Origin of the sequence: Streptomyces sp. NPDC088746, from assembly GCF_044751065.1 — a bacterium.
Classification (GTDB): domain Bacteria; phylum Actinomycetota; class Actinomycetes; order Streptomycetales; family Streptomycetaceae; genus Streptomyces.
Map to the genome: position 1 here is coordinate 115,343 of NZ_JBIVLA010000006.1, position 55,505 is coordinate 170,847.

53 protein-coding genes and 1 pseudogene (2 of these 54 running past the window's edge) are annotated in these 55,505 nt (G+C 70.6%); 36 read left to right on the plus strand and 18 right to left on the minus strand.

Annotated features, from left to right (window positions below; genetic code table 11):
• On the minus strand, positions 1-178 hold the start of the coding sequence (locus tag ACIP63_RS25630; RefSeq protein ID WP_401519817.1) for a helix-turn-helix transcriptional regulator. Its footprint begins 779 nt before the window's first position; only the first 178 of its 957 coding nucleotides appear in the window; the start codon lies at positions 176-178; the stop codon falls past the left edge of the window.
• A gap of 175 nt (positions 179-353) precedes the next feature.
• Here ACIP63_RS25630 and ACIP63_RS25635 point away from each other — a divergent pair, with 175 nt between their 5' ends.
• A complete protein-coding gene (locus ACIP63_RS25635; RefSeq protein ID WP_401519820.1) occupies positions 354-1,046 on the plus strand; it encodes an SDR family oxidoreductase in 693 nt (230 codons plus the stop codon).
• A gap of 99 nt (positions 1,047-1,145) precedes the next feature.
• On the opposite strand, the gene ACIP63_RS25640 is transcribed toward ACIP63_RS25635, so the two are convergent.
• Positions 1,146-1,379, minus strand: coding sequence for a hypothetical protein (locus tag ACIP63_RS25640; RefSeq protein ID WP_401519822.1), 234 nt, complete (start codon positions 1,377-1,379; stop codon positions 1,146-1,148).
• A gap of 136 nt (positions 1,380-1,515) precedes the next feature.
• On the opposite strand from ACIP63_RS25640, the gene ACIP63_RS25645 reads away from it, so the two are divergent.
• A complete protein-coding gene (locus ACIP63_RS25645) occupies positions 1,516-1,776 on the plus strand; it encodes a hypothetical protein (protein ID WP_401519825.1) in 261 nt (86 codons plus the stop codon).
• Positions 1,777-2,047: 271 nt separating this feature from the next.
• On the opposite strand, the gene ACIP63_RS25650 is transcribed toward ACIP63_RS25645, so the two are convergent.
• Entirely contained in the window at positions 2,048-2,824 is a 777-nt protein-coding gene (locus ACIP63_RS25650; RefSeq protein WP_401519828.1) for a VOC family protein, read from the minus strand.
• A gap of 242 nt (positions 2,825-3,066) precedes the next feature.
• Between ACIP63_RS25650 and ACIP63_RS25655 the strand changes: the two genes are divergently transcribed.
• Positions 3,067-3,894, plus strand: a complete 828-nt coding sequence (locus tag ACIP63_RS25655; protein WP_401519831.1) for a sulfurtransferase — start codon at positions 3,067-3,069, stop codon at positions 3,892-3,894.
• A gap of 83 nt (positions 3,895-3,977) precedes the next feature.
• Here the strand turns inward: ACIP63_RS25655 and sepH are convergent, their stop codons facing one another.
• Positions 3,978-5,042, minus strand: a complete 1,065-nt coding sequence (sepH, locus tag ACIP63_RS25660) for a septation protein SepH (RefSeq protein ID WP_104789620.1) — start codon at positions 5,040-5,042, stop codon at positions 3,978-3,980.
• Positions 5,043-5,540: 498 nt separating this feature from the next.
• On the opposite strand from sepH, the gene ACIP63_RS25665 reads away from it, so the two are divergent.
• Positions 5,541-6,554 carry a hypothetical protein gene (locus ACIP63_RS25665; protein WP_401519834.1) on the plus strand — a complete coding sequence of 338 codons (1,014 nt, stop codon included), beginning with the start codon at positions 5,541-5,543 and terminating at the stop codon, positions 6,552-6,554.
• Between the two features lie 31 nt (positions 6,555-6,585).
• Here the strand turns inward: ACIP63_RS25665 and ACIP63_RS25670 are convergent, their stop codons facing one another.
• Both ACIP63_RS25670 and ACIP63_RS25675 read right to left on the minus strand, forming a co-directional pair.
• Positions 6,586-7,905, minus strand: a complete 1,320-nt coding sequence (locus ACIP63_RS25670; RefSeq protein WP_401519837.1) for a D-arabinono-1,4-lactone oxidase — start codon at positions 7,903-7,905, stop codon at positions 6,586-6,588.
• The gene (locus ACIP63_RS25675; RefSeq protein WP_401519839.1) at positions 7,865-9,109 is read right to left on the minus strand and encodes an MFS transporter; all 1,245 of its coding nucleotides are present in this window, start codon (positions 9,107-9,109) and stop codon (positions 7,865-7,867) included. The genes ACIP63_RS25670 and ACIP63_RS25675 overlap by 41 nt, the downstream gene beginning before the upstream one ends.
• A gap of 115 nt (positions 9,110-9,224) precedes the next feature.
• Between ACIP63_RS25675 and ACIP63_RS25680 the strand changes: the two genes are divergently transcribed.
• Both ACIP63_RS25680 and ACIP63_RS25685 read left to right on the plus strand, forming a co-directional pair.
• On the plus strand, positions 9,225-10,349 hold the full coding sequence (locus ACIP63_RS25680; RefSeq protein ID WP_401519842.1) for a ferrochelatase: 1,125 nt from the start codon (positions 9,225-9,227) through the stop codon (positions 10,347-10,349).
• Between the two features lie 71 nt (positions 10,350-10,420).
• Positions 10,421-11,221 carry an inositol monophosphatase family protein gene (locus ACIP63_RS25685; protein WP_401519845.1) on the plus strand — a complete coding sequence of 267 codons (801 nt, stop codon included), beginning with the start codon at positions 10,421-10,423 and terminating at the stop codon, positions 11,219-11,221.
• A 101-nt stretch (positions 11,222-11,322) separates the two neighbouring features.
• Here the strand turns inward: ACIP63_RS25685 and ACIP63_RS25690 are convergent, their stop codons facing one another.
• Positions 11,323-11,496 (minus strand): hypothetical protein, encoded by a 174-nt coding sequence (locus ACIP63_RS25690; RefSeq protein ID WP_164992724.1) that lies wholly within the window; start codon positions 11,494-11,496, stop codon positions 11,323-11,325.
• A 362-nt stretch (positions 11,497-11,858) separates the two neighbouring features.
• On the opposite strand from ACIP63_RS25690, the gene ACIP63_RS25695 reads away from it, so the two are divergent.
• The 4 genes from ACIP63_RS25695 (at position 11,859) to ACIP63_RS25710 (ending at position 15,434) form a co-directional block, all read left to right on the plus strand.
• Positions 11,859-12,512 carry a response regulator transcription factor gene (locus ACIP63_RS25695; RefSeq protein WP_031089418.1) on the plus strand — a complete coding sequence of 218 codons (654 nt, stop codon included), beginning with the start codon at positions 11,859-11,861 and terminating at the stop codon, positions 12,510-12,512.
• 7 nt (positions 12,513-12,519) lie between these two features.
• On the plus strand, positions 12,520-13,761 hold the full coding sequence (locus ACIP63_RS25700) for a sensor histidine kinase (protein WP_401519848.1): 1,242 nt from the start codon (positions 12,520-12,522) through the stop codon (positions 13,759-13,761).
• 404 nt (positions 13,762-14,165) lie between these two features.
• Complete coding sequence (locus tag ACIP63_RS25705) at positions 14,166-14,462, plus strand: DUF4193 domain-containing protein (RefSeq protein WP_003965732.1); 297 nt, start codon at positions 14,166-14,168, stop codon at positions 14,460-14,462.
• 12 nt (positions 14,463-14,474) lie between these two features.
• Entirely contained in the window at positions 14,475-15,434 is a 960-nt protein-coding gene (locus ACIP63_RS25710) for a hypothetical protein (RefSeq protein ID WP_401519851.1), read from the plus strand.
• A gap of 4 nt (positions 15,435-15,438) precedes the next feature.
• Here ACIP63_RS25710 and ACIP63_RS25715 read toward each other — a convergent pair whose 3' ends face one another.
• Positions 15,439-15,894 (minus strand): DUF3093 domain-containing protein, encoded by a 456-nt coding sequence (locus ACIP63_RS25715; RefSeq protein WP_401519852.1) that lies wholly within the window; start codon positions 15,892-15,894, stop codon positions 15,439-15,441.
• Positions 15,895-15,952: 58 nt separating this feature from the next.
• Between ACIP63_RS25715 and ACIP63_RS25720 the strand changes: the two genes are divergently transcribed.
• From ACIP63_RS25720 to ACIP63_RS25755, 8 genes are all read left to right on the plus strand, one after another.
• Entirely contained in the window at positions 15,953-16,537 is a 585-nt protein-coding gene (locus tag ACIP63_RS25720) for a PaaI family thioesterase (protein WP_401519855.1), read from the plus strand.
• On the plus strand, positions 16,537-17,064 hold the full coding sequence (dut, locus tag ACIP63_RS25725; RefSeq protein ID WP_401519857.1) for a dUTP diphosphatase: 528 nt from the start codon (positions 16,537-16,539) through the stop codon (positions 17,062-17,064). Before ACIP63_RS25720 ends, dut begins: the two co-directional genes overlap by 1 nt.
• Before the next feature lies 1 nt (position 17,065).
• Entirely contained in the window at positions 17,066-17,833 is a 768-nt protein-coding gene (locus ACIP63_RS25730; protein WP_401519860.1) for a DUF3710 domain-containing protein, read from the plus strand.
• Between the two features lie 153 nt (positions 17,834-17,986).
• Positions 17,987-18,721, plus strand: coding sequence for an ABC transporter ATP-binding protein (locus tag ACIP63_RS25735; RefSeq protein WP_401519863.1), 735 nt, complete (start codon positions 17,987-17,989; stop codon positions 18,719-18,721).
• 138 nt (positions 18,722-18,859) lie between these two features.
• Positions 18,860-21,403, plus strand: a complete 2,544-nt coding sequence (locus ACIP63_RS25740; protein ID WP_401519866.1) for an ATP-binding protein — start codon at positions 18,860-18,862, stop codon at positions 21,401-21,403.
• Positions 21,404-21,461: 58 nt separating this feature from the next.
• Positions 21,462-22,169, plus strand: a complete 708-nt coding sequence (locus ACIP63_RS25745; protein WP_104789635.1) for a response regulator — start codon at positions 21,462-21,464, stop codon at positions 22,167-22,169.
• A 70-nt stretch (positions 22,170-22,239) separates the two neighbouring features.
• Positions 22,240-22,656: an OB-fold nucleic acid binding domain-containing protein gene (locus ACIP63_RS25750; protein ID WP_393762080.1), complete on the plus strand. Its 417-nt coding sequence runs from the start codon at positions 22,240-22,242 to the stop codon at positions 22,654-22,656.
• Positions 22,657-22,659: 3 nt separating this feature from the next.
• Positions 22,660-23,505, plus strand: coding sequence for a DUF3159 domain-containing protein (locus ACIP63_RS25755; RefSeq protein ID WP_401519870.1), 846 nt, complete (start codon positions 22,660-22,662; stop codon positions 23,503-23,505).
• A gap of 125 nt (positions 23,506-23,630) precedes the next feature.
• Here ACIP63_RS25755 and ACIP63_RS25760 read toward each other — a convergent pair whose 3' ends face one another.
• Both ACIP63_RS25760 and ACIP63_RS25765 read right to left on the minus strand, forming a co-directional pair.
• Entirely contained in the window at positions 23,631-24,308 is a 678-nt protein-coding gene (locus tag ACIP63_RS25760; RefSeq protein WP_401519873.1) for a potassium channel family protein, read from the minus strand.
• Complete coding sequence (locus ACIP63_RS25765; RefSeq protein ID WP_014153600.1) at positions 24,308-24,976, minus strand: TrkA family potassium uptake protein; 669 nt, start codon at positions 24,974-24,976, stop codon at positions 24,308-24,310. Before ACIP63_RS25765 ends, ACIP63_RS25760 begins: the two co-directional genes overlap by 1 nt.
• 366 nt (positions 24,977-25,342) lie before the next feature.
• Here ACIP63_RS25765 and ACIP63_RS25770 point away from each other — a divergent pair, with 366 nt between their 5' ends.
• Entirely contained in the window at positions 25,343-27,391 is a 2,049-nt protein-coding gene (locus tag ACIP63_RS25770) for an APC family permease (RefSeq protein WP_401519876.1), read from the plus strand.
• A 111-nt stretch (positions 27,392-27,502) separates the two neighbouring features.
• On the plus strand, positions 27,503-28,891 hold the full coding sequence (locus ACIP63_RS25775; RefSeq protein WP_401519879.1) for a class I SAM-dependent RNA methyltransferase: 1,389 nt from the start codon (positions 27,503-27,505) through the stop codon (positions 28,889-28,891).
• Between the two features lie 100 nt (positions 28,892-28,991).
• Here the strand turns inward: ACIP63_RS25775 and ACIP63_RS25780 are convergent, their stop codons facing one another.
• The gene (locus tag ACIP63_RS25780) at positions 28,992-29,276 is read right to left on the minus strand and encodes a hypothetical protein (RefSeq protein WP_401519882.1); all 285 of its coding nucleotides are present in this window, start codon (positions 29,274-29,276) and stop codon (positions 28,992-28,994) included.
• A 507-nt stretch (positions 29,277-29,783) separates the two neighbouring features.
• Between ACIP63_RS25780 and ACIP63_RS25785 the strand changes: the two genes are divergently transcribed.
• Genes ACIP63_RS25785 through ACIP63_RS25800 form a run of 4 tightly spaced genes read left to right on the plus strand, consistent with a single transcriptional unit; the run spans position 29,784 to position 32,334 of the window.
• Positions 29,784-30,224, plus strand: a complete 441-nt coding sequence (locus ACIP63_RS25785; RefSeq protein ID WP_401519885.1) for a gas vesicle protein — start codon at positions 29,784-29,786, stop codon at positions 30,222-30,224.
• Positions 30,225-30,267: 43 nt separating this feature from the next.
• A complete protein-coding gene (locus tag ACIP63_RS25790; protein ID WP_401519887.1) occupies positions 30,268-31,200 on the plus strand; it encodes a gas vesicle protein in 933 nt (310 codons plus the stop codon).
• On the plus strand, positions 31,184-31,513 hold the full coding sequence (locus ACIP63_RS25795) for a gas vesicle protein K (RefSeq protein WP_401519890.1): 330 nt from the start codon (positions 31,184-31,186) through the stop codon (positions 31,511-31,513). Before ACIP63_RS25790 ends, ACIP63_RS25795 begins: the two co-directional genes overlap by 17 nt.
• Positions 31,510-32,334, plus strand: coding sequence for a GvpL/GvpF family gas vesicle protein (locus tag ACIP63_RS25800; RefSeq protein ID WP_401519893.1), 825 nt, complete (start codon positions 31,510-31,512; stop codon positions 32,332-32,334). Before ACIP63_RS25795 ends, ACIP63_RS25800 begins: the two co-directional genes overlap by 4 nt.
• A 544-nt stretch (positions 32,335-32,878) precedes the next feature.
• On the opposite strand, the gene ACIP63_RS25805 is transcribed toward ACIP63_RS25800, so the two are convergent.
• From ACIP63_RS25805 to ACIP63_RS25815, 3 genes are all read right to left on the minus strand, one after another.
• The gene (locus ACIP63_RS25805; protein WP_401519896.1) at positions 32,879-33,943 is read right to left on the minus strand and encodes an MsnO8 family LLM class oxidoreductase; all 1,065 of its coding nucleotides are present in this window, start codon (positions 33,941-33,943) and stop codon (positions 32,879-32,881) included.
• 133 nt (positions 33,944-34,076) lie between these two features.
• Positions 34,077-36,527: an ABC transporter permease gene (locus tag ACIP63_RS25810; RefSeq protein WP_401519899.1), complete on the minus strand. Its 2,451-nt coding sequence runs from the start codon at positions 36,525-36,527 to the stop codon at positions 34,077-34,079.
• Entirely contained in the window at positions 36,524-37,216 is a 693-nt protein-coding gene (locus ACIP63_RS25815) for an ABC transporter ATP-binding protein (protein WP_401519902.1), read from the minus strand. Before ACIP63_RS25815 ends, ACIP63_RS25810 begins: the two co-directional genes overlap by 4 nt.
• Before the next feature lie 220 nt (positions 37,217-37,436).
• Here ACIP63_RS25815 and ACIP63_RS25820 point away from each other — a divergent pair, with 220 nt between their 5' ends.
• The 3 genes from ACIP63_RS25820 to ACIP63_RS25830 all read left to right on the plus strand — a co-directional run bounded on the left by ACIP63_RS25820 (position 37,437) and on the right by ACIP63_RS25830 (position 39,802).
• Positions 37,437-38,735, plus strand: coding sequence for a sensor histidine kinase (locus tag ACIP63_RS25820; protein WP_401519905.1), 1,299 nt, complete (start codon positions 37,437-37,439; stop codon positions 38,733-38,735).
• A gap of 2 nt (positions 38,736-38,737) precedes the next feature.
• Positions 38,738-39,421 (plus strand): response regulator, encoded by a 684-nt coding sequence (locus ACIP63_RS25825; RefSeq protein ID WP_401519907.1) that lies wholly within the window; start codon positions 38,738-38,740, stop codon positions 39,419-39,421.
• Positions 39,422-39,673: 252 nt separating this feature from the next.
• Positions 39,674-39,802 (plus strand): hypothetical protein, encoded by a 129-nt coding sequence (locus ACIP63_RS25830; RefSeq protein WP_401519910.1) that lies wholly within the window; start codon positions 39,674-39,676, stop codon positions 39,800-39,802.
• A gap of 490 nt (positions 39,803-40,292) precedes the next feature.
• On the opposite strand, the gene ACIP63_RS25835 is transcribed toward ACIP63_RS25830, so the two are convergent.
• The gene (locus tag ACIP63_RS25835) at positions 40,293-41,279 is read right to left on the minus strand and encodes an alpha/beta fold hydrolase (RefSeq protein WP_401519913.1); all 987 of its coding nucleotides are present in this window, start codon (positions 41,277-41,279) and stop codon (positions 40,293-40,295) included.
• A 141-nt stretch (positions 41,280-41,420) separates the two neighbouring features.
• On the opposite strand from ACIP63_RS25835, the gene ACIP63_RS25840 reads away from it, so the two are divergent.
• From ACIP63_RS25840 to ACIP63_RS25855, 4 genes and pseudogenes are all read left to right on the plus strand, one after another.
• On the plus strand, positions 41,421-42,026 hold the full coding sequence (locus ACIP63_RS25840) for a helix-turn-helix domain-containing protein (RefSeq protein ID WP_401519915.1): 606 nt from the start codon (positions 41,421-41,423) through the stop codon (positions 42,024-42,026).
• A 143-nt stretch (positions 42,027-42,169) separates the two neighbouring features.
• Positions 42,170-42,850: pseudogene (locus tag ACIP63_RS25845) on the plus strand (alpha/beta fold hydrolase).
• A 218-nt stretch (positions 42,851-43,068) separates the two neighbouring features.
• Positions 43,069-43,785, plus strand: a complete 717-nt coding sequence (locus ACIP63_RS25850; protein WP_401519917.1) for a type 1 glutamine amidotransferase domain-containing protein — start codon at positions 43,069-43,071, stop codon at positions 43,783-43,785.
• Positions 43,786-44,053: 268 nt separating this feature from the next.
• Positions 44,054-46,423 (plus strand): SpoIIE family protein phosphatase, encoded by a 2,370-nt coding sequence (locus tag ACIP63_RS25855; protein WP_401519920.1) that lies wholly within the window; start codon positions 44,054-44,056, stop codon positions 46,421-46,423.
• 66 nt (positions 46,424-46,489) lie between these two features.
• Here the strand turns inward: ACIP63_RS25855 and glpK are convergent, their stop codons facing one another.
• The 3 genes from glpK to ACIP63_RS25870 all read right to left on the minus strand — a co-directional run bounded on the left by glpK (position 46,490) and on the right by ACIP63_RS25870 (position 49,923).
• Positions 46,490-48,007 (minus strand): glycerol kinase GlpK, encoded by a 1,518-nt coding sequence (glpK, locus tag ACIP63_RS25860; protein ID WP_401519923.1) that lies wholly within the window; start codon positions 48,005-48,007, stop codon positions 46,490-46,492.
• Between the two features lie 24 nt (positions 48,008-48,031).
• The gene (locus tag ACIP63_RS25865) at positions 48,032-48,880 is read right to left on the minus strand and encodes an MIP/aquaporin family protein (RefSeq protein ID WP_401519926.1); all 849 of its coding nucleotides are present in this window, start codon (positions 48,878-48,880) and stop codon (positions 48,032-48,034) included.
• Between the two features lie 380 nt (positions 48,881-49,260).
• Positions 49,261-49,923 (minus strand): TetR/AcrR family transcriptional regulator, encoded by a 663-nt coding sequence (locus tag ACIP63_RS25870; RefSeq protein WP_401519929.1) that lies wholly within the window; start codon positions 49,921-49,923, stop codon positions 49,261-49,263.
• A 110-nt stretch (positions 49,924-50,033) separates the two neighbouring features.
• On the opposite strand from ACIP63_RS25870, the gene ACIP63_RS25875 reads away from it, so the two are divergent.
• From ACIP63_RS25875 to ACIP63_RS25895, 5 genes are all read left to right on the plus strand, one after another.
• Positions 50,034-51,080 carry a medium chain dehydrogenase/reductase family protein gene (locus tag ACIP63_RS25875; protein ID WP_401519931.1) on the plus strand — a complete coding sequence of 349 codons (1,047 nt, stop codon included), beginning with the start codon at positions 50,034-50,036 and terminating at the stop codon, positions 51,078-51,080.
• Positions 51,081-51,148: 68 nt separating this feature from the next.
• Entirely contained in the window at positions 51,149-51,727 is a 579-nt protein-coding gene (locus ACIP63_RS25880) for a TetR-like C-terminal domain-containing protein (protein ID WP_401519933.1), read from the plus strand.
• Between the two features lie 73 nt (positions 51,728-51,800).
• Entirely contained in the window at positions 51,801-52,448 is a 648-nt protein-coding gene (locus ACIP63_RS25885; RefSeq protein WP_401519935.1) for an ABC transporter permease, read from the plus strand.
• Positions 52,449-52,578: 130 nt separating this feature from the next.
• Positions 52,579-53,520 carry an SDR family oxidoreductase gene (locus ACIP63_RS25890; RefSeq protein WP_401519938.1) on the plus strand — a complete coding sequence of 314 codons (942 nt, stop codon included), beginning with the start codon at positions 52,579-52,581 and terminating at the stop codon, positions 53,518-53,520.
• A 767-nt stretch (positions 53,521-54,287) separates the two neighbouring features.
• Positions 54,288-55,505, plus strand: the 5' portion of a protein-coding gene (locus ACIP63_RS25895; RefSeq protein ID WP_401519940.1) for an NCS1 family nucleobase:cation symporter-1. Its footprint extends 273 nt past the window's final position; 1,218 of the gene's 1,491 nt are visible here — the first part of the coding sequence; the start codon lies at positions 54,288-54,290; the stop codon falls past the right edge of the window.

Genomic DNA, 55,505 nt, shown 5'->3' on the forward strand with positions numbered 1-55,505 from the left:
TCACGTCGGCCAGGGCCGCGACCTCCTCGCGCCGTAGTCCAGGAACCCGCCGGCGTCGGCTGGTGGGCAGCCCGACCCGCTCCGGGGCGAGCTTGGCGCGTCGGCTGATGAGAAAGTCGCGGATGTCCGAGCGGTTGTCGGTGGGATCACCGGTGCTGTTCTCAGACGGAAGTTCCATTCGTCCACGGTACCCATGGTCCGGCCGATAGGGAGGTTGCGTTTGTACCCCCCATAAATGCGACCTTGCCTGCCTTCGACGGCGCCGGTTCTGTGGGGTCGGCGGAGCTGAACGGCACTCCTTCCTTCGCGGGCCGCCGTCCGCCGTCCCCATCGACAGTTCAGGGATCATGACCATGGCCAGCAAGACCGTACTGATCACCGGCGCGACCAGCGGTATCGGCGCCCACACCGCCCGGTTGCTCCTCGATCGCGGCCACCGCGTGGCGGTCACCGGCCGCGACGAGAGCAAACTGGAGACTTTCCTCGACGAGGCCGGCCACCCCGACCGGTTGCTGGGTCTGGTCGCGGACGCGGCGGACTGGCAGGCCACCGAGTCGGTCGTGACCCGCACCGTGGAGCATTTCGGTGCCCTTGACGCGGCGGTGGCCAATGCCGGATTCATGTCCGGTGGCTCCATCGGGGCCGGTGCCCCGACGTCGTGGGCGCCGATGGTTCTCACCAACGTCCTCGGCCCCGCCCTGCTGGCCCATGCCGCCCTGCCCCACCTTGAGGCCACCAGCGGGCGGCTGGTGCTCATCGGCAGCGTCGCCGGGCTGAAGAACTCTCCCGGCAATCTCTACTCGGCCACCAAGTGGGCTACCACCGGCCTCGCCGAGAACCTGCGCCTGCACGCCACAACTCGCGGCATCGGTGTCACTCTTGTCAACCCCGGCATGATCGACACCCCGTTCTGGCAAGGCGCCGGCGTTCCCCCCTTCGCGCTGTCTCCCCAGCCCATCGCCCAGGCCATCTGCTTCGCCCTCGACCAACCGGCAGGCGTCGACCTCAACACCCTGACTGTCCGGCCCCTGGGCCAGCCCGTCTGACCATGCTCGGTTGTCGGAAGGGCGGTGTAACCGTAGGTCCCTGAAGCAAGGCCGCGTCATTCAGGTGATGTGCTCTGGTTGATCACGTGCCGAAGGTGGTCAACGGGCGGTTGGCATCGCGGGTGTGCCTGTGCCGGCGCGTACGCGCGAGGCGTACGTGGCGTCACGCTGGTTGCCTTGATCAGCGCGATGTAGTGGGCGTACTTGCTCCTCGACGAGGAAACGCGCGTGGACAGCCTGTGAGTGGAGGGCGTCGAAGGTGACCACCGTGCCGTGCAGGTCGAGCGGGGCAAGCAGCGGCCGGAGGACCGCGATCTCGTTGGTCACCATCATCGCGCGAGAAGAGGACCTGGGATGCTATGGGTGCGGCGGGCCCGTAGCGCCACCGGACAAGGACGTGGCCCCACGGGAAGGGTGAGTATCGGGGCGGAGGCGTGCCCTGCCGGGAGGGCGGCGCGTTGTACCGGCCATGAACGTATGCCGAACCTTCTCCGTCACCGCGGCCGGATGCTTTCTGCTGGCCGCCGCCCCCACTGCCCAGGCCGACAACTTCGCTCCGGCACTGACCAACACCGTTCTCACCGCCAGCACCGCCGGAGAGCGGACGGGCACAGCCGCCCACGGAGTGGCAGAACGGACCGGAGTCGCGAAGAAGGTCCCAGCGGTCATGGGCCTCGTGCAAGAAGGGGCCGACGCGGTGGCCGCGCGCGACGGGTCGGCCAGCAGCTGACCCCACCCGCACGTCTTCGAAGCCGAGATCCGCCGTGCCCACCGCGGGTGTTGTGGCGGGTCTCGGTCATGATGCGGTTCTTGGTACCGGTAACCGGCACCTGACGCTTGCGCAGCAGCCCGTCGTACAGGGCATAGGTGGCGTGTCTCCTGATTCGGGCAGAGCGCGGTTCGGACAGATCTCCTGCGTCACCCTGATCGAGCCTGCCGACCGGCGAACGGCCTTCCAGGTGGAGACGTCTCCGGTGCTGCCGTCCGCGTGAGCGCCGGACTCAACTGCCGGGCGGCCGCACGATCGTGAACACCGCGCCCTCCGGGTCCGCCACCGTGGCCAGCCTGCCGCTGGAGGCCTCACGCGGCGGCTGCAGCACGTGGCCGCCGAGTTCCACGACCCGTGCCGTCGCCTCGTCGGTGTCGGCGACCTGGAAGTACGTCATCCAGTGGGGCCCCCGGTCGCGCGGCAGGGCGTGTCCCACACCGTGCAGGGCGGCCACCGGGCGGCCCTGGATGTGCAACGTCTGGTAGTCGAAGTCGGCCGAGACGACCGCCTCGGTCTCGAAACCGAACACGGCCTGGTAGAACTTGGCGACCGACGCGGTCTCCCGGGTCACCAGCTCGTTCCACACGGGGGTGCCCGGTGTGCCCGCGAGGGCGGTACCGAGGTGCTCGGCGGCCTGCCAGACGCCGAAGACCGCGCCGCTCGGGTCGGACGCGATCAGGAGGCGGCCCGCGTTCCCGGCGTCGAGGGGGCCGACGGCCACCGTCCCGCCGCAGGAGCGGATCGACTCGGCTGTGGCGTCCGCGTCCTCCGTGGCGAGATAGGTCGTCCAGGCGATCGGGAGGTGCCGGCCGGGCGGCAGCTGCCCGATCCCCGCGACCTCCTTGCCGCTCAGCAGCGCTCGGACGTAGGGCCCCAGCTGCTCGGGCCCGGGCTGGAACTCCCAGCCGAACAGCCGGCTGTAGAACTCCTGGGTCGCGGTCAGGCCGTGCACGATCAGACTCACCCAGCACGGTGCTCCAGGCGTGCGCCGGGCGGCAGCCTCGGTCATCTTCTTCTCTCTCCTCGTACCATCGGGGTGGCCGTACGGGGGGACGGAGCCTGTGCGGTGTCCAGCGGCACGGATACGGGTGCGTACGCTCCGTGCAGATGCTCGCACCACTGAGCGTCCGAGGCACCCCGGCCGCGCCGCGTTTTCCGGCTTCCGCTCAGGTCGAAGTCCCTTTTGGTGCGATACGTCCAATTCGGCACAACGGCGCCGAGGGCGGTCGCCCCTGCGCGAAGATGGCACCCATGAAGCCCATCATCACCGCATCCGAATACCTGAGCGAGTCGGCGGGTCCGCGCCCGCCGGTGCTCCTGGACATCCGCTGGCAGCTCGGCGGACCGAACGGTCGCGCCGACTACGAGGCCGGGCACATCCCGGGCGCGGTGTTCGTCGACCTCGACTCCGAGCTCGCGGGCCCGGCGGCCGGCGGCGGCCGTCATCCTCTGCCGGACCCGGACGCCTTCGGTGCCGTCATGCGGCGGGCGGGGGTCAGCGAGGAAAGCCCGGTCGTGGTCTACGACGGCGGCCAGGGCTGGGCGGCGGCCCGTGCGTGGTGGCTGCTGCGCTGGACCGGACACACCGACGTCCGGGTCCTGGACGGCGGCCTCGCCGCATGGACGGGTGAGCTCACCACCGGCATCCCGGAGCCCGCCGAGGGCGACTTCCGGCCCCGGCCGGGCGCGCTCGGCCTCCTCGACGCGGACGCGGCCGCGGAACTGGCCCGCTCCGGTCTGCTGCTCGACGCACGGGCCGCGGAGCGCTACCGCGGAGACGTGGAACCGATCGACCGTGTCGGCGGCCACATCCCCGGCGCGGTCTCGGCACCGACCACCGAGAACGTCGGCGAGGACGGGCGCTTCCTGGCCGCCGGAACTCTCGCCTCCCGCTTCTCCGCTCTGGGGGCCGACGGCGACACACAAGTCGGCGTCTACTGCGGCTCGGGCGTCTCGGGCGCCCATGAGGTACTGGCGCTGGAGCTCGCCGGACACCGGGCCGCCCTGTACGCCGGGTCCTGGTCGGAGTGGTCCTCGGACGAGTCCCGCCCCGTCGCCACCGGTCCGGACCCCGCCTGACACGACCGGGATCCGGACGGAGCGAGGGCCCGCACGCCGCTGCGTACGGGCCCTCCTCATGCCACGGTCACCCGGGCCGGTGCTCAGTCCTGCTTCTTCCGGCGTGTGCCGAAGACGATCTCGTCCCAGCTCGGCACCGCCGCCCGGCGGCCCGGACGCACGCCGTCCGCCTCGGCCTGGCGGTCCGTCGTCCCGGTCAGCCTGTCGCGGTGGCCGGCCACCGCGCGGGGCATCAGCACATCGGCGTAGGCGGATCCCGCGCCGGCGGACGCCGCCGCGGCCGGGGGCTCGTCGGCCTCCGGCTCCTCCTGCTGCGCCGGCTCGAGGGCCGGCGGCTCGGGCTGCGAAGGCCGCTCCGGGACGACCATGTCGCCACGGAAGCTCGGCACCGCCTCCAGGAGGCTGGTCAGCGAGTCGCGCTCGCCAGCGGACACACCGCTGACGCGCTCCTCCGGCTCCGGCGCGGGGGGAGCGGGACGCTCGATCTGCCGGTCCAGCGCACGGTCCAGCGGCCGGTCGCGCGGCAGCCGCGCGATCCGGGGTACGAACGGGAAGCTCGGCTCCGGAGCCGCGACGTCGTCGGTCTCGCCGATCAGCGAGCGCGCCTCCTCGTCCACGGCCTGCACGAGCCGCCGCGGCGGGTCGTACGTCCAGCTCGCGGAGTGCGGTTCGCCCGCGACGCGGTAGACCAGGAGGACCTCCCAGGTGCCGTCGTCGCGGCGCCAGGAATCCCACTGGACGGTCTCCCTGTCGGCTCCGCGCAGCAGCAACCGCTCCTGCACCGCCTCGCCGAGCTGGGGCCCGGTGTTCTCGCCGGGACGGCGCACAGGAGTCTTCCGGGCGCGCTCGGCCATGAACGCGCGCTCCGCGAGCACAGGGCCCTCGAAGCGGCGTACCCGGTCCACCGGAATGCCGGCGAACTGGGCGACCTCCTCGGCGGAGGCGCCGGCGCGTATGCGCGCCTGGATGTCGCGCGGGCGGAGATGGCTCTCCACCTCGATCTCGATCTGGCCGAGCCGGGCGCGGTCATTGCGCACGGCGGCACGCAGCCGCTCATCGATCGGAAGCGTGTACTCCGTGCTGTCCGCAGCCTTGAGCACCAGTCGTGTGCCGTCGTTTGAGACGGCCACGACACGCAGTTCGGGCATGGGAACCTCCCGGGTGGTGCCTGCCGACGTCACGTGCGTCGCTGCTTCCGCTAGTCGAGTGTGACCTGCCCGGGTTCAGCCTGCCACAACCTTGCCAAGTTACCCGGCGTGTCGGGCCTTGGCCCTGGAACGCCACGATGGCACGGTTACCTGTTTACGACGTGGAGTGACCTTTTGGTCGCTCCACGTAGCAGGCGCCCGTGCGATGCCGCGGCGCCGCCGGTTCGGGTGCCGTCCTTCGGCCCCCTCCCGTAGGTTCCGGATACCCGTGTGGGAGTCCGGCCCCAGGGCTCGCCACAGTACTCCATTCGGGCCATGCGGGTGGACCGGCGCGCCGCCGAAGTTCTCACCGGGTACGGGAGTTGGGTTACCCGGATGTCTGCGGTATGCCCTCAATGCGTGTGCTGCTTCACAAAATCTCCAGAATCGGAACTATTTGATTCGCTCAAATGTCCCTTCCTGGTGCAAGGTGGGGTAGTTGTCGAGCAGGGGCTGATCATGGTTCAGAAGCCGCAGAGCGGTGCGGAAGGCAAGGAAAGGCGCATAGATCTGAGCCTCCCGCAGGTTGCGGGCAGTGCCGTCGCGGCGGTCGCGGCGGCGGTGATGGCCTCACAGCTCGGCGTGTACGGGACCATCGCCGGCGCCGGTGTGATGAGCGTAGTGGCCACCTGCGGAGGCTCGGTCTTCCAGCACTTCTTCCGCCGCACCGGCGAACAGATCCGTGAAGTCACCGTCCAGGTGAAGCACCCTGCGGGCCGTCAGGTGACCGTGCACACGCGGGAGACGCTGCCCGGCCCGCAGCGGCCGGAGGACGACGCGACGCGGGTCCTGCGCACGGTGGAGCCCGACGCGGACCGCACCACGGTGCTGCGACAGGTCCGGCCGGGGGAGGCCGGCCCCGGCGGCACGTATTCCAGGGGACAGGTCCACGGCGATCCGTCCCCGGGCGGCCCGCACCCCGGCGGCGCGCTCACGGACGACTCGTACTCCGACGCCCGTACGCACGGCACCCGCGTCCGCGGCTGGAAGCGTTCGGCCCTCGCGGCCACGGGGGTCTTCGTCCTGTCGATGGCGGGCATCACCGTGTACGAAATGGTCTCCGGGCACGACCTGGGAGGCAACGGACGGACCACCATCGGCACCGTCGTGAGCGGCGAGCGCCACGGGGGGACCACCTCGCCCTCCCCCTCGCCCTCGGACGGCACGGGCCAGGACGACGAGGGGGACCAGGGGGACGACGGGAACGTGCCCGGGGGCGGGAGCTCGACCTCGCCCGGCACCGGCCAGGGCGACGGCGGGAGCGCGCAGCCGGACCCCTCGGGCAGCGGCGGTCCGGCCACCGACCCCGCCCCCACGCCCTCGGCGTCCGGCGGGGCCACCACTCCGGAGGCCACCACCCCGGCGGAACCGGGCGACGCCGGCACCACACCGGCCGCACCCGACCCGACCGGGGCCGACGAGGCCCCGGACCAGCAGGGCGGGGACACGGCAGGAAGCGGCACGGACCGGTGAACCGGCCCCCGGACGCGCGAACCGCCCCCGCTCAGTCCCCGAGCACGCGACGCAGGTAGTCGTTGGCGAACAGCCGGTCCGGGTCGAGGCGGTCGCGTACGGCGGTGAACTCGCCGAACCGCGGATAGCTCCCGGCCAGGTAGCCGGCGTCCCGGGTGTGGATCTTGCCCCAGTGCGGGCGGCCGTCGTACCCCGTCATGATCCGCTCGACGGCGGTGAAGTACGCCTGGTACGGCGTGCCCCGGTACAGATGCACCGCGATGTACGCGCTCTCCCGGCCCGAGGCCGTGGAGAGCGCGATGTCGTCCGAGGGCGCCGTGCGGACCTCCACCGGGAAGCTGATCCGCAGCGGTGAGCGCTCCACCATCGCCTTGAGCTCACGCAACGCCTCGACCGCCGCCTCGCGCGGCACGGCGTACTCCATCTCGACGAAGCGCACCCGCCTCGGGCTGGTGAACACCTTGTACGGGATGTCGGTGTACGTACGGGCGGACAGGGCGCGGCTGGAGAGCCTGGCGATGGAGGGGATGGCTCCGGGGACCACCCGGCCCAGCGAACACGCCACCTGGAAGATGCCGTTGGAGAGGAGCTCGTCCTCGATCCAGCCGCTCACCCGCCCGGGCGGAGCGGTGGGGCCCGCGCTCCGGTTGTTGCGCTTGGTGTTGCAGTTTCCGGTGTGGGGGAACCAGTAGAACTCGAAGTGCTCGTTCTCCGCGACGAGCTGATCGAAATCGGCCGTGACCCGGTCGAAGGTCATCGGCTCCTCGCGGGCCGTCAACAGGAAGACCGGCTCCACCGCGAACGTGACCGCGGTGATCACGCCGAGCGCCCCGAGCCCGATCCGGGCCGCCGCGAACACGTCCGGCTGCTCGTCGGCAGAGCAGCGCAGCACCGTGCCGTCGGCCGTGACCAGCTCCAGCGCGCGGATCTGCGCGGACACCGACGCCGAGTCGCGACCGGTGCCGTGGGTGCCGGTCGAGATGGCCCCGGCGACCGTCTGCTCCATGATGTCGCCCATGTTGGTGAGGGAGAGCCCCTCCCGGGCGAGCGCGGCGTTGAGGCGCTTCAGCGGTGTACCCGCCTCGACCGTCACGGTCATCGCCCGGCGGTCGACGCCGCGGATGCCCGTGAGCAGGTCCGGACGTATGAGGACGCCCTCGGTGGCGGCGGTCGCGGTGAACGAATGACCGGTACCGACCGGTTTGACCGTCAGGCCCTCCTCGGACGCCCTGCGGAGCACGTCGGCGAGCTCGCCCACGGAGGCGGGGGACTCGACGCGCGCGGGCCGGGCGGTGACGTTGCCCGCCCAGTTACGCCACGTGTTCGCCGTCCGTGCGTAGGTGTCGGTCATCTTCCCCGCGCCCTCCCCTAGGAACCGGCTCCGCGAGCCGGCGATACCCCAGGAACGCCACCGCGGCCGCGAGCGCTCCCGCCACGGCGGGTACCGCGTACCCCGCCCCGGCCCCGGAGGCGTCGACCACCCAGCCGGCGGCGGAGGAGCCGAGTGCCACTCCGACGGCGAGTCCGGTGCTGGTCCAGGTCATGCCCTCGGTCAGCTGGGTGCGCGGTACGTGCTGTTCGACGAGGGCCATCGTGGTGACCATCGTCGGTGCGATGGCGAGGCCCGCGACAAAGAGCGCCACGGCCAGGAACGGCAGGCTCCCGGCCAGTTGGAGGGGGATCATACTCACGGCCATCGCGCACACCCCCAGCAGCCACCGGGTGGACGGCTTCCCCCGCAGGTGCACCAGGCCGAAGACGGCACCGGCGAGGCAGGACCCCAGGGCGTAGACGGCGAGCACGAGGCTGGCCGCCGCCTTGTGGCCGCGCTCCTCGGCGAAGGCCACGGTCACCACGTCGACCGCTCCGAAGATCGCCCCGGTGGCGACGAAGGCGGCCACCAGCACCTGGAGCCCGGGCGAGCGGAGGGCCGAGCCGCCCGTGTGGTCCTCCTTCGGGTGCGGCCGGGGTTCGGTGGCCCGCTGGGCCGTCAGCCAGAAGACGCCGGTCACGAGGAACACACCCGCGACCAGGGGGCCCGCCTCCGGGAACCACGCGGTGGACAGACCGATGGAGACGATGGGCCCGAAGATGAAGCACACCTCGTCGACGATCGACTCCCAGGAGTACGCCGTGTGCAGCTGACGGCCGGAGCCCCGGTAGATCTCCGCCCACCGGGCCCGGACCATCGAGCCCATGCTGGGCACGCAGCCCGCGCCGGCCGCGAAGACGAAGAGGGTCCAGTCCGGCAGCCGCTGCTGGGCGCAGACCAGGAGCCCCGCGACCGCCGCCGCCGCGACCAGGGTGACCGGGCGCAGCACCCGCCCCTGCCCGTACCGGTCGACCAGCCGGGAGACCTGCGGGCCCATCACGGCCGCCGCCATGGCGAGCGTGGCGGAGAGCGCTCCGGCCAGCCCGTAGCGGCCGGTCATCTGGGACACCATCGTCACGACGCCGATGCCCATCATGGCCAGCGGCATCCGGCCGAGGAATCCCGCCGCCGAGAACCGCAGGGTCCCGGGGGCGGCGAAGATGGCGCGGTAGGGGCTGGGCAAGGGACGCTCCGGGAAAGCCTGTCAGGTGTATGGGTGGCCGATACAGCTTACGGGCGCGGCGGACCCGCCGACGGCGGGTGCCGCACTGTCGGAGGCGGGTGGCAGGATCGGGTGCATGTCCGATCTGCGCGGTCCCGCTCCTTACGACGCCCTGCTGCTGCTCTCCTTCGGTGGTCCCGAAGGCCCCGACGACGTGGTCCCGTTCCTGGCGAACGTGACGCGCGGCCGGGGCATCCCCGAAGAACGGCTCAAAGAGGTCGGCAAGCACTATTTCCTCTTCGGCGGCGTGAGCCCGATCAACGCCCAGAACAGGGCGCTGCTGGACGCACTGCGCAAGGACTTCGCGGAGCACGGGCTCGAGATCCCGGTGTACTGGGGCAACCGCAACTGGGCCCCGTACCTCACCGACACCCTGCGGGAGATGATCACGGACGGCCACCGCCGGATCGCCGTGCTCGCCACCAGCGCCTACGCCTCGTACTCCGGCTGCCGTCAGTACCGCGAGAATCTGGCCGAGTCGCTGTCCACGCTGGAGGCGGAAGGGCTCCCGGTGCCCCGGGTGGACAAGCTCCGGCACTACTTCGACCACCCCGGGTTCGTGCGGCCCATGGTGGACGGCGTGCTGGCATCGCTGGCCGACCTCCCCGAGGACGTCAGGGCGGGGGCGCACCTCGCGTTCAGCACCCACTCCATCCCCGTGGCGGCGGCCGACACCTCCGGGCCGGTGGAGACCCACGGCGACGGGGGCTCCTATGTGGCCGAGCACCTGGAGGTCGCCCGGCTGATCACCGAGGCCGTGCGGGAGGAGACCGGCGTCGAACACCCGTGGCAGCTCGTCTACCAGTCGCGCAGCGGCGCCCCGCACATCCCGTGGCTGGAGCCCGACATCTGCGACCACCTGGAGACGCTCCACGGCGACGGCGTCCCGGCGGTCGTCATGGCCCCCATCGGCTTCGTGTCGGACCACATGGAAGTGCTGTACGACCTCGACACGGAGGCCACCGCCAAGGCCGCCGAGCTCGGACTGCCCGTGCGCCGTTCCGCGACGGTGGGCGCGGACCCCAGGTTCGCCGCCGCCGTGCGTGAGCTCCTCCTGGAGCGCGCCGCCGCCGAGCAGGACCGCCCGGTCACGCCGTGCGCCCTGGGGGCGCTCGGCCCCTCCCACGACCTGTGTCCGGTCGGCTGCTGCCCGGCCAGGGCCCCCAAGCCGGCCGCCGCGGGCGCCGACAGCCCGTTCTAGCCGCCGTCCGCATCCCCTGCCGGGCGGGCGCCGACAGGCCCGCCCGGCCCGCGAACCACCTCTGGAGCGTTGTGACCGACCCCCTCCTGTCCGAACTGCTCGACCTCGCCCTGGAGGCGGCCCGCCGGGCGGGCGCGCTCCTGCGTGACGGCCGCCCCGCCGACCTCGGGGTGGCCGCGACGAAGTCCAGCCCGATCGACGTCGTCACCGAGATGGACATCCGGGCGGAGAAGCTGATCACCGGCTACCTCTCCGAGCACCGCCCCGCCGACGGCTTCCTCGGCGAGGAGGGCGCCAGCGCCGAGGGCACCAGCGGCATCCGTTGGGTCATCGACCCGCTCGACGGCACGGTGAACTACCTCTACGGACTTCCGACCTGGTCCGTCTCCATCGCGGCCGAGCGGGACGGCGAACGGGTCGTCGGCGTCGTGGAGGCCCCGATGCGGCGAGAGACGTTCCACGCGGTGCTCGGCCGCGGCGCGTACGGGAACGGCGACGCGCTGCGCTGCCGTCCCACGGCCCCCTTCGACCAGGCGCTGGTGTCGACCGGCTTCAACTACGTCACCGAGGTCCGCACCCATCAGGCCGCCGTGGCCCAGCAGCTCATCCCGCGACTGCGTGACATCCGCCGTGGCGGATCCGCTGCCGTCGACCTGTGCGACGTGGCCGCCGGCCGGCTCGACGGCTACTACGAGCGCGGACTGCACCCCTGGGACGTCGCGGCGGGCGATCTCATCGCCCGGGAGGCGGGTGCCCTCACCGGGGGACGGCCGGGCAGGCCGGCCGACGGAGACCTGACGGTCGCGGCGACCCCCGGCGTCTTCGAGCCGCTGCAGGCGCTCCTGGAGGAACTGGGCGCCTGGCACGACTGACGTACACCCTCCCTGAGCCCGTCGCGGCCCCCAGGGAGGGTGCCGGAACGAGAGAGGGCCCCGGAGAGCCATCACGGCTCCCGGGGCCCTCTCGTGGCGGCTCAGACGCTTGTGGCGCCGATTTCCACTCCGTGCTCGGCGGCGAGGCGGTGCAGGTCGTCGAGCTCTCCCTGCTCGACATCCGCGAGGAAGTCGTCGCCCGTCTCGCGAGCCCTCGTGAGGTCGGACTCGGTGGTCTTGATTCGTTGCAGCAGACCTGCGGTGAAAGCGTCCATGAAGCGCCCCCTCGTCGTGGGTCGGTGGCACGGGGGTGTGCCCGGTGGTCCTCCGGCCCGTGGGCCGGAGTGCGGGTGATCACGCAGTCCCTCTGGAAGCAGGACGGGCTGTGGTACGCCACATGCAGGGCGTGATCGCGGGTGTGAGAGCGTCCTCCCCGCCGCCCGCCCGCGAGAAACCTCAACTGTCGTGGAAATCCGCTCAATTCCCTGGAGCGGCGGACCGGACCGCGCCGTCTTACCGCCGGTTTATGCGCGTTGCGGGCAGGATGGACGCGCACAGTCGGTGCCGCTGACGTGCTGCGAGCGGCCGGAACGAGGGCCACTCGCCGTTTTTCGAAGATCTAGGGAAGGACTGCGCCGTGCGCGTACTCGTCGTCGAGGACGAGCAGCTGCTCGCCGATGCGGTGGCCACCGGACTGCGCCGGGAGGCCATGGCCGTCGACGTCGTCTACGACGGAGCGGCGGCCCTCGAGCGCGTCGGGGTGAACGACTACGACGTCGTCGTGCTGGACCGGGACCTTCCGGTGGTGCACGGGGACGACGTCTGCCGCAAGATCGTCGAACTCGGCATGCCCACCCGGGTGCTCATGCTCACCGCCTCCGGCGACGTCAGCGACCGGGTCGAAGGCCTGGAACTGGGGGCGGACGACTACCTGCCCAAGCCCTTCGCCTTCAGCGAGCTGACGGCGCGGGTGCGCGCCCTGGGGCGCCGCACCACGGTCGCGCTGCCGCCCGTGCTGGAGCGGGCCGGCATCAAGCTCGACCCCAACCGCCGCGAGGTCTTCCGGGACGAGCAGGAGATCCAGCTCGCCCCGAAGGAGTTCGCAGTCCTGGAGGTCCTGATGCGCAGCGAGGGCGCGGTCGTCTCGGCCGAGCAGCTGCTGGAGAAGGCGTGGGACGAGAACACCGACCCGTTCACCAACGTGGTGCGGGTGACGGTCATGACCCTGCGCCGCAAGCTCGGCGAGCCGCCCGTCATCGTCACCGTTCCCGGCTCCGGATACCGGATCTGAGGGCGTGATGGCAGCTTCCCCGGCCCCCATGAAGGCACCCCCGAAGCCGACCTGGGAACCCAAGGCGCAGGAGTCCCCGTACCCCTGGCTGCGGCCGACCATCCGGATACGGCTCACGCTGCTGTACGGCGGCATGTTCCTGATCGCGGGCATCCTCCTGCTGTCGATCATCTACATGCTGGCGGCGCAGGCGCTGCACGACGCGGGCGGCCCGGCCTTCCAGGTCTCCGGCACGAACGTCCAGATCTCCAGTGACACCTGTCCGCAGCTCGGCTCCGCGCAGAACAACGGCCAGCTCAACGAGGCGATCAAGAACTGCACCGCGGCGCAGCGCCAGCACGCCCTCGACTCCCTGCTGAACAGGGCGCTGCTGGCCCTCGTCGGTCTCAGCATCATCGCCTTCGCCTTCGGCTACGCCATGGCGGGCCGCGTCCTGTCCCCGCTGGGCCGGATCACCCGCACCGCCCGCCGGGTGGCGGGCACGGATCTTTCCCGCCGGATCGAGCTGGACGGCCCCGACGACGAGCTGAAGGAGCTCGCGGACACCTTCGACGAGATGCTGGACCGTCTGGAGCGGGCCTTCACCGCCCAGCAGCGGTTCGTGGGGAACGCCTCGCACGAGCTGCGTACGCCCCTCGCGATCAACCGCACGCTCCTGGAGGTCCATCTCTCCGATCCGGAGGCCTCACCGGAGCTCCATCAGCTGGGCAAGACGCTCCTGGCCACCAACGAGCGCAGCGAACAGCTGGTCGAAGGGCTGCTGCTGCTCGCCCGCAGCGACAACCAGATCGTCGAACGCAAGCCCGTGGACCTGGCCGAGGTCGCCGACCGTGCCATCGACCAGACCAGGGGCGAGGCGGCGGCCAAGGGGGTCGAGGTGCGCGGAGAGCGGGCCCAGGCCGTCGTCCAGGGCAACGGGGTACTCCTGGAGCGGATCGCGCTGAACCTCGTGCAGAACGCCGTGCGCTACAACGTGGCGGAGGGCGGCTGGGTGGAGGCCACCACCGAGCTCCGGCACGGACAGGCGCTCCTGACCGTCTCGAACACCGGGCCCGTGGTGCCCGCCTACGAGATCGACAACCTCTTCGAGCCGTTCAGGCGGCTGCGCACGGAGCGCACGGGCAGCGACAAGGGGGTCGGGCTCGGCCTGTCGATCGCGCGATCCGTCGCGCGGGCGCACGGAGGCCGTATCATCGCGGAGCCCCGCGAGGGCGGCGGTCTCGTGATGCGCGTCACCCTGCCTGTCTGAGAGGGTTCACGGTGTGAAGCCGCATTGGATCACTCTGTTCGCTTTGGGCGGAATTTTCGAAACCGGTTTCCGTTCTGTCCTTGTGTGATCGATCACAGGGGCACATTCCGGTCCCTCCACTCTCCGTGATCACAACTCTGTCCGAAAGCCTGGAAACGTCCGGGTTTCCGGGGGTCGATATCACGGGAAGTACACGGGGTGGCGCCCGTGAACCGCAGCAATCGGACCGTGTACGGTCCCCATCGCCACCCAAGCTGATCGCTCACGAGGGATCCGGTTGGGTGTCGATTGAGTAACAGACCTTGATGTGAGGCAAAATCTCCGCCTCAGGTCGGGCACAAGTCCGGCCTCTCACGCGTTACGTGCGCTGAGACACCGCAGACACCCATGAGGGGGAGAGCGACATGGCAACGGATTACGACACCCCACGCAAGACCGACGACGACGTGGACCAGGACAGCCTCGAAGAGCTCAAGGCTCGTCGGAGCGACAAGACGGCGTCCGCCGTCGACGTGGACGAGTTCGACGCGGCAGAGGGACTGGAGCTGCCCGGCGCAGACCTGTCCAACGAAGAACTGGCTGTGCGGGTTCTGCCCAAGCAGGCCGATGAGTTCACCTGCATGAGCTGCTTCCTCGTGCACCACCGGAGTCAGCTGGCGCGCGAGAAGAACGGCCAGCCCATCTGCCGCGACTGCGACTGAGGCAGGCCGGCCGTGGCAGGCGACACACCGTTCCGGAAGCGGCGCTTGCGGCGCACGAAGTCGTCGGAGGCACATCAGGGCGGCACAGGCCCGGCAGAGGGCGAGAGCCCCACTGCCGAGCACCAGGCCGCCCTGCCTGCCTCTCCCGGCACAGCACCTGACGACGAGCGGGGCCGTCCGGCCTCGCTCGAAGCGGTAAGGGCGACGGATCCGTCACCCGAGCCCGGGCAGGACGGACCGGCAGAGTCCCCGAAGGGCTCCGGCCGCCTGCACACACTGAAACGAGGCGTACGCAAGAGCAGGGAGAGCGCCGCGGCGGCGGTCGGCATGGTGGCCGACCGCATCATCGACACGGCTCCCCGTGTCCCCGTGCGGGACCTGACCACCCTGCGCAAGCAGTTCCCGGGGCTCGGCCCGGAACAGCTCGCCGACAAGCTCGTCGCGGGCGCCTGCAACGCCACCGCGACCGTCGGCGCGGGCATCGGGGCGGCGGCGATGATGCCCGTACCCCCCGCCATGCTCGCCGAACTGGCAGCCGAGATCACCGGAGTGGCCGCCGTCGAGATGAAGCTGGTCGCCGAGCTCCACGAGGTCTACGGCCGGCGCCCGCCGGGCAACCTCGGCCAGCGCAGCACCGCGTATCTGACGTCCTGGACGGAAGAGCGCGGCATCGACGTCTCACGCCCCACCACGCTCAACGCGGCACTGGGCGGGCAGATGAAGCGCGAGCTCCGCCAGCAGATCATGAAGCGCACCGTGCGCGACCTGCCGAACCTCATCCCGTTCATGATCGGTGCCGCCGTCGGCGCGCTGATGAACCGACGGGACACCAGAAGGCTCGCCGACCGGGTAAGGAACGACCTGCGGCGCGACCAGGTCCCCTGGGACCGTCTCCCGGAGCTCCCCCCGCTGGAACAGCCCGCGGAACCCGCCAAGGAGCTGCCCAAGGGTCTGGACGACCCCGGCCGCTGACCGCTCAGGCGGGTACGGGCGCGAGGGCCGCCACCAGAGCCTGCGGCTCCCGGGTCGACAGATAGAGATACGGCGTCGGGTCGGCCGGATCCGTGACCTTCACCCGCACCGCCGTCGGGACGTAGCTGCGCAGCAGCATGAACGCCCGGGGATCCGCCTTGTACGAGCGCCAGGCGCGCGCCTCGTCCCCGTCCAGCACCTCGGCGTCCCCCAGTGCCTCCAGGGGGATCCGGGCATCGCCGGCGACGAGGGCGCCCGCCACGACCCGGATGCGCGCGGAGCCGTACGAGCTCACGCCCACGCATGCCGCGGCCGCACCGGCGACCAGGCCGCCGAGCATCGGCACGGGACCGAGCGGCAGGAGCATCAGCGCACAGGCGACGCCGATTCCGAAGGCGATGAGCCACCACGAGCGGGGTGCGGCGAGACGTTCGTCGAAGGGAGGTGCGGAAGGCTGCATGAAAGCAAGCTTGGCACGGCGCGACCCGCGGTCGGCCGCGCGGGTAAGGTCTGCGGCTGTGAGTGGAACATCTGCACGTCTGACACCCCCGGCCGACGCGGTGAAGCCTGTCCGCCATCCCGATGCTCCCGCGCCCGGTGAGCTCCTCGGCTCCCACTACGAACACTGTTTCGGCTGTGGTGGCGGGCAACCGCACGGACTGCATCTCCAGGCGACGGCCGGAGAGGGTGTGAGCGTCACCGCCGAGTTCACCGTGAAGCCCGCCCACCAGGGCGCTCCGGGGCTGGCACACGGCGGTGTCCTGGCCACGGCGATGGATGAGACGCTCGGCGCGCTGAGCTGGCTGCTGCGGGTCATCGCGGTGACCGGCCGGCTGGAGACCGACTACGTCCTGCCGGTGCCCGTCGACACGGTGCTCTTCCTGGAGGCCGAAGTCACCGCGGTGCACGGCCGGAAGATCTACTGCCGTGCGACGGGACGGACCGGCGGCCCCGAAGGACCTGTCGCGGTCCGTGCGGAAGCCCTCTTCATCGAGGTCAAGGTGGAGCACTTCACCGACAACGGACGGCCGGAGGAGATCCAGGCCGCGATGTCCGATCCGAACCAGGTCAGGCGCGCCCGCGCCTTCGAGGTGAACCCCTGATGCGCCACCCCGTCGACGTACTCATCCGCCGGATCGACCCGGACGTGCCGATTCCCGGATACGGACACCCGGGTGACGCCGGTGCCGATCTGGTCACCACGGAGGCGGCCGAGCTCGCCCCGGGCGAACGGGCGGTGCTCCCCACCGGGGTGTCGATCGCCCTGCCCGACGGCTACGCCGCCTTCGTCCACCCCCGCTCCGGCCTCGCTGCCCGTTGCGGAGTGGCCCTCGTGAACGCCCCGGGGACGGTCGATGCCGGGTACCGTGGAGAGATCAAGGTCATCGTGGTCAATCTCGACCCACGCGAGACCGTGAGGTTCGAACGGTTCGACCGGATTGCCCAACTGGTCGTCCAGCAGGTCGAGAAGGTGCGCTTCCACGAGGTGACGGAACTCCCCGGCTCGGCGCGGGCCGAGGGGGGCTTCGGATCCACCGGCGGTCACGCCGCAGTGGACGGCGTCACGGGCGGTAACACCCAGGGTGGGAACAGCTACGCTTCGGTCGTATCCGACCGGGAAGGACGTTGACGTGTTCGGACGTCGCAAGAACAGTGGTTCCGCCAAGGACACGGTGGACGAAGCGCGCGAGGCCGAGCAGGTCGCCGACGAGCTCGACGACACCGCCGAGGGCGGCTCGCGCCGTACAAACCTTCCGCCGGCTCCCCGCCCCGACGGGCCGTGGGACATCTCCGAGGTTTCCCAGCCCGGCGAGGGCCGGGTGGACCTGGGCGGCATCTTCGTGCCCGGGGTCGAGGGCATGGAGCTCCGCGTGGAGGTCGCCGGTGACGCGATCGTCGCGGCGACCGTCGTGCTGCGCGACAGCGCGGTCCAGCTGCAGGCGTTCGCCGCTCCCAAGAAGGAGGGCATCTGGGGTGAGGTGCGCGAGGAGATCGCCTCGGGCATCACCCAGCAGGGCGGGATCATCGACGAGGTCGAGGGCCCGCTGGGCTGGGAGCTGCGCGCCCAGGTCCCCGTACAGCTGCCGGACGGGAAGAACGGCGTACAGCTGGTGCGCTTCATCGGCGTCGACGGACCGCGCTGGTTCCTGCGCGGCGTGATCTCCGGCCAGGGCGCCGTCCAGCCGGAGGCCGCCGGGCTGCTGGAGACGATCTTCCAGGACACCGTCGTCGTGCGCGGTGACGGTCCGATGGCGCCTCGCGACCCGATCGTCCTGAAGCTCCCCAACGACGCCCAGATGGTGCCCGAGGGTGTGCAGCAGGAGGACCAGGAGAGCTCGAAGTTCTCCGGCGGTATGGGCCAGCTCCAGCGCGGGCCCGAGATCACCGAGGTGCGCTGACCGCACCCCAGTCCGTTCCGGCCGGTGGGCCGCGCCCCGGGGAGGGGGCGCGGCCCACCGGCCGTTCCATTGCCTCACCGGCTGCCTCATGCACATACTGGCCGCTGCCTGAGCAGAGCGGTACGCACGGCGGCGTACGCACGGGGGAGAGCGATGACACGGACCACCGACGGACAGACCGGCACGGCCCTGGCCGAGAGCCCGGCCGACGGTCCCATGGTGAGGGTCGAGGACCTGCACCGCTCGTACGGGAGCGGCGCTGCGGCCGTGCACGCCCTTCGGGGGGTCTCCTTCGAGATCCCGCGCGGAGAGCTCGTGGCGCTCAAGGGCCGCTCGGGATCCGGCAAGACCACCCTGCTGAACCTCGTCGGCGGGCTCGACACACCGGACAGCGGCCGCATCACCGTCGGCGGCACGGACCTCTCCGGGCTCGGTGAGGACGGGCTGCTGGAGCTCCGCCGGGACAGGGTCGGCTTCATCTTCCAGTCGTTCGGCCTGATCCCGATCCTGACCGCGGCGGAGAACGTCGGCGTGCCCATGCGCCTGCGCAGGACCGACCCGCACGAGCGTGAGGAGCGCGTGGCGCTGCTGCTCTCCCTGGTGGGCCTCGGTGACCACGCCCAGCAGCGCCCCGGAGAGCTCTCCGGGGGCCAGCAGCAGCGTGTGGCCATCGCCCGCGCGCTCGCCAACCGGCCCGCCCTCCTGATCGCCGACGAGCCCACCGGGCAGCTCGACGCCGAGACAGGGCTCGCGGTCATGCAGCTGCTGCGGGCCGTCGTGCGCAGCGAGGGCGTCACCATCCTGGTCGCCACCCACGATCCGCAGCTGCTCGGCTTCGCCGACCGGGTCCTGGAGCTCAGCGACGGGCACATCGTCGAGCACGCCTGACCTGCTGAGCCGCGTCAGAATCCCGTCAATACGGACCCCCGGCGCACCCCTCCTGCCCCGGTGCGAGAAATTCCCGGGGTAGCTTCGAATCCGGCTCCCCGTATCCGCGGCGGCCGGTTCAGGGAAGACAATGGGGCCATGGGACGCGGCAAGCTACGGATCTACCTGGGTGCGGCACCCGGCGTCGGCAAGACCTACGCGATGCTGTCCGAAGCCCATCGACGGGTGGAGAGGGGCACGGACTGCGTCGTCGCGTTCATCGAGCACCACGACCGCCCGCGCACCGAGGTGCTGCTGCACGGCCTGGAGCAGATCCGGCGCCGTGACATCGAATACCGCTCCGCCGTCTTCGCCGAGATGGACGTCGACGCCGTCCTGGAGAGGGCGCCGGCCGTGGCCCTCGTGGACGAGCTCGCCCACACCAACGTGCCCGGCTCCCGCAACGCCAAGCGCTGGCAGGACGTCGAGGAACTCCTCAAGGCCGGCATCGACGTGGTGTCCACCGTCAACATCCAGCACCTGGAGTCCCTCGGCGATGTCGTGGAGTCGATAACCGGAGTGCGGCAGCAGGAGACCATCCCCGACGAGGTCGCCCGGCGCGCCGATCAGATCGAGCTTGTCGACATGTCGCCCCAGGCGCTGCGCCGGCGTATGGCCCACGGCAACATCTACCAGTCCGACAAGGTCGACGCCGCCCTGTCCAACTACTTCCGCCCCGGCAACCTGACCGCCCTGCGCGAGCTGGCCCTCCTCTGGGTCGCCGACCGGGTCGACGAGTACCTCCAGCAGTACCGCGGCGAACACGACATCAGCGCCCCCTGGCAGGCCCGTGAGCGCATCGTCGTCGGACTGACCGGAGGACCGGAGGGCCGTACGCTCATCCGCCGCGCCTCCCGGATGGCCGCGAAGGGCTCCGGGAGCGAGATCCTCGCGGTCTACATCGCCCGCAGCGACGGACTGACCTCCGCCTCGCCGAAGGAGCTCGCCGTCCAGCGCACCCTCGTGGAGGACCTCGGGGGCACCTTCCACCACGTCATCGGCGACGACATACCGTCGGCGCTCCTCGCGTTCGCCCGGGGCGTCAACGCCACCCAGATCGTCCTCGGCTCCAGCCGCCGCAAGACCTGGCAGTACATCTACGGCCCCGGGGTCGGCGCCACCGTCGCCCGCGAGTCGGGACCCGACCTCGACGTGCACATCGTCACGCACGAGGAGGTCGCCAAGGGGCGTGGACTGCCGATCGCGCGCGGGGTCCGGCTCAGCCGCACCCGGATCGTCTCGGGATGGCTCGCCGGCGTCGGCGGACCGGCTCTCCTGACCCTGCTCCTGCACGGAATGGAGAACGGGCCGGGTCTCGCCAACGACGTCCTGCTCTTCCTCTTCCTGACCGTCGCCGCCGCGCTGCTCGGGGGCCTGGCCCCCGCGCTCGCCTCCGCCGCGGCGGGATCCCTGCTCCTGAACTACTGGTTCACACCGCCCACCCACACCCTGACCGTCCAGGACCCGGAGAACTTCGTCGCCATCGTGATCTTCTTCGCGGTGGCGGTGGCGGTCGCCTCCGTGGTCGACCTGGCGGCCCGGCGCACGCACCAGGCCGCACGGCTGCGCGCCGAGTCGGAGATCCTCTCCACGCTCGCCGGCAGCGTCCTGCGGGGCGAGACGGCCCTGGACGCCCTGCTCGACCGGGTCCGTGAGACCTTCGGTATGGAATCCGTCGCACTCCTGGAGCGGCAGAGCGACGTCGAGCCCTGGACCTGCGCCGGATCCGTCGGGCCCGCGCCGGTGGCACGGCCCGACGACGCGGATGTGGACATGCCCGTCGGCGACCACATGGCGCTGGCGCTCTCCGGCCGCGTGCTGCCCGCGGAGGACCGCCGGGTCCTGGGCGCCTTCGCCGCGCAGGCCGCCGTGGTGCTCGACCGGCAGCGGCTGGTGGGGGAGGCGGAGGCGGCCAGACGGCTCGCCGAGGGCAACCGGATCAGGACCGCGCTGCTCGCCGCCGTCAGCCACGACCTGCGTACCCCGCTGGCCGCCATCAAGGCCGCGGTCAGCTCCCTGCGCTCCGACGACGTCTCCTGGTCCGACGAGGACGAGGCGGAGCTCCTCGCGGCCATCGAGGACGGCGCGGACCGCCTGGACCACCTGGTCGGCAACCTGCTCGACATGTCGCGCCTTCAGACCGGCACGGTGACCCCGCTCATCCGCGAGCTCGACCTCGACGAGGTCGTCCCGATGGCCCTCGGCGGCGTACCCGAGGGCAGCGTCGATCTGGACATCCCGGAGACGCTGCCCATGGTCGCCGTGGACCCCGGACTGCTGGAGCGGGCGGTCGCCAACATCGTCGAGAACGCCGTGAAGTACAGCACCGGCCGGGAACGCGTCACCGTCGCCGCAAGCGCCCTGGGCGAACGTGTCGAGCTGCGGGTGGCCGACCGCGGCCGCGGAGTCCCGGACGAGGCCAAGGAACGCATATTCGAGCCGTTCCAGCGCTACGGAGACGCCCCGCGCGGGGCCGGTGTCGGCCTCGGGCTCGCCGTCGCCCGCGGCTTCGTGGAGTCCATGGGCGGCACGCTGGACGCCGAGGACACCCCGGGCGGCGGTCTCACCATGGTCCTCAGGCTCACGGCCGCGCCGGGGCAGGTGCGGGCCGGCCCCGTACCACCCGTGCGCGTCGCCTCGTGAGATCCCCGCGGCGGCGTACCCCCGTCCCGTACACGTTTTCAGGAAAGGCAGGTCCGCGATGACCCGGGTGCTCGTGGTCGACGACGAGCCGCAGATCGTGCGCGCCCTCGTGATCAATCTGAAGGCGCGCAGGTACGAGGTGGACGCGGCGCCCGACGGGGCGACCGCCCTCCAGCTCGCGGCGGCACGGCACCCCGACGTCGTCGTCCTCGACCTCGGGCTGCCGGACATGGATGGCGTCGAGGTGATCAGGGGCCTGCGCGGCTGGACCCGGGTGCCGATCCTCGTGCTGTCGGCGCGCCACACCTCCGACGAGAAGGTCGAGGCCCTGGACGCCGGTGCCGACGACTACGTCACCAAGCCGTTCGGCATGGACGAGCTGCTGGCCCGGCTGCGCGCCGCGGTGCGCCGGGCGGAACCGGTCGGCCAGGACGTCGGCGACGACCTGGTGGTCGTCGAGACCGAGGGGTTCACCGTCGACCTGTCGGCGAAGAAGGTGCACCGTGAGGGCCGTGACGTGCGGCTCACTCCCACCGAGTGGCACCTGCTGGAGGTCCTCGTCCGCAACGCCGGTCGGCTCGTCAGCCAGAAGCAGCTGCTCCAGGAGGTCTGGGGGCCCTCGTACGGCACCGAGACCAACTACCTGCGGGTCTACATGGCGCAGCTGCGCCGCAAGCTGGAGGCCGATCCCTCGCACCCCAGGCACTTCGTGACCGAACCCGGCATGGGCTACCGCTTCGAGCGGGGACGGTCCGTCCCGGAGTGATCGGCTTCACTCGTTCGGGTGGCATCCGTCCGTGCCCGCCCGTACCACAGGAGACCGGTACCCTTCGGGTATGAGCGCTGTTCCCCGATCCGAGAAGTCAGGCGGGACCTCGAGGCCGTCCGGCCGCTTCCGCCGCATGCTCGACCGGCTGTCCAGCTCCCAGGAGGACCTGGAGTCCGAGGAGCTGCGGGAGGACACGCACGCTTCGGGCTGCACGCGCATCTCCGAGTGCTCGGACCGCCAGATCGTCAAGGTCACTGGTACCTTGCGGACGGTCACCCTGCGCCCGCGTGCCGGAGTGCCCGCCCTGGAGGCGGAGCTCTTCGACGGCACCGCGCCGCTCGACGTGGTCTGGCTGGGCCGGCGTTCCATCGTCGGCATCGAGCCGGGCCGCAAGCTCATCGCGTCGGGCCGCGTAGCCATGAGCCACGGCCGCCGGGTGCTGTTCAATCCCAAATACGAACTCCGACCGCTCGGCAAGGAGTAGCCGGTGACGTCTCTCGACAAGCCGACGTCCGAAACGGACCAGCCCCACCGCACCGACCAGCAGGACGCCGACGCGAAGGCGGTCACGGAAGCCGCGCTCTTCGAGGCCTTCGGCGGCGTGCGCGGCATGGTGGAGACAGTCCTGCCCGGGCTGCTCTTCGTCACGATCTTCACCGTCAACAAGGATCTGACGGCCTCGGCGATCGCCGCGCTGGCCGTCTCCCTGGTCCTCGTCGTCGTGCGGCTGCTCCGCAAGGACACCGTCAAGCACGCCTTCAGCGGCGTCTTCGGTGTGGCCTTCGGTGTGCTCTTCGCGAAGATGACGGGCAACGCCAAGGACTTCTACCTGCCGGGCATGATCTACACGCTCGGCCTGGCCCTCGCGTACCTCGTCACGACCCTCGCGGGTCTGCCGCTGATCGGGCTGATCCTCGGCCCGGTCTTCAAGGAGAACCTCTCCTGGCGCACCAGGAACCCCGGCCGCAAGAAGGCGTACGCCAAGGCCAGCTACGCCTGGGGACTGATCCTGCTCGCCAAGTGCGCGATCCTCTTCCCGCTGTACTGGTGGGCCGACACCGCCCAGCTCGGATGGGTGCTGGTCGCGCTCAAGATCCCGCCGTTCCTGCTCGCCGTGTATCTGACGTGGGTCTTCCTGGCCAAGGCGCCGCCGCCCATCGACGTCTTCGCGGAGATGGAGGCGGAGGAGCAGACGGAGAAGGACCGCAAGGCCCGCAAGGCGGTCGAGGACAGCCTGGCCCCCGGGTTCGCGCAGGCCGAACAGGACCTGACCACGGGCCTCACCCGCACGGAGCGCGACGCCGGTCCCGCCAGGCACCGCCGTACGGACTGAGTTCGGCCGGGCCGGGGCTTCGCCATGGCTCGCAGGAGCCGTAACCCGCAGGAAGGGGCCCGGACCGTACGTCACCGACGTACGGCCCGGGCCCCTTCCGTGTGCTCGGGACGCTCAGCCCTGCCTCAGTCCTCGTCGGGCTCGCGGCGGACCGACAGCAGGTCCTCCAGCTGCTCCTCGCGGGCCTGGGCGGCCACGAACAGCAGCTCGTCACCGGCCTCCAGGGTCTCCTCGGGGCTCGGCGTCAGCACCCGGGTGCCGCGGATGATCGTGACGAGCGAGGTGTCCTCGGGCCAGGCCACATCACTCACCCGGATGCCGGCCAGCGCCGACTCCGGGGGCAGCGTCAGCTCGACCAGGTTGGCGTCGCCGTGGCTGAAGCGCAGCAGCCGGACGAGATCGCCGACGCTCACCGCCTCCTCGACCAGCGCGGACATCAGACGCGGAGTGGAGACCGCGACGTCGACGCCCCAGGACTCGTTGAACAGCCACTCGTTCTTCGGGTTGTTCACCCGTGCCACGACCCGCGGGACGCCGTACTCGGTCTTCGCCAGCAGTGAGACGACCAGATTGACCTTGTCGTCACCCGTCGAGGCGATCACGACGTTGCACCGCTGGAGCGCCGCCTCGTCGAGCGACGTGATCTCGCAGGCGTCGGCGAGGAGCCACTCGGCCATCGGGACGCGCTCCACCGAGATGGCGGTCGGCGCCTTGTCGATCAGCAGCACCTCGTGCCCGTTCTCCAGCAGCTCGGCCGCGATGGAACGGCCCACCGCGCCGGCCCCGGCAATCGCGACGCGCATCAGTGACCGCCCTCCTCGGGACCTTCGGCAAAGGCCTCCTCGACCTTCGCGATCTCGTCCGTACGCATCATCACGTGGACCAGGTCGCCCTCCTGCAGAACCGTCTGCGACGTGGGCAGTATGGCCTCACCCAACCGGGTGAGGAAGGCGACACGGACGCCCGTCTCCTCCTGCAGTGTGCTGATCTTGTGCCCGATCCAGGACGGCGTGGTGTGCACCTCCGCGAGCTGCACACCACCGCTCGGATCGCGCCACAGCGGCTCCGCGCCCGACGGCAGCAGCCGCCGCAGCATCTGGTCCGCCGTCCAGCGGACCGTGGCCACCGTGGGGATGCCCAGACGCTGATAGACCTCGGCACGCCGCGGGTCGTAGATACGCGCCGCGACGTTCTCGATGCCGAACATCTCGCGGGCCACCCGGGCGGCGATGATGTTGGAGTTGTCGCCGCTGCTGACGGCCGCGAACGCTCCGGCCTCCTCGATCCCCGCCTCACGCAGGGTGTCCTGGTCGAAGCCGACCCCGCTGACCCGCCTGCCGCCGAAGCCGGAACCGAGCCGGCGGAACGCCGTGGGGTCCTGGTCGATCACGGCGACCGTGTGCCCCTGCTGCTCCAGGGTCTGCGCGAGAGCGGCTCCGACGCGCCCGCAGCCCATGATGACGATGTGCACCTTGCGCCTACCTCGCCGTCCTGGTCGTCCGGATGACCTGCGAAAACACCCTGCTCACACTTCTCTCTCAGCTTGCGGGGCAAACAATCGGGCAACCACCTTCGGCGTTGCCCGTGGATGAGCTTATGCGGCGACGCCCGCACCGCCTCATCCGAGTGTGCGTATCCCGCAGGGCGATGAGCAAAGGGAGGTGCGCCGCTGGGCGGGAGGGGGAGCCACCGAGGGCCGCGGCCGGTCCGCACCGCAAGGATTTCGTTAAGGATTCCATGGACTTTTGCGGTGAGGGCGGGTAATTATGAAGGTTTTCCGGGTGCCGAGGGGGTGGTGCTTCGGCGGCGTGTCCCAGCAGCGCTTACGATCCTCACCGTGTCCAAACTGACCGACGTGCCCAAACGGATCCTGATCGGCCGGGCGCTGCGCAGCGACAAGCTGGGAGAGACGCTCCTCCCCAAGCGCATCGCGCTCCCCGTCTTCGCATCCGACCCGCTGTCCTCCGTTGCGTACGCACCCGGAGAAGTCCTCCTCGTGCTGTCCATCGCGGGCGTGTCGGCCTACCACTTCAGTCCGTGGATCGCGGTCGCGGTCGTGGTCCTGATGTTCACCGTCGTCGCCTCGTACCGGCAGAACGTCCGCGCGTACCCGAGCGGGGGAGGCGACTACGAGGTCGCCAACACCAACCTCGGCCCCAAGGCCGGTCTGACCGTCGCCAGCGCCCTCCTCGTGGACTACGTCCTCACCGTCGCCGTGTCGATCTCCTCGGGCGTGGAGAACCTCGGTTCCGCCATCCCCTTCGTCGTCGAGCACAAGACGTCCTGCGCCATCGGCGCCATCGTGCTGCTGACGCTGATGAACCTCCGGGGCGTCAAGGAGTCGGGCAAGCTCTTCGCCATCCCGACCTACCTGTTCGTGGCCGGGGTCTTCGTGATGATCCTCTGGGGCGCCTTCCGCGGGCTGGCCCTCGGCGAGACCATGCACGCGCCCACCTCGGACTACGAGATCAAGCCCGAGCACCAGGGGCTCGCGGGCTTCGCCCTCGTCTTCCTGCTCCTGCGCGCCTTCTCCTCCGGATGCGCGGCCCTCACCGGCGTCGAGGCGATCAGCAACGGCGTCCCCGCCTTCCGCAAGCCGAAGAGCAAGAACGCCGCGACCACCCTCGCGGCGATGGGCCTGCTGGCCGTCACCATGTTCTGCGGCATCATCGGCCTGGCCATGGCCACCGACGTGAAGATGGCGGAGAACCCCGCGAAGGACCTGCTCCACAACGGTGTCGCGGTGGGTGCGGACTTCACCCAGGACCCGGTCATCTCCCAGGTCGCCGCGGCGGTCTTCGGTGACGGGACGTTCTTCTTCGTCTTCCTCGCGGCCGCCACCGCCCTCGTGCTCTTCCTCGCCGCGAACACCGCGTACAACGGCTTCCCGCTCCTCGGCTCGATCCTCGCCCAGGACCGCTACCTGCCCCGCCAGCTCCACACCCGCGGTGACCGGCTCGCCTTCTCCAACGGCATCGTGCTGCTCGCCGGGGCCGCGATCCTGCTCGTCTGGATCTACGGGGCCGACTCGACCCGGCTGATCCAGCTCTACATCGTCGGTGTCTTCGTCTCCTTCACACTCAGCCAGACCGGCATGGTGCGGCACTGGAACCGCCATCTGCGTACCGAGAAGGACCCGGCCGCACGCCGGCACATGGTCCGCTCCCGGGCGATCAACACCTTCGGCGCGTTCTTCACCGGACTGGTCCTGGTCGTCGTCCTGGCCACCAAGTTCACCCACGGCGCCTGGGTCGCGCTGCTCGGCATGGTGATCTTCTTCGGCACGATGACCGCGATCCGCAAGCACTACGACCGGGTCGCCGAGGAGATCGCCGCGTCCGACACCCCGTCCGACGACACCATGAGGCCTTCACGGGTCCACTCGATCGTCCTGGTCTCCAAGCTCCACCGGCCCACGCTGCGCGCACTGTCGTACGCCAAGCTGGTGCGCTCGGACCAGCTGGAGGCGCTGTCCATCAGCGTCGACCCGGACGAGACGAAGGCGCTCAGGAACGACTGGGAGCGGCGTGGCATCGACATCCCGTTGAAGATCCTCGACTCGCCCTACCGAGAGGTGACCCGGCCGGTCATCGACTACGTCAAGAGCCTGCGCAAGGACCGCCCGCGCGACGTGATCAGCGTCTACATCCCCGAGTACGTGGTCGGCCACTGGTACGAGCACCTGCTGCACAACCAGAGCGCGCTGCGGCTCAAGGGCAGGCTCCTCTTCACGCCGGGCGTGATGGTGACCTCCGTGCCCTACCAGCTGGAGTCCTCCGAGGCCGCGAAGGTGCGGGCCAGGAGGCGTGCGGACTGGATCGCCCCCGGGTCGGTGCGTCGCGGTCCCGTGGAGCGGCGTCACAAGGATCCGAACCAGAAGGGCTGACTCCGCGCTCCGCCTGTGGTAAGCGGCCGGCTTCCGCCCACGTAGACTGGTGGGCTGTTGTCCGGCCGTTTTGCCGTTTTCCTTTTTCCTGACCTCTGGAGCCACCCCCTCATGCAGAACGAATCAACGTCGTCGCAGGCCGGGGAGTCGCAGGCCGGGGAGTCACAGGCCAGGGAGTCACAGGCCGGGGAGGACCTGATCGGCCGGGAGTACGAGGTCGAGGTCGGCCCCGTCGCCCACGGCGGCCACTGCATCGCCCGCACGTCCGAGGGCCAGGTGCTCTTCGTGCGCCACACCCTCCCCGGCGAGAAGGTCGTCGCCCGGGTCACCGAGGGCGGGAGCGACTCCCGTTTCCTGCGCGCCGACGCGGTCACGGTCATCGAGGCCTCCAAGGACCGGGTCGAGGCCCCCTGCCCGTACGCAGGGCCCGGCAAGTGCGGCGGCTGCGACTGGCAGCACGCCAAGCCCGGCGCCCAGCGCCGCCTCAAGGGCGAAGTGATCGCCGAGCAGCTCCAGCGCCTCGCGGGCCTCACGCCCGAGGAGGCCGGCTGGGACGGCACGGTCATGCCGGCCGAGGGCGACAAGCTCCCGCCGGGCGAGGTCCCCGCGTGGCGCACCCGCGTGCAGTACGCCGTCGACGCGGACGGCCTGGTCGGACTGCGCAAGCACCGTTCGCACGAGGTCCAGCCGATCGACCACTGCCTGATCGCCGCTCCCGGCGTCTCCGAGCTCGGCATCGAGAAGCAGGACTGGCCGCAGATGGCCACGGTGGAGGCCATCTCCGCCACGGGCTCCCACGACCGCCAGGTCATCCTGACCCCCCGCGAGGGCGGCCGCCTCCCGCTCGTAGAGCTCGACAAGCCGGTCTCCGTGCTCCGCGTCGACGAGAAGGACGGCGGCGTCCACCGGGTTCACGGCCGCGCCTTCGTCCGTGAGCGCGCCGACGACCGTACGTACCGCGTGGGCTCGGGCGGCTTCTGGCAGGTGCACCCGCAGGCGGCCGACACGCTGGTCCGCGCGGTCATGCAGGGCCTGCTGCCGCGCAAGAACGACATGGCGCTGGACCTCTACTGCGGTGTCGGCCTGTTCGCCGGCGCCATCGGCCAGCGCATCGGCGAGAAGGGCGCGGTGCTGGGCATCGAGTCGGGCAAGCGCGCCGTCGAGGACGCCCGCCACAACCTGAAGGACCTGGACCGGGTCCGTATCGAACACGGCAAGGTCGACCAGGTACTGCCGCGCACGGGCATCACCGAGTGCGACCTGATCGTCCTGGACCCGCCGCGCGCGGGCGCGGGCAAGGCCACGGTCAAGCACCTGGCGTCGCTGGGCGCCCGCAAGATCGCATACGTGGCGTGCGACCCGGCGGCACTGGCGCGGGACATCGCGTACTTCGCGGAGGGCGGGTACAAGGTGCGGACGCTGCGGGCGTTCGACCTGTTCCCGATGACGCACCATGTGGAGTGCGTGGCGATTTTGGAGCCTGCTGACAAGGGTGCCTGACCTGCAGTTTTGTGGTCCGGGTGGGTTGTTCGACCTGTTTCCCTCCGTGCAGCGGGTCGAGCGGACGGATCGGCCCTCGAAAGGCCGCTGGCCTGCGAATTCATGAGCAGGATGCGTCGACGTCGATGGAGGGCTCGTCGAGGATGACCAGCGGGACGGGCGCGACCGCGGCCATCGGGAACGCGGTCCGCCGGCGCACCCCGCCGGACACGCCCCGGCCGTCCCGCAGGGCGCGCCGGTCGAACCACTCGTGGATGTCCAGGTCCTCGGCGAGGCTGCCGCGTCGGCACCGGACATGCTGCGCACCCGTCCGGCGATCTCGATCGCGCCGCGGGGTGTCAAGCCCTCGATCGGCGCCTGTGACCGTGGCTGGAGTGCCATGCATCGGCGGGCCGTCGCCGGTGGCCCGTTACTCCGTAACTGAGACTCCGCCCCGTCGTGGCCGGCGGGGAGACACCCCGGTCGTGGTCACGAATTCCTGCGGCCCTGACTTCCGCGTTCGGTACCCAACTGCTGTCGCCCTCGAGCGTCCGTGGGGGCCGGCATGCATGACGCTCCAGCTCCGAGATTCCACCGCTCGGAGGTTGGAAGGCCCTCGTGACCTTGGGGTTCGCTGTCCTGAAGCGCGAAGGCGTGTGCCTCCCTGACCAAGGGCGAGGGCTACGGGCGAGCGCCGTTGTGCGGTCCGGGCCGGCGCGACACCAGCAGCTGGGCCGCCTCGTACGTGAAAGCCGACCGGGTGTACAGCACGGGCATATTGCTCCCCGGTCCGGTAAGGAGTGACACCATGGACGAGCGACAGCATGCGGGTGGAGGAGCCGAGAGGGAGCTGACGGGGACTGCCCTCCAGCGCCCTGCCCAGGGCGTTCAGTCAGGCCGTAACCTCCGGGCGATGGAGCCACAGCGGGGCGGCGAAGGAAGCCTTGCCCACGTCGTCGAGGTCCTGCTGGACAAGGGGCTGGTGCTCAACGCCGACATCATGGTGTCCGTCGCCGGCGTCGAGTTGTTGGGCATCAGACTGCGGGCGGCGCTGGCCTCCTTCGAGACCGCCGCCCGCTACGGGCTCGAGTTTCCAGCCGGTACGGACCTGGAGACTGCGGCCTGGCGAGAGGCCATGGAAGAGCGCGAATCGTGCCCCGACTGCGGCAAGAGGGTGGCGATGCAGCAGCTTCTCGACGAGATGTGCCCTTGGTGCGGCTGGCGCAGCGCCAAGGCCCTGTCGGCGACAGCCATGCCGGCCGCTGTGGACGCCGGGTCCGGCGCCCAGGACGGGGTGAAGCGCCGGTCCGCAGGTACGGAGCGTGCGTCCGAGCGGCGGCGCGATGGTGCCTGACACGGTCGGCCCGGCCCCCTTGAAGCCGACCCGGGATCCCCGGGTGACATTGGACGATCTTCTTGAGGTCGTGTTCAACAAGGGGGCCGTCCTCCACCTCGACCTCATCATCGCGGTGGCGGACATCCCCCTGATCGGCGTGAACGTCCGGGCTGCCATCGCGGGCATGGAGACGATGCTTGAGTACGGGATGCTCCGGCAGTGGGACGCCGACACCCGGGCCTGGGCCGAGCGCAGCGCGAGCGCCAAGGCGGAGCTGGCCTCCGGCGAGACCCTGGTCGCCCGCATGTTCGGCGGCCACTACGACGAAGGGGCCCTGTACAACTCGTGGCGGCCGGGCACGCTGTTCCTCACCGACCGGCGGGTGCTCGTCCAGCGACGCGAGCCGCGGGAAGTGCTGTGGGAGGCGGAGCTCACCGATATCCGCTCCACCCGCTTGCAGACGGAGGCGTCCGTCGGTGGTGAGGAGCGTACCCGGGTGTGCGTGGAACTGGCCGATGGCCGGAGCGCGGTGCTGTCGGCAGCCGAGCCGGAGACCTTCCACGAAAAGCTGCGGCAACAGGCACCGCATGTGCGGTCGAGGGCCCCGCACGTTGTGGCGCCTGCCGGAGGAGGCTCCGTACAGGAGGGTTACCTCTGGTATCACGAGCCGCGGCGCGGGGAGTACCTGTGGCGAGGCGGCCAGGGGAAGCTTGATTCCGGTGTGTTCACCTGGAAGTCTCCGCTGGACGCGAGGCCCGCGGTGTCCGTGGCTGCCAGGGAGATCCTGGACGTACAGATGACGTCGGGTAAGACTCCGGGCGGCCATACGCGTGCCTTCGTCCTGCAGACCCCCGACGGGGAGGTCGTGCTGGCCGCCGACGACGCGCAGGTGTGGGCCGGTCACCTGCGTACAGCGGCGGCCCCGGACGCCGGGTCCGGCGCCACGGCTGCGATGACGACCACGAAGGAGACGAGCGATGACACTCACCGTTGACGAGAAGAGCTTGAAACACGGGGTCCTCTCCCTCGTGGTCACGCTCGTGGAAGTCATCCAGGAAGCCCTCGAACGCCAGGCTCTGCGGCGTATGGAGGGCGGTGACCTCTCGCCGGAGGAGCTCAACCGGCTGGGAGATGCGCTTCTGGAGCTGGACGAGGCCATGACCGAGATCAAGGAGGAGCACGGCATCACCGTTTCCGTCGCCGACATCCACCGTGGTCTCGACGAAGTGGTCGACGACGTCGTCGACAAGCTGGTCAATCCGTCGCGTTGGGCCCAAGAGGCGGGACCGCAGGAGGGGCTGCGATGAGCGGCCCCGACGCCCTGTACGTGTACGCCCTTCTGCCCGACCCGGGGCCGGCCCCGGCGCCGCTGGGGGCCGGTATCGAGGACAGCCCTCTGCATTTCTGCCGGGACGAGGCCGGCGGACTCGCCGCGCTCGTCCACCACGCCGAGGCCCAGCCCTACGAAGGGGCTGACGACGCTGTACGCCGGTGGATCGCGGCCCACGATCGGGCGGTCGAGGCGGCATGGCGAGCCGCCGGGAGCGTGCTGCCCATGACGTTCAACGTGCTGGTCCCCGCGGGCGTGGGCGGGGACGGCGAGGACCAGAGCGCCGAGGAGCGTCTGCGGAGCTGGCTGGTATCGCACCGCGAGGACCTGACCAGCAGGCTGTCCGCCCTGCACGGGCTGGCCGAGTACAGGGTCGAGATCACGCTCGACAACACCGAAGCCCTTGCCGAGGACGGCCGAGCCCGCGAGCTGGCCGCGCAGATGGAGAGCAGTCCGCCCGGCCTGCGGCGGCTGCTTGGCAAACGCCTGGAGGGCCTGCGCCGGGAGAGCGCCGAATCCTTCGCCGACCGGCTCTACGCCGCCACCCGCCGCCGGCTGACCGCAGTGGCGGAGGATCTTCTGGAGCGACGGCGCTCGGTGCGCAACGCGGAGGAGACCGACGTGCTGACCGTGGCGCTGCTCGTCCGGGAGAGCGAGGTGGACTCGCTGGGGCTGGTCCTCGCCGAACTGGACGAGGAGTACCCCGCCCTGCGGGTGCGTTTCCTCGGCCCGTGGCCGCCCTACTCCTTCACCGAGGTTCAGCCCGGTGCCGAGCGGGCCGCCGAAAACGCGTCCTGAGGTGACATCAAGCCTGGTGCCGCCTTCTTGTACGGGCGCGCGGGAGTGCCGTGCCCAGGTGACGGCGCGGCTGTCCATGAAGAAATCCTGTGGGCCGATGTCGTGCGGTTGCCGTCGGACGTCCGGGCGTCGTTGACGTACGAGCCGCCCCGTGACGGCAGTTGAAGACCAGTGCCGCTCACCCCGCTTGGCCGGCCGGCGCCCTTCTTCGGGAAGCGGGTGTCGTCCACGATCAGGACCGCACCCGGATCGCCGGGTTGTTCGACCACGTGGTCACGCACATGGCCCAGGAACGCGTCGGCGTTCCACTCGATCCGGTTCAACAGCGGAGGGATACGGTCCCGGACCTGCGTGACCCGCCTCCTGAGCCGGCGGCCGGCCGTTCTTCCGCTCCGGCGGCGCTGTGAGCCTCCGCACACAGGCAACAGCGGACTCGCGTGGCTCCGACCTGGTGATCCGGTGCGAACCGCCCCTGCATCGCAGTCAACTCACCGGCCCACGAACTGGGCGCAGCGAGATCCCCACCCAAGTAGTCCTCCGAGTCTCACCGTGCCGTCTCCGCAGCCTCGACGGAGGGAGCCGGTCGCGGCGCCAGACCGAACGCCTGGGCGAGGAGCTCGTGGGAGCGGCGGCGGGCAGCGGGGTCGGCGATGAGGTCTTGGACCATGATCTCGTCGGCGGCGCTTTCTTCGATCATCTGCTCCAGGGTGGCGCGGACGTCGTCGGGTCCGCCGGCGACGAACTTGGGCCACCGGCCGTCCACGATGGTGACGGGCTCGTCCCTCTCGGCCTGCGTCAGCTCCCCGGCGGCGTCGTCGGGGGTGGGCACCATGACCGATCCGGCCTTACGTCCGGCCCGGGCCAGACGGGCGTAGTAACCCTTGGGGGAGTTCGCCAGGTGAAGACCGTCGGCGGTGGTGTCGCCGACGGCGACATTGACCGCGAGGATCGCGCGTGGCGAGCCCAGGCCGAAGCCTTGAGGCCGGAAGGACTCACGGTAGCGTCGCAGCGCCGGTGCCGCGCTCGTCGGGTTGATGAACCCGGCGAAGGTGTAGCCGATGCCCAGACCCGCGGCCAGATTCGCTCCGTTCGGGCTGGAACCGAGCAGCCAGGTCTGCGGGACCGCGGGCACGGTGGTCATCAACGGGTGTCCGGCGAAAGGGTGGTCGCCGGGGAAGGTCTCGTAGAGCCAAGCCAGCGTCTCCAGCACCTGCTGCTGGTGGTCGGCCTGGGCGGGTTGCTGTCGGTTCTGCTGCAGCGCGAGGTCCAGCACCGGTCCAGCGGTGGCGCGGCCCATGCCCAGATCGATCCGTCCCGGGGCCATCGCCTCGAGCTGCTTGAACATCTCAGCGACCTTGAACGGGCTGTAGTGGTTCATCAGCACCGCCCCCGAACCCAATCGGATGGTCGAGCTCGGCGTGGCCGCGGCCGCGATCAGCAGTTCGGGGTGGTGGGATGCGCCCGATCGACTCAGGTGATGCTCGGCGAACCACACCCGGTGGAACCCCAGCGCTTCAGCGTGCCGAACGCCCTTGAGGGAATCGGCCAGAGCATCCGTCTCCGTGGTGCCGGGCGCGACCGTCCCGAGGTCGATGATCGACAACTTCACAGGTGGGCACTCCTTGGCGTCGACGCGTGGACAGGGCCGACGGTACGCCAGTGCAGGGCTGTCATTGCCGGAGCGGGCAGCCCGGTCCGGGGGCCTGGCGGATCGGCCCCAGCGGCTCGCGCTCCGCGGGGCGCTACTCGGTGCGCAGCGCCGTGGCCGTACGGGCCCTGGCCGCCCAGCCGGCCGGAATCAGCGCGCCCAGCACCGCGATCACGACCCCGCCCAGTCCCAGCAGGAGCAGCTGAACAGGTTCGTACACATCGAGGACGAGCGACGGCAGGCCGGTGCCCACGGCGCGCCCCATCACCGGCATGACGACGTGGTGCAGCGTGTACCCCACGGGCACGCCGAGCAGCCCGCCGAACACGCCGATCACGGCCACCGAGGCGAGCACGAGGCTCAGGGCCTGCCGCGGTGTCATGCCGATCGCCTTGCAGACACCCAGGTCGTGGATACGTTCCCGGGTGTCGAGGACCACGGAGTTGAGCACGCCGAGACCGGCCACGATGATCAGCATGAAGGTGAGCAGCACCGCCATCGCGGCCATGATGAGGATGACGCCGTCCTGTCCGGACTCGGAGCCGGGCGTGGCGTCGCCACCCAGCGGCTGTACGACCGCGGCGGCCTTCTGGGCGTACTCGTGGGCGGAGACGCCGGCCTTCGTCTCGACGAGGAAGGTACTGGGCTCGGCCGACTTGAAGTCGGCCATGTCCGCGTGGATCTCCAGCTGGCTGCCCGACGTGTCGAAGGACTCGCCCACGATCCGCAGATTCGCTGTCTCCTTCTCGTAGGTCACCCGCACCGTGTCACCGAGCTTGGTGCTGGTCCTCTCCAGGAAGCGTGAGGGCACCACGACCTGTCCCTTGCCGGTGATCCAGTGCCCGGAGAGCATCTCGTAGCTGCCGGCGCGCGAATCGCCCTCGTAGAGGCTGGCCTGGATCGATCCCGAGACCCCCGCCACGGCGACCTCGGTCTGGGCCTTGCCGTAGTACGACTCTGTGCCCGGCTGCGACGTGACGGCGGACCGCACCTTCGACGGGTCGGCGACCTTGGGCTTCTTGGACGTGCTCGCCGCGCTGTTCCCCACGGGAGGTGGGCCCGACTCGCTGCTGCCGGGGGGAGGAGGATCTCCCGCGTCGCCCCCCACAGGAGGAGGCGGCGGGGGAGCGACTTCGATCGCCTTGGTCGTCGTGACCGTGACCGCGGCACGGTTCTCGGGGTCCTGCGAGGTGCCGATCGCGTTCAGGGACGAGGTAAGACCCACCGCGAACGTCGCCGCGACCGTGCCGAACGCCACCGCGAGCAGCATCGCGAGGCTGCGTACCGGATGCGTGAAGGGGGTGGCGAGACCGTAGGTCACCGGTCGCGGGAGCGGCAGCGTCCCCATCGCCCTGTGCGCCCACCGGCCGCGTCCCGTGCGCGGCGCCCGGCCGACCGCGATGGCCTCGACCGTCCGCAGTCTTCCGGCCCGCAGCGCGGGAATCAGCGCCGCGAGCCCCACGACGACCAGGGTTGCGGCCGGCACGGCGACATCCACCCACCAGGCCACCGAGAGCGAGACGCCGCCGTACACCGACTCCGTGTCGGACAACAGTGGCACTGCCAGGAGGTTGCCCAGGGCGACACCCAGGACGATGCCGGCGACGGCCGGGATCAGCGCCTGGGCCACGTAGGCGCGCACGACCTCGCGCGGAGTGAAGCCGATGGCCTTGAGGATGCCGATTCTGCGCAGGCCGGTGCCGACCGCGCCACTGATCACACTGCTGACGATGATCACCGACATCACGATGCCGAGCGCGCCGAAAGCCGTCACGAACGGGACGGTGGCCGCCGCGCCCTGATCAGCGGCGCGCTTGGTGTCCAGCCAGGACTGGGTCCCAAGGAGCGCTCCGGGCCCCACGGAGGCGGCGAGCTTCCTCCGGTCGGCGATGATCTGCTGCTTCGTGCTCGCGGAGTCGAAGCGGTAGAGCATCTGACTCGCGACCGGGTTGCCCTCCGACGCCAGCGCGTCGACCTGCGCGGGGACCGCCCAGGCGTCGGCGCTCTTGCCGGCGGAGAAGGCGAAGCCGACGATCGAGAGGGTCGGGGCGTCCTTGGCGTCCGACGTCTTCACGGGGGTGCCGATCCCGACGGCGGGCCCCTCGAACGACGCGTCGAGCACGATCTCGCCCGGCTTCTGCGTCCACCGGCCCGACTTCAGATCCACCCGGTCCACGGCGCCGTCGGGGCCGGACCGCCCGACCAGGGTCAGCGTCGGCAGTCGGAAGCCCGCCCGGTCCACCGGACGGACCGACGTGGACGGGTACGGTCCCGCGCTCGCGGCGACGCCGGGCAGCTTTCCGGTCTTCGCCAGCTCCGCCGCGCTCGCCTTGGCCGGATCGAACTGCGCGGTGATGTGCGAGCCCTGCTGCTCCTTGAAGGCGTGATCGAAGGGAGCGGCCGCGGCGACCATCAGCGACCCTGCGACCACGGCCGAGGCCACGGCCATCATCGTGGCCACGGCGATCACCACGGTCTGCACCCGTCGCCGGCCCACCCCGGAGCGTACGACCCGGCCCAGCGCGCCGGTACCGAACAGGCTCATCGGACGGCCTGCGCGTGGGAGTCGAGGGCGACGTGACCGTCGACCAGGTGAATAGCGCGGCTCGCGCATGCCTTCGCCAGCGTCAGGTCGTGCGTCACCAGCACGATGGTCTGTCCGGCCCGGTGCAGATCCATCAGCAGATCGCGGACGTTGTTGCCCGAGGCGGTGTCGAGCGCGCCGGTGGGCTCGTCGGCGAGCAGCAGCGCGGGCCGGTTGACCAAGGCCCGGGCGACCGCGACCCGCTGGCGTTCACCTCCGGACAGTCTGCCGGGGTAGGCGCGGGCATGCTTCTGGATGCCCAGCATGTCCATGAGCTCACCCGCGCGGGCCGCGGCCTTGCGCCGACCGGTCCCGGTCAGCTGGGCCGGGAGCTGAATGTTGTCGGTGACGGTGAGGTCGTCGAGAAGATTGAAGAACTGGAAGGCCATGCCGATGTGCTCGCGACGGAACTTGGCGAGGGCGTGCTCGCTCAACTGGTCGATCCGTCGCCCGGCCACGATCACCGCGCCATCGGTCGGCTTGTCCAGGCCGGCGACGAGGTTCAGCAGAGTGGACTTACCGCTGCCGGAAGGGCCCGTGACGGCAAGGGCCTCACCTTTGGCGACGCCGAGTGTGAGAGGTCCGAGCGCCGGCGCGCCAGAGCTGTCGTAGCGCTTCGCCACACCCTCCAGTTCGATCACTTGATGCATAAGAGTTGTCCGTCCTTACGGTCGCGAGAGCACATGCCGTTGCCGGTCCTGCGAACCTAGAGGTGCCGCGTACGGGGCGCGTCGGCCGGAGAACCAGCATCAAGCCCTTCCTGCGGAGGATTCGGCCGCGGAGTCATACCTGAGAAGTAGGCATCTGGGGGCAGTGCCCTGGCCGGACAGGCCGACGCGGGCCGAGCGGAAGGCGCACCACAATGCACGGATGGAGACGGAAGGCCGGCGGAGCCGGCATCAGGAGCTCATCGACGCGCTACGCCCGGAGGCGAAGGCCGCCCCGCTGTCCCGGCGAGCGGTGCGCGCCGATGTGGTGCTGGCGGTCGTACTGACCGTCGTCGCCCTGTTCGTGGCGGTGCGCTATCCCGGGGGCGGGCCGGTGAACATCAACCCCCCTACGGTGGACGTCGGGACCGGGGTCCCCGCCCCGCCCCCGCCGCCCGACCCTGGTCAGGTGCCCGTGGAGGAAGGACCCTCCTCCACGCCCTGGGCCCTGGTCGTCCTGTCGACGCTGCCGTTGGCAGCCCGGCGCCGGTATCCGCTGACCTTGTTCGTGGTGGTGCTCGGCGCAGCACTGGCCATCAGCAGCTCCGCCTCCTGGATCACCGTCCTGGCCTGTGTCATCGCCGCCTACAGCGCCGTCGTGTACAGCCGTTACCGGATAGCGGCGATCGCCGTCCTCGTGATCGCCGCCGCGCTGTCCGGTTTTGCTTTCCGCGACGCTGAACCCGTGCTTCCCGGATGGTCCAGCCCGGGATTCGTGCTCCTGGTCGCAGGGATGCTGGCCAGCCTCGTCCGTTTCCTGCAACTGCGGCTGGCGTTCAGCCGGGAGCGGGTCACTGAACTGCAGGCCGCTCAGGAGGAGGCCACGCGCCGTGCAGTCGAGGAGGAGCGTGCCCGCATCGCCGCCGAACTGCACGACGTTGTGACCCACAATGTGAGCGTGATGGTGATCCAGGCCGGCGCGGCCCGCAAAGTGATGGACATGGCGCCCGAGCAGTCGAAAGAGGCGCTGCTGGCCGTCGAGGCGGGCGGTCGGGCCGCCATGGCCGAACTCCGCCACGTGATGGGCCTGCTGGCTACCCCGGACCTCGAGAGGCCCGACGGCCTGGAGCCCCAGCCCGGGCTCGCGCAGCTCGACGCGCTCGTCGCACGAGTACGCGCTGCCGGGACGCCTGTGAGCGTCGGGGTGTCGCTGTCGCCGGATCCGTTGCCACCGGGGGTGGACCTCGCGGCGTACCGCGTCGTACAGGAGGCGCTGACCAACACGATCAAGCATGCCCGCGGCGCGCAGGCGTCCGTCGCCATCGGTTGCGCCGACGGCTGTCTGGAGATCGAGGTCACGGACACCGGCGGTGCCAAGGCCGCCCCGCCGGCGGAGAGTAACGGCCGTGGCCATATGGGCTTGCGCGAGCGGTTGGCCGTCTACAAGGGCGAGCTGACGGCCGGGCCGACAGACGCCGGCGGCTACCGGGTCCTGGCCCGTATCCCTCGGAGTGCCGTATGAACATGGACCAACCACCGCTGCGTGCCGTCATCGCCGACGACCAAGCCCTCGTACGCACCGGTTTCAAGATGATCCTCGCCGCGGAGGGCATCGAGGTGGCGGCTGAGGCGGCCGACGGGGCCGAGGCTGTCGCAGCGGTTCGCCGTACGCGGCCCGACGTCGTCCTCATGGACATCCGGATGCCGGAGATGGACGGCATCGAGGCCACCAGGCGCATCATCGGCGATGCCGGCCCGGACGGAACGCGGGTCATCATCCTCACCACATACGACCTCGACCACTACGTCTACGCCGCGCTCACGGCCGGCGCCAGCGGCTTCCTGCTCAAGGACGTCACCCCCGAACATCTGGTCTCCGCCTTGCGCCTGGTGCAGACCGGCGACGCTCTCCTCGCGCCCTCGATCACTCGTCGGCTGATCGAGCGCTTCGCACGTCACGACGAACCGCAGGCCATCGCCCCGCACCGCGATCTGGCCAGCCTGACTCCGCGCGAGCTCGAGGTGCTCCGCCTGCTCGCGACGGGCCTCAGTAATTCCGAACTCGCCTCCCGGCTGTTCCTCAGCCCCACTACGGTCAAGAGCCACGTCGGCCGCATCCTGTCGAAGCTGGACCTGCGCGACCGCGTCCAGGCCGTCGTCTTCGCCTACGAGACAGGGCTTGTCGCCCCGGGTGGGACGCCCAGGTAATTGATTCCGAGGTCAGGGGTCGTACGCCCCAGTGACCGGACGGCCGCCGGAACCGGTCGAGCACGGTCGAACAGCGCCTGGAGATCGATGCGGAAGGCGTGGTCTTCAGCTGCAACGAGGGAAGCCTGCTCGCCTGCCCGCACCCGCGCCCGGCGCTCCCGTCATGCCTTCACACGCCCGGCGACGGGCTCTGGCAGGGGTGGACGACGGCTGCACCATCGCCGACCGGAAACCGGTCAAGTCCGGCACTTCGTGAACCATTTCGCCGGAGAGCTGTCGCTCCTGGCCTGGATCGATGACCGCAACGGCCGCTGGATCGCCTTGGGGTGCGACGAGGCAGGTGCTCCGACGCCGATCGTGCACCTCGGTGGCTACCACTGAGGTGAGGCTGGGCGCTTCCCGTCAGATCTTGATCACTCCAGGTTTCCTGGACGTCAGGTCGCTTCCTCGCCCTGCTGGCAGCCGGGGACGCCGAGGGCCTGGCCGGCCTGTTCGCCGATGACATCGACTGCTTCGTCCCTGGCGACAGCGGTCTCCCCTGGACGGGTGCGCGGTCGCGTCGCGAAGAGGTCTCCGCGTGCTTCCGCGCCCCTATGGCCGGTCTTCGTCGAGGGCGCGAGTGCATCAGAGATCGGCCACACCGTCGTGGACGGCGACGAGGCGGCCCTTCGGCCGGTTCACGCACACGGTCAAGTCCACCGGACGCCGCTTCACGACCCCTGTGGCCTTCCACCTGACGGCCCGTGACGGGCGCATCGAACGCCTTCATCTGTTCGAGGACACTCAAGCCGCCGCACAGGCCGTGCTTCCGACCGGGAGGTGACTGCCATGAACTCGCAGGAAGACCGTCCGGGGGCCAGGCGTGGCCGGTTCAGCCCTGGAGGGTGGTGAGCCAGTCGGTCAGCAGGCGGCTGACCTCGGCGGGGCGTTCCTGCTGGACCCAGTGGCCGCAGCCTTCCAGCAGGTGGGAGGCGGACAGGGCGGGCAGGGTGGTGGGGTAGGCGTCGATGGCGTCGGCCATCCAGGTGGTGGAGGCGTCGAGGGTGCCGCCGATGAACAGGGACGGCTGCTTGACCGGGGCTCCGCGGTGAGGGGCGAGGTCTTCCCAGTCGCGGTCCATGTTGCGGTAGCGGTTGAGAGCGCCGGTCAGGCCGGTGCGCTCGAACTCAGCGGCGTAGACGTCGAGGTCGTCCTCGCTCAGCCAGGCGGGAAGCCTGCCCGTGGGGAAGCGGTCGCGCAGTCGGCCGCCGTGGGTGACGAAGTGTGGGTCGGGGTCCCCCTGGGCGGGCATGGTGTCGGCGGACAACGCCGCGTAGAAGCCGGCGAGCCAGCCCCGGACGTCGGGCTCGATCTCCGCTTCGGCGCGGCCGGGCTCCTGGAAGTAGGAGACGTAGAACTCCTGCTCAGGGCCGCCGATCTGGCCGAAGACATCGGTGGGGCGGGGACCGCCCGGCGGCGCGTAGGGCACGCTCAGCAGGCCGACGGCGCGGAAGACTTCGGGGTGGAGCAGGGCGGAGGAGGCAGCGATGCCGGAACCCCAGTCGTGGCCGATGACCACCGCGCTCTCCTCGCCGAGGGCGCGCACCGCTGCCACGTTGTCCTGCACCAGGTCGAGCATCCGGTAGGCGTCGGTCGCTGCGGGCTTGGAGGATCGGCCGTAGCCGCGCACGTCGATCGCCACCGCCCGGTAGCCGGCGGCGGCGAGGGCCGGGAGCTGGCGGCGCCAGGAGTACCAGGACTCGGGGAAGCCGTGCACGAGCAGGACCAGCGGGCCGGTGCCCTGCTCGACCAGGTGCAGGCGCCCGGCCGGGGTCTCGACGGTGCGGTGGCGGAGCTCGGCGGTCGGTTCGGGCTGCATGGCCTTCTCCTCGGTTCGCGGGTCGGACGCGGTTACCTGTCGATCATGCGGTGCGGCGGCCCCCGACGCGATCAGCGTTGCCATTCTGGCAAGATCGCAGTCCAGGGCGATTGAGCGGTGAGGGTGGGAGGAACGGGAACGGTGGCAGGCGAAGACCTGGACGGCACTCTGGTGGCGATGGGACCCAGACTGCGAGCCGCGCGCGAGCAGCACGGCGCCACGCTCGCCGGTACCAGCCGTGCGACCGGCATCTCGCCGAGCACGCTGTCGCGGATCGAGACCGGTCGGCGCAAGCCCACCCTGGAGGTCGTGCTGCGGCTGGCGAAGGAGTACGGCATCTCCCTGGACGAGCTGGCCGGCACCGCTCCCGCCCCCGCGCGCCGCACCACGCCGCTGCACAGCTTCGGGGACGACAAGGCGGTGCTGCCGCTCACCCGGTACGTCGGCGGCCTGCACGCCCACAAGCATGTGCTGCCCGCCGTCGAGGAATTGCCCGCGCGGCCCCGGCAGGTCTCCCACGAGGGCTACGAGTGGCTGTGTGTTCTGTACGGGCGACTGTGGCTCGCGCTGGGCGAGCAGGATCTTGTGCTGGCCGCCGGGGACGTCACCGAGTTCGACACCCGCATCCTGCACGGGGTGGCGAACGCCGGCCCCGGTGAGCCGGTCGAGTACCTGATCCTGTTCGGGCCGCAGGGTGAACGACTACGGCCGCGGACCCTGCCGGCCCCCGGCCGCGGAGCACGGTAGCCCTCCGGGTGCTGTGCCCCGTAGGGCCGCCGGAGCGGGGGCGAGCCGCCGTTTCGAGGGCCGCATTCCGGCCCGAGCCCGGTGTCAGAGCCTCCCGGTAGCGTGCCGGAAACCAGATGCGACTCCATTGCGGGAGAACCACCATGGACGTTCTGCTCATCGGCGGCTTGTGGCTCGACGGATCCGCCTAAACGCGGTCGTGCCCGAACTCACCGCGCTCGGCCACCATCCTGTGCCGCTCACCCTCCCGGGCCAGGGCGACGGCGCCGCCTCCGCGACGCTCGACGAGCAGCTGAAAGCAGTGGTTGCCGCAGTTGACGCGGCCCCCGGGCCGCCCTTGGTGGCCGGGCACTCCGCAGTATCGGCCCTGGCCTGGCCGGCCGCCGACGCACGACCGGAGAAGGTGGCCAAGGTCGCCCTGATCGGCGGCTTCCCCGCCGACGACGGGCGGGCCTACGCCGATCACTTCGCGATCGAGGGCGGCTCCATGCCTTCCCGGGCTGGGATCCCTTCGAGGGTGCGGACGCCGCCGACCTGGACCAGCCCACCCGGGGCCGCTTCGCGGCCGCCGCCGTCCCTGTCCCCGAGGCGGTCGCCAGAGAACCGTACGCTTGACCGACGAGCGCCGCTTCGGCGTACCCGTCGTGGTTGTCTGCCCCGAATTCACGCCTGCCCAGGCCGAGGAGTGGGTCGCCGCCGGTGAGAGTCCTGAGCTCGCCCGCGTCACCCACCTCGAGTATGTGGACCTCGACTCCGGCCACTGGCCGATGGTGACCCGCCCCCACGAACTCGCTCGCGTTCTCGCACAGGCCGCCAACTCCTAGATTCGGCGGTCCCCGTGGGCGTCACGGTCGCGGCCCGGGCCCCACGGTGCACGGTGCCGATCCTTCCCATTCGGAGTTCCGATGGCCCGGATCGGCAACACTGTTGGTACTCCCACGGCGTACGGGGCTAACGTCGTGGGAGTCGCCACGGTGCCGCCCGGCGACGGCCTCCGTCGCGGGAGGTGACCACGCGGAGCGGAACCCTTCCAGGAGAGCACATGGCGAAGATCCTTTTTGTGATGACCGGTGCCGACCAGCGGACGCTGGCCGACGGCGGCAAGAAGCGCACCGGTTTCTGGGCCGACGAGGCGGTCATCCCGTACGAGGCGTTCAAGGCCGCGGGCCATGAGATCACCGTGGCCACTCCGGGCGGCGTGGTGCCGCCGGTGGACCCGGCCAGTCTCAGCGCCGGGGCCAACGGCGGTGACGAGAACGCCGCCGCGGTCCGGGCCGTGGTGGAAGGCGCTGCGGAGTTCGGTAGCCCGCTGGCGCTCTCCGAGGTGCGGCTGGGGGACTTCGACGCGGTGTACGTGCCCGGCGGGCAGGGCCCGATGGAGGATTTGGCGGTCGACGCCGACTCCGGCCGCATCCTCACCCAGGCGGTGGAGTCCGGCCTTCCGGTCGGCGTGGTGTGCCACGGTCCGGCCGCACTGCTGGCCGCGGTCAAGGAGGACGGGACGAACGCCTACGCCGGCTACCGGATCACCGCCTTCAGCAACACCGAGGAGCGGCTGGCCGGGAACGCCGACACAGCGAGGTGGCTGCTGCAGGACCGGCTCACCGAAGCGGGTCTGAAGGTCGAGGTGGGCGAGCCGTGGGCGCCGCACGTCCAGGTCGACCGCAACGTCGTCACCGGCCAGAACCCCGCCTCATCCGGCTCGCTCGCCGCCGAGTTGCTCAAGAAGCTCGGCGGTCCGGCGCCGGTGGTCCCGTAAGGGCGGCAGCTGAGAGACCCCCCGACTCTCCCGGCGAGTGGCCGGCGGGCGGCTGTGCGCGTCTGCACGGGTGGGCACGGCCGAAAGGCGGACACGCAGGGGCTGCGGAACAATGACCGGGGAGAGCCGGCAGGGGCTGCGCGCGTACGGTCCCGGGAGAAGAGATGCCGATACGCAGCCGGTGTGACCGCAGCCCGGGAGTGATCGACGAGTGAGCGGAAGCGAGCAGACTCCAGGCCGGGACCCCGGTTGCCCGGAGGACAGCGCCGTGCTCGTGGTCGACCAGGACGGGACGATCCAGGGGTGCACAGCCGATGCCGCGGCACTGATCGGAGTGGTTGCCGAAGAGCTGCGCGGCGCGAGTGCCGACGGCCTCTTCGCCGAGCCGGGCGTCTGGGAAGAGCTGCGCGACCGCGCGACGGAGGCGTCCTGCACCTCCGTGCGGGCCGGGCTCCGGCGCGGGTCCGGGGAGTCGTCGGCCGTGCGCCTGGACCTGCTTCCGTTGGACGCCTCCCCACGGCCGGCGTTCCTCGTACGGCTCATGCCGCTGGCCGTGGCCGATCGTCGTGACGAGGACGAAGCACTGCTGCGGGCCATGTTCACCCAGAGTGGGATGGGCATCGCCATCCATGACGCCGACCTCCGTATGGTCAGGGCCAATCCCGTCCCAGGCGAGCCCGGCCCGTTGCTTTCGCAGGCGGAGGGGGGTCCGCTGGGGCAGAGCCTGAGGAGTCTGCTCGTACCCGAGGACGGCGCCCGTATCGAAGGACGTCTGCGCCGGGTCGCCGAAACAGGGGAAGCACTCACCAACTTCGTGAGCAGTGCCCGGCTCGCAGAGAGCCCCCACCGTGAGCGGAGCGTGTCCGTCTCGGCGTTGCCGCTGCGGGGCAGGGACGGGACGTTCCACGGTGTCGTGGTCACGTTCACCGACGTGACGGAGCAGGAGCGCTCACGCCGGCACTCGGCTCTGGTGGCCGCGGCGTCCTCCAGCCTCGGTCAGTCCCTCGACGTCCGGCGCAACGCGGAAGTGCTGGCCGACCTGCTCGTGCCCGAGTTCGCGGATTTCGCCGCGGTGGACGTGACGGAGACGGTCCTGGTGGGCAAGGAGCCGGGTGATCTGCTGGTCGGCGCGTCGCTGCTGCGTGTGGCGGCGGCAGCGCGTGACGGTCACTGGCCCACCGCGCTGTATCCCCTCGACTCGGTCGTCCGGGTCCAGGAGACGGAGAGCGAGACGCTGCGCGCGGGCTCCGCGCGCTTCGCCCGGGACATCTCCGAGATCAGGGCGCGGATCGGGGACGACGAGAGCCGCAAGCGGCTGCTGCTGGCTCCAGGTGCCACGTCGTTCATGGTCGTGCCCCTGCACGCCAGGGGCCGGGTGCTCGGCGCGGTCGCGCTCTGGCGCACGGGGGACCGTGCGCCGTTCGACGACGAGGCCGCGGTGCTCGCCGAGGACATCGGTTCCCGGGCGGGCCTGGCGATCGACAACGCCCGCCGTTACACCCAGGAGCGCCGCATGGCCGAGGCGCTGCAGCGCAGCCTTCTCCCGCAGCCGGTGCTGGCGGTGACCGCGGCCGACACCGCGGGCTTCTACGTACCGGGGCGCACGGCGGCCGGTACCGGCGGGAGCTGGTTCGACGTCATCACCCTGTCCTCCACCCAGGTGGCGTTCGTGGTGGGAACCGTCGTCGGTCATGGGCTGAACGCCGCCGCTGCCATGGGGCGCCTGCAGACCGCCGTACGCACCCTCGCCGACCTCGACCCCGCCCCCGACGAGCTGTTGACCCACCTCGACGACCTGGTCGTACGGCTCGCCGACCAGCAGCTGCCGGAGGCGAAGGACGGCTCCGTGCGCGGCGCCACCTGCCTTTACGCGGTGTACGACCCCGTCGGTGGCCGCTGCTCCATGGCGAGCGCCGGGCATCCGGCCCCGCTGCTGGCACCCGCGGACGGTGGCGCGGCCGGGACGGTGAAGCTCCCCGCGGGGGCCGCCCTGGGGCTCGGCGGTGCTCCGTTCGAACCCGTGGAGCTGGACATCGCACCCGGAGACGTCCTCGCGTTCCTGGCCGGCTCACTCGACCAGGACGGAGCGCGTGATGCCTTCGCCGAGCGGTTCGAGGCCGGGCCGGCGCCCGGTGCGCGCCACCCGCTGCCGGTGCAGGATCTGGGGCAGGCCCTCCTCGCCCCCTTCCTGGGCGAGCCGCCGGACGACGACGCGGCTCTGCTGGTGGCGCGCGTACGGGCTTCGGCCGGAGGGGCGGTGGCCGCGTGGGAGTATCCCGCGGACATCGAGCGGGTCGCGGATGCCCGGGCCGAGACGGCCGGCCAGCTGACCCGGTGGGGGCTCGACGATCTCGTGTTCACCACGGAACTGATCGTCAGTGAACTCGTCACCAATGCCATGCGCTACGCCGGTGGTCCGGTGCTGCTCCGTCTCATCAAGGACCGACGGCTGATCTGCGAGGTGTCCGACACCAGCCAGACGCAGCCCCATCTGCGCAGGGCCCGTCTCACCGACGAGGGCGGCCGGGGGCTGTTCCTCGTCGCCCAGCTCACCCACCGCTGGGGCAGCCGGTACACGGCCTCAGGCAAGACCATCTGGACGGAGCAGCTCATCGAGGGCCCGGAAGAGTCACCATGAGGGGCGGCCGGGCCCTCCGCGGAGGGGCGGCCGGGCCCTCCGCGTTTCTCTTGGCAGCGCCGACGCTCAGGGGACCTTCACCCAGTCCAGAGTGCGTTCCACGGCCCTCTTCCAGCCCGCGTAACCGTCCGCGCGCTGTTCATCGGACCACTGGGGTTCCCACCGCTCGGACTCGTGCCAGTGGGTGCGCAGTTCGTCGGTGTCCCGCCAGAAGCCCGTTGCCAGTCCGGCCGCGTAGGCGGCGCCCAACGCGGTCGTCTCCGCGACGGCGGGACGGCTGACGGGGACGCCGAGGACATCTGCCTGGATCTGCATGCAGAGGTTGTTGGCGGTGACACCACCGTCGACCCTGAGCACATCGAGGTGGACGCCGGAGTCCTGTTCCATGGCCACGACCACGTCGCGGCTCTGGTAGCAGATGGCTTCCAGTGTGGCCCGTGCCAGGTGCGCGTTGTCGTTGTACCTGGCCAGGCCGACGATCGCTCCCCGGGCATCGGAGCGCCAGTAGGGGGCGAACAGGCCCGAGAACGCGGGGACGAAGTACATCCCGCCGTTGTCGTCGACCGTACGGGCGAGGTCCTCGCTCTCGGCCGCGGTCTTGATGATCTTCATCTGGTCGCGCAGCCACTGCACCGCGGAGCCGGTCACCGCGATGGATCCTTCCAGCGCGTAGACCACGGGGCTGTCGCCGAACTGGTAGGCCACGGTGGTGAGGAGACCGTGCTGGGAGCGGACCAGCTCCGTGCCGGTGTTGAGCACCAGGAAGTTGCCCGTGCCGTAGGTGTTCTTGGCCTCGCCGGGGGAGAAGCAGACCTGTCCGACCGTCGCCGCCTGCTGGTCGCCGAGGACCCCGCCGATGGGGACGGCGGCACGCAGCGGCCGGGAGGTGCGTGTGGCGCCGAAGGCTTCCGGGTGCGACGAGGGATTGATCGTCGGCAGCATCGCCCGGGGAATGCCGAAGAAGCCCAGGAGTTCCTCGTCCCAGTCAAGGGTTTCCAGGTTCATCAGCATGGTGCGGCTCGCGTTGGTCACGTCGGTGGCGTGGATGCCGCCGTCGGGGCCGCCCGTCAGGTTCCACAGGACCCAGGCGTCCGTGTTGCCGAAGAGGGCGTGGCCCGCCTCCGCCGCTTCCCGTACACCGTCGACGTTCTCCAGGATCCACTGGATCTTGCCGGCGGAGAAGTAGGTGGCCGGAGGCAGTCCGGCCTTACGGCGGATGACCTCGCCCTGGCCCGTGCGTTCGAGGTTCGCCGCGATGGCGTCGGTCCGGGTGTCCTGCCAGACGATCGCGTTGTAGTAGGGCCGCCCGTTGCGCGGGTCCCAGACCACCGTGGTCTCACGCTGGTTGGTGATGCCGATCGCCGCCAGGTCCTGGGGGGACAGGCCGCCGTAGCGCAGGGCGTTCTGCATCACCGAGTTGGTGCGCTCCCAGATCTCCACCGGGTCGTGCTCCACCCAGCCGGAGCGGGGGAGGATCTGGGCGTGCTCCAGCTGGTGCTTGGCGACTTCGTTGCCGCCGTGGTCGAAGATCATGAATCGGGTGCTGGTGGTCCCTTGATCCACCGCGCCGATGAAGTCCGCCATGATGTGCCACCTCTCCGGCCGGTGTTATCGGTCTTCGCTCGCCGGGACCCGTCCCGGTGGTTCCGGCTCGGCGGCCGGCAGGAACCGCCCGACGAGGCCCTTGTACAGACCCGCGCCGAGCAGCCCGCCGACCAGGGGGCCGACGATGGGTACCCAGAAGTAGAGATTTCCGTACTGATCCCGCCATGCTCCGTTGTACCCGGTGATGAAGCTCGCCAGCCGGGGGCCGAAGTCACGGGCCGGGTTGATCGCGTAGCCCGCGTTGGTCCCCCACGCCATCCCGATCGCGACCACGACCAGGCCGATGACGAACGGGGCCAGATTCGCACCTGGCGGGGTGTTCAGCATGTCGGTGATGGCCATGATCAGCAGCAGCAGGATGGCGGTCCCGATGACCTGGTCGCGGAAGGCACCCCATTCGTGGACCGGCAGCGCCGAGTTGCCGTTGGCCGGGAGCGTGGAGAACACGGTCTGTGTCTTGACGGTGTGTCCGGGGTCGGCCTTCGCCAGCGCCTCGCTGTAGTTCCAGCGCACGAGGAGGGCGGCCACGAACGCTCCGGCCGTCTGGGCGAGCGCGTACGGAGCCACCTTGCTCCATGGGAAGCCCTTGAACGCGGCGAGTGAGACGGTCACCGCGGGATTGAGATGGGCCCCGCTCAGCCGCGCCGCGACGTAGACGCCCAAGGTGACACCCAGGCCCCAGGCCCAGGCGATGCTGTCGTGGTCTCCGAGACCGCCGGGCGGATCGGTCAGTGCGCCGCCCGCCGCCACTTGGGCCACCACACCGCATCCGAAGAGGATGAGGATCATCGTGCCCACGAACTCTGCTGACAACTCGCCCAGCAAACCGGATCCTGCACGGCGCTCAGCCATGGAAGCTCGCCCTCCGCCGGCCGGACCGGCTGTCGACTATCACCCGGCAATATGAGCAGGCTAAGACGCCTCACATAAAGGTGCATATCGGGAGGAATTCACCCTGGGACATTCCGTGGAGGCGGATGTGGCGGGCTCCATCGTCGGGCGGGAGTGCCGGGCGGTCCTCCGGGGGTCATGGTGCGGAACTGCCGTGGAGCCGGCGTGCCGGATCGGCCACGGCGGGCTGCGGGCCCCCTTGACGGCTCCGGCCCCCTCGCCGAGGCCGTCGCTCGGAAGGGTCGTTGCGGCGGCCTCGGACCGAGGGGGCCGGGCTCGGCAAGCAGGGCGGAGGCTCGGAGGAGCCGGTGGAGAGCTCTGCCCTGCTCGCTCCGGCCGGCTCACGCGTCGGCGGTGTCCAGGTGCGCGAGTGTGGTGATGATGCGGTCCTCGATGTCCTCCGGCCAGGGGAAGGCGCGGGTCACGGCGCGCTGATGGGCGAGTCCGTGCAGGCCCAGCCAGAGTGCGACGGCGTCGGCGGAGGGGTCCTTGCTGGTGGAGTAACCGCCGGCGACGCAGTCGCCGAGGGTGTCCACCAGGATCTGCATGGTCTCCATGCCGAGGGTGGCCAGGTCCTGCCTGGTCAGCGAGCTGTCCCCCAGGTCCGGTACCCAGAGCCCGCCGAACATCGTGCGGTACCGCTCGGGGTGGAGCCGGGCGAATTCGAGGTAGGTGTTGCACACGGCGTACAGGCGCCGCCGTGGGTCCTCGTCGGTCTCGCCCAGTATGGAGCGCAGTTTGTTCTCCAGTCCGGTGAACTCCTGGCGCACGACGGCGAGCATGATGGCCGGCTGGTCGGGGAAGTGCGGGTAGATCGACGGGGCGGCGATCCCCACTTTGCGTGCGACCGACCGCAGGGTGATGGCGCGTTCGTCGCCGGCCTCGTCGAGCAGCTCCACCGCGGCGGCGATGATGTCGTCGCGCAGGCGCCCGCCCTCGCCGCGGCGGTTGCGCGCGCGTGCCGGTCCAGGTGTGGATGAGGCGGCTGTTCCGGTGTGTTCCATGCTGTCACCTTACACAGTGAAGTTTATTGGGGCAGCCCCTTGCGGACTTCGGTAGACGCTTGTAGGTTTACGGCCGTAAGCAAACAGGCGAAGCGTCAAGGGGTTCCGCGATGACCAGCACAGCCACCACCCGTGTCACTGAGATCGTCCTGCCGGGCACCGTCGAGCCGGACGGCCTCGAGCTCCGCACCCGTGACCTTCCGGCTCCCGCCGAAGGGCAGGTCCTCCTGGAGATGAACGCGACCGGCGTCGCGTTCGCCGAGCAGCAGATGCGGCGCGGGAAGTACTACGACCAGCCGCCGTTCCCCTTCGTGCCCGGCTACGACCTCGTGGGCACGGTCACCGCCACCGGTGCCGGTGTGGACGCGGCGCTGACGGGGCGCCGCTTCGCCGCCGTGACCAAGACGGGGGCATGGGCCAGCCACCTCCTCATCGACGTGACGGAGTTGCTGCCGGTGCCGGACGGTTTGGACGCAGCCGCCGCCGCGACCCTGGTCGTCAACGGAATCACCGCCTGGCAGATGCTCCACCGGATCGCCGAGACCCCCACAGGCGGGATCATCGTGGTCCTGGGGGCCAACGGCGGGGTGGGCTCCACGCTCGTGCAACTGGCCAGGCACGCCGGCATCACGGTGATCGGTACGGCCTCGAAGCGTCACCACGAGACCGTGCGCGCGCTGGGCGCGACCCCTGTCGACTACCGCGACCCCGATCTGTACGACCGGATCCGGCAGCACGCGCCGGACGGGGTGGACGCCGTCTTCGACCATGTCGGAGGTGACGGGCTGGAGCGGTCCTGGCGGCTGCTGCGCCGCGGCGGAACGCTGGTCTCGTACGGCACCGCCGCGACCAAGGACGAGGAGGGCAATTCGCAACTACCGGTCCTGAAGCTGTTCGGCCGGATAGCCGCCTGGAACACCTTGCCCAACGGCAGGAGCGCACACTTCTACAACTTCTGGGCGGGCCGCCGGCTCCGCCGGGCCGCCTGGCACGGCCGCCTCAGTGAGGACCTCACCCATGTGCTGCGACTGCTGGCCGACGGCTCCCTCACCCCGCAGATCGCCGCCCGCTTCCCGCTGGCCGATACCGCCTCGGCACTCGCCCTCGCGGAATCCCGCACCGTCATCGGCAAGGTCGTCATCCTCCCGGATGCCTGACGGCATGGGCGCCCCGGCCCGTTCGACGCGATTCCGGCGGGCTGTCCGCCCCCGCAACCGCCGGGGCGATGGTGACCACCTGCGCGCCGGCATCCTGGCTGCGGCGGCCGGCCTGCTCGACCGCGGTGACGAACGGACGATGGCTCTGCGCGCCGTGGCGCGGGCGGCGGGGGATCGCGATCGCCGCTCCCTCGGTCTACCCGCACTTTTCCGACCCGCAGGCCATCATGGTCGCCGTTGTCCGTGACGCCTTCGCCGACCTGGCGGACCGGCTCGATGCCGCCGCGGAAGGCGCCGACGACGCCGAGCGGGGCCTGTATGCCGCCTGCCACGCCCATCCCGGTTTCGCCGCTGCTCACCAGGGCCGCTACCGCGCCATGTTCGGCGGACTCCGGAACCCCGTCGTCGCCGACGACCTGGCCCGTCTCGGCGCGGAACCCCCGCGGATCCCCGCCGGTGTCCTCGCCGACTGTGTCACCGCCGGTCGCTCGACCAGCGCCGCCCCCTACGCGGACGCGGTCGCCCTCTGGTTGGGGCTGCACGGGCCGGCCCACCAGCGTGGTGCTTCCCGCGCCTTTCCCTGGCCCGCCGATTTCGTGCGGCGCTGCGTAGCCCCGCTGTCCCACACCGCCCCGCGTCGGACCTGAACTCGCCTGAACGACGCACTCACGCATCGCAGTTGCTCAGCGCGAGCACCGTGCGCTTCTGATGCTCCACTCCATGATCCCGGAGGAATCGACCATGTCCCTCCCCGCTCCTGTCCCGCCGCTCAACCCCGTCCCGCCGACCGCCACCGATCGCCCCGCCCTCGCACCTCTCCCGGGCGACGTGGACAACCGGGCCACCTACATCAGCTTCGGCCTCGCCTACGTCCTCGGGCACGGCTCGGCCGCGGTCTCCCAGGGGGCCACCCCCTTACTGGGCCTGCCCGGCTGGCTGCCCATGACGCTCCTCGGGGCCGGGCTCGCGGCCGGTACCCTCCAGGCCACGGCCGCCGCCATGCGGGCGCAGCGCGCCGCTGCGAAGCCGGAAGACATACTCTCCGGCAAGCTGCTCGGCGTCGCCTGGGTGACTGCCTTCACCGGCCTTTTCCTCGCCATAACCGGCCTGGCTGCCACCCTCGACGCGCCCGATCTGCAATCCGTTCTCTGGCCCACCGGCTCCGGCTTCGTCGTCGGCCTGCTCTATGTCGCGGAAGGGGCCGTCCGCCGCAACCTGCTGCACTACGGCCTCGGCACCTGGCTCGCGCTGACCTCCACCGCGGCTCTCCTTCTCGGCAGCCCCGGCCTGTACTGGGTGCTGACCGCGGCCGGCGGTGGTGCGTACGCCCTCGCCGCGACACTCGAACGCCGTCGTCTCGTGCGGTGACGGCTGGTCGCCGGGCGAGTCCATGCATGTGATGGCAGGAGCTGTCATCAGCTGTTACGCTAAAGCTGATGTCAGTTACTGACATTGCTCGTTTCGTCGTACCGCTCGCGGTACAAGGAGGTTGTGTCACATGCGTGTTTTCGTCACCGGCGCATCCGGCTGGATCGGCTCCGCTGTCGTCCCCGACCTGATCGGGGCGGGGCATCAGGTCGTCGGACTCGCCCGTTCGGATGCCTCCGCCGACGCTCTGGCCGCGGCCGGGGTCACGGTGGTCCGCGGCAGTCTCGATGACCTGGATGTCCTGAGCAGTGCGTCCGCAGCTGCGGACGGCGTGATCCACCTCGCGTTCGACCACGAAGTCGCCTTCTTGGGCGGAGACTTCAAGGGGGCGGCGGACAGGGACCGGCGCGCAGTCGAGGCGATGGGAGAGGCGCTGGCCGGTTCGGACAAGCCGTTCGTCCTCGCCTCCGGCACGCCCGCGGTGCCCGGGCGGGTGGCGACCGAGCTCGACGGGCACGAGATTCCCCCGGGCGCCGCCGACGATCCCGTGCTCGCGGGCCCGATGGCCCGGATGGCCACTGCCGAGTGGGTGCTCTCACTCGCCTCCCGCGGCGTACGTTCGTCCGTCGTGCGCCTGCCGCGGACCAACCACGGGGAAGGGGACCAGGGCTTCGTGGCGACCCTGGTCCGCACGGCCCGCGAGAAGGGTGTGGCGGGCTACTACGGCGATGGGAGCAACCGCTGGCCCGCTGTCCACCGCCTGGATTCCGCGGACATGTTCCGCGTCGCGCTGGAGAAGGCCCCGGCGGCGTCGACATTGCACGCCGTGTCCGACGAGGGCGTGTCCCTCCGCGACATCGCCGAGGTCATCGGCCGGCACTTGAACGTGCCGGTGGCCTCCGTGCCGCCGGAGGAGGCCGACGAGCACTTCGGCTGGCTCACCATGGTGCTCTCCACCGACCAGCCGGCCTCCAGTGCGGTGACGCGTGAGCTGACGGGGTGGCTTCCGGCGCAGCCCGGACTCATCGGTGATCTCGACAAGGGCCATTACTTCCACACCCCGTCCGTCTGAGTCACCGCCGATACGAGGCCCCGCCCGACCGGTACGAAACGGTGTGGGGCCGGCGGGGCGGGGGTGGCTCTCCAGGTGTCAGCCTCCCTGGAGAGCCACCCCTGGGCTCGCGGCCTGCCCCCGGCTTGCTGTTCAGGGTCTGCTCGGTCGGCGGCGGGTGATGCCGATGCGCGGCTGCCGATCGCATCCTCGATCCGTTGCGTGTTCGTCACGCCGAGTGTCTTCGCTGCCGCCATCTGCCGTCCGCCGTCCGCCGTCCGTCATCTGCGCACGCGTCGCTGGGCGTTGTCCGCCTGTGGCGGGGATGTTGAGCCGTCAGGGCGGCGGACAGTCTTACGTGCCTCTACTCGTGAACGGCTCCGCCAGGCGGTCAGGAACACCTCGGCCGTGATCTTGAGTGAACGCCTCGCGGTCCCGCACGCGTAGGTGCGCCCCCATCGTCCGGTCATCGTGGACTTCGCGGCTGTCTCTTCCGTGGTCCACATGAATTCCGGGCCTGTGCCGCATGGCGAGGTCACCCGTGTGAGCGCTCCCTGTGTCCGTGCTCCTGGCAGGCTTGCGCACTCCCCGTCGAAGTCACCTGCCCATAACCCTTGACGCTGCGCTTTGGTGAAAACTACGTTTTGGTTTGCGGAAATCAACTTCCACTTGGTGGAAACCTCTGAAACCTCTCTCGGTCGCCAGGGGCCGTGGTGCGCAGCCTTCTTCTGAAGTAGGCCATCAACAGGCCTCGTTGCGGCCCCTAGCGAATACTCGAGGGTCGATCGATGACTGCTGTGGAGGACCGGCCGCCCGAGACGGCCACCGGGGACGCCGGAGGCGCCAGCTCCGTCCTGTACACCTACGACCTCGCCCCGACGAAGAAGCAGGGACGCCGTTGGGGTGCGTACAACGTCTTCACGCTCTGGGCCAACGACGTCCACAGCCTCGGCAACTACGCTTTCGCGATCGGTCTCTTCGCTCTGGGACTGAACGTGTGGGGCATCCTGGCAGCCTTCGCACTCGCGTCGGTGCTGCTCTTCCTGCTGCTGACGCTGTCAGGGTTCATGGGGCACAAGACGGGCGTCCCCTTCCCCGTCATGAGCCGCATCGCGTTCGGCATCAGGGGCGCGAAGATACCGGCTGCCGTCCGTGGCGTCGTCGCCATCGCCTGGTTCGGTATCCAGACCTACCTCGCCTCAGCGGTCCTGAGCACGTTGCTGATCGCACTGTTCCCCGGACTTCACGGCCTGGACTCGAATTCCTTCCTCGGGCAGTCGACCCTCGGCTGGATCTCCTTCCTCTTCCTCTGGGCCCTGCAACTCCTCATCGTCAGTTACGGCATGCAGATGATCCGGAGGTACATGGCCTTCGCGGCGCCCACGACCCTGCTCACCATGCTCGCCCTCGCGATCTGGATGTTCGTACGGGCTGACGGCTCGATCTCCCTCTCCGTCGACGCTCCGCTCACCGGCGGAGCGATGTGGTTGCAGGTCCTTCAGGCCGCCGCGCTGTGGGTGGTGATCTACGGGACGTTCGTGCTGAACTTCTGCGATTTCACCCGGTCCGCCAGGAGCCGTGGCTCCATCGTCCGCGGCAACGTGATCGGGATCCCGCTCAACATGCTCTTCTTCGCCGTCATCGTGGTGGTGCTGAGTGGGGCGCAGTTCAAGCTCGACGGGCACGTCATCACCAGCCCCACGGACATCGTCCGGACCATCCCTAACATGTTCCTCCTGGCGACGGCCTCGCTCGCCCTCATCGCGCTGACCGTCGCGGTGAACCTGCTGGCCAACTTCGTCGCGCCGATCTACGCCCTCATCGACCTCTTCCCGCGCCGGCTGAACTTCCGCCGGGCAGGCGTGGTCAGCGCGGTCGCCGGGCTGGTGATCCTGCCGTGGAACCTCTACAACAGCCCGGTGATCGTGAACTACTTCCTCGGCGGGCTGGGCGCACTCCTCGGGCCCCTCTTCGGCGTGATCATGGCTGACTACTGGCTGCTGCGG

What these genes read in the sequence shown, in the direction of transcription:
- ACIP63_RS25635 (WP_401519820.1), top strand. Translation starts at nt 354, where the DNA reads ATGGCCAGCAAGACCGTACTGATCACCGGCGCGACCAGCGGTATCGGC.
- ACIP63_RS25640 (WP_401519822.1), bottom strand. Translation starts at nt 1,379, where the DNA reads ATGATGGTGACCAACGAGATCGCGGTCCTCCGGCCGCTGCTTGCCCCG.
- ACIP63_RS25645 (WP_401519825.1), top strand. Translation starts at nt 1,516, where the DNA reads ATGAACGTATGCCGAACCTTCTCCGTCACCGCGGCCGGATGCTTTCTG.
- ACIP63_RS25650 (WP_401519828.1), bottom strand. Translation starts at nt 2,824, where the DNA reads ATGACCGAGGCTGCCGCCCGGCGCACGCCTGGAGCACCGTGCTGGGTG.
- ACIP63_RS25655 (WP_401519831.1), top strand. Translation starts at nt 3,067, where the DNA reads ATGAAGCCCATCATCACCGCATCCGAATACCTGAGCGAGTCGGCGGGT.
- sepH (WP_104789620.1), bottom strand. Translation starts at nt 5,042, where the DNA reads ATGCCCGAACTGCGTGTCGTGGCCGTCTCAAACGACGGCACACGACTG.
- ACIP63_RS25665 (WP_401519834.1), top strand. Translation starts at nt 5,541, where the DNA reads ATGGTTCAGAAGCCGCAGAGCGGTGCGGAAGGCAAGGAAAGGCGCATA.
- ACIP63_RS25670 (WP_401519837.1), bottom strand. Translation starts at nt 7,905, where the DNA reads ATGACCGACACCTACGCACGGACGGCGAACACGTGGCGTAACTGGGCG.
- ACIP63_RS25680 (WP_401519842.1), top strand. Translation starts at nt 9,225, where the DNA reads ATGTCCGATCTGCGCGGTCCCGCTCCTTACGACGCCCTGCTGCTGCTC.
- ACIP63_RS25690 (WP_164992724.1), bottom strand. Translation starts at nt 11,496, where the DNA reads ATGGACGCTTTCACCGCAGGTCTGCTGCAACGAATCAAGACCACCGAG.
- ACIP63_RS25700 (WP_401519848.1), top strand. Translation starts at nt 12,520, where the DNA reads ATGGCAGCTTCCCCGGCCCCCATGAAGGCACCCCCGAAGCCGACCTGG.
- ACIP63_RS25705 (WP_003965732.1), top strand. Translation starts at nt 14,166, where the DNA reads ATGGCAACGGATTACGACACCCCACGCAAGACCGACGACGACGTGGAC.
- ACIP63_RS25715 (WP_401519852.1), bottom strand. Translation starts at nt 15,894, where the DNA reads ATGCAGCCTTCCGCACCTCCCTTCGACGAACGTCTCGCCGCACCCCGC.
- dut (WP_401519857.1), top strand. Translation starts at nt 16,537, where the DNA reads ATGCGCCACCCCGTCGACGTACTCATCCGCCGGATCGACCCGGACGTG.
- ACIP63_RS25735 (WP_401519863.1), top strand. Translation starts at nt 17,987, where the DNA reads ATGACACGGACCACCGACGGACAGACCGGCACGGCCCTGGCCGAGAGC.
- ACIP63_RS25740 (WP_401519866.1), top strand. Translation starts at nt 18,860, where the DNA reads ATGGGACGCGGCAAGCTACGGATCTACCTGGGTGCGGCACCCGGCGTC.
- ACIP63_RS25745 (WP_104789635.1), top strand. Translation starts at nt 21,462, where the DNA reads ATGACCCGGGTGCTCGTGGTCGACGACGAGCCGCAGATCGTGCGCGCC.
- ACIP63_RS25750 (WP_393762080.1), top strand. Translation starts at nt 22,240, where the DNA reads ATGAGCGCTGTTCCCCGATCCGAGAAGTCAGGCGGGACCTCGAGGCCG.
- ACIP63_RS25760 (WP_401519873.1), bottom strand. Translation starts at nt 24,308, where the DNA reads ATGCGCGTCGCGATTGCCGGGGCCGGCGCGGTGGGCCGTTCCATCGCG.
- ACIP63_RS25775 (WP_401519879.1), top strand. Translation starts at nt 27,503, where the DNA reads ATGCAGAACGAATCAACGTCGTCGCAGGCCGGGGAGTCGCAGGCCGGG.
- ACIP63_RS25780 (WP_401519882.1), bottom strand. Translation starts at nt 29,276, where the DNA reads ATGCATGGCACTCCAGCCACGGTCACAGGCGCCGATCGAGGGCTTGAC.
- ACIP63_RS25785 (WP_401519885.1), top strand. Translation starts at nt 29,784, where the DNA reads ATGGAGCCACAGCGGGGCGGCGAAGGAAGCCTTGCCCACGTCGTCGAG.
- ACIP63_RS25795 (WP_401519890.1), top strand. Translation starts at nt 31,184, where the DNA reads ATGACACTCACCGTTGACGAGAAGAGCTTGAAACACGGGGTCCTCTCC.
- ACIP63_RS25800 (WP_401519893.1), top strand. Translation starts at nt 31,510, where the DNA reads ATGAGCGGCCCCGACGCCCTGTACGTGTACGCCCTTCTGCCCGACCCG.
- ACIP63_RS25810 (WP_401519899.1), bottom strand. Translation starts at nt 36,527, where the DNA reads ATGAGCCTGTTCGGTACCGGCGCGCTGGGCCGGGTCGTACGCTCCGGG.
- ACIP63_RS25815 (WP_401519902.1), bottom strand. Translation starts at nt 37,216, where the DNA reads ATGCATCAAGTGATCGAACTGGAGGGTGTGGCGAAGCGCTACGACAGC.
- ACIP63_RS25820 (WP_401519905.1), top strand. Translation starts at nt 37,437, where the DNA reads ATGGAGACGGAAGGCCGGCGGAGCCGGCATCAGGAGCTCATCGACGCG.
- ACIP63_RS25825 (WP_401519907.1), top strand. Translation starts at nt 38,738, where the DNA reads ATGGACCAACCACCGCTGCGTGCCGTCATCGCCGACGACCAAGCCCTC.
- ACIP63_RS25835 (WP_401519913.1), bottom strand. Translation starts at nt 41,279, where the DNA reads ATGCAGCCCGAACCGACCGCCGAGCTCCGCCACCGCACCGTCGAGACC.
- ACIP63_RS25850 (WP_401519917.1), top strand. Translation starts at nt 43,069, where the DNA reads ATGGCGAAGATCCTTTTTGTGATGACCGGTGCCGACCAGCGGACGCTG.
- glpK (WP_401519923.1), bottom strand. Translation starts at nt 48,007, where the DNA reads ATGGCGGACTTCATCGGCGCGGTGGATCAAGGGACCACCAGCACCCGA.
- ACIP63_RS25865 (WP_401519926.1), bottom strand. Translation starts at nt 48,880, where the DNA reads ATGGCTGAGCGCCGTGCAGGATCCGGTTTGCTGGGCGAGTTGTCAGCA.
- ACIP63_RS25870 (WP_401519929.1), bottom strand. Translation starts at nt 49,923, where the DNA reads ATGGAACACACCGGAACAGCCGCCTCATCCACACCTGGACCGGCACGC.
- ACIP63_RS25875 (WP_401519931.1), top strand. Translation starts at nt 50,034, where the DNA reads ATGACCAGCACAGCCACCACCCGTGTCACTGAGATCGTCCTGCCGGGC.
- ACIP63_RS25880 (WP_401519933.1), top strand. Translation starts at nt 51,149, where the DNA reads ATGGTGACCACCTGCGCGCCGGCATCCTGGCTGCGGCGGCCGGCCTGC.
- ACIP63_RS25885 (WP_401519935.1), top strand. Translation starts at nt 51,801, where the DNA reads ATGATCCCGGAGGAATCGACCATGTCCCTCCCCGCTCCTGTCCCGCCG.
- ACIP63_RS25890 (WP_401519938.1), top strand. Translation starts at nt 52,579, where the DNA reads ATGCGTGTTTTCGTCACCGGCGCATCCGGCTGGATCGGCTCCGCTGTC.